The sequence below is a fragment of the Spirillospora sp. NPDC048824 genome, assembly GCF_043198455.1.
Taxonomy (GTDB): Bacteria; Actinomycetota; Actinomycetes; order Streptosporangiales; family Streptosporangiaceae; genus Spirillospora.
On sequence record NZ_JBICUS010000003.1, the window covers coordinates 282,958 to 338,790 of the forward strand.

General features: G+C 72.5%; 54 protein-coding genes and 1 pseudogene (2 of these 55 cut by a window edge). 18 read left to right on the forward strand and 37 right to left on the reverse strand.

The window, feature by feature from the left end; genetic code table 11:
* On the forward strand, positions 1–398 hold the end of the coding sequence (locus tag ACGFIS_RS07710) for a flavin monoamine oxidase family protein (protein WP_392909214.1). It extends 1,081 nt beyond the left edge of the window; 398 of the gene's 1,479 nt are visible here — the last part of the coding sequence; its start codon lies off the left edge, out of view; its stop codon occupies positions 396–398.
* Between the two features lie 20 nt (positions 399–418).
* Here ACGFIS_RS07710 and ACGFIS_RS07715 read toward each other — a convergent pair whose 3' ends face one another.
* The 5 genes from ACGFIS_RS07715 to ACGFIS_RS07735 all read right to left on the reverse strand — a co-directional run bounded on the left by ACGFIS_RS07715 (position 419) and on the right by ACGFIS_RS07735 (position 5,076).
* Positions 419–1,783, reverse strand: a complete 1,365-nt coding sequence (locus ACGFIS_RS07715) for an NAD(P)(+) transhydrogenase (Re/Si-specific) subunit beta (protein ID WP_392909216.1) — start codon at positions 1,781–1,783, stop codon at positions 419–421.
* Positions 1,780–2,112 (reverse strand): NAD(P) transhydrogenase subunit alpha, encoded by a 333-nt coding sequence (locus tag ACGFIS_RS07720; protein WP_392909218.1) that lies wholly within the window; start codon positions 2,110–2,112, stop codon positions 1,780–1,782. The genes ACGFIS_RS07715 and ACGFIS_RS07720 overlap by 4 nt, the downstream gene beginning before the upstream one ends.
* Positions 2,112–3,230 carry an NAD(P) transhydrogenase subunit alpha gene (locus ACGFIS_RS07725; protein ID WP_392909220.1) on the reverse strand — a complete coding sequence of 373 codons (1,119 nt, stop codon included), beginning with the start codon at positions 3,228–3,230 and terminating at the stop codon, positions 2,112–2,114. The genes ACGFIS_RS07720 and ACGFIS_RS07725 overlap by 1 nt, the downstream gene beginning before the upstream one ends.
* Positions 3,231–3,290: 60 nt before the next feature.
* Positions 3,291–4,337: an LLM class F420-dependent oxidoreductase gene (locus tag ACGFIS_RS07730; protein ID WP_392909222.1), complete on the reverse strand. Its 1,047-nt coding sequence runs from the start codon at positions 4,335–4,337 to the stop codon at positions 3,291–3,293.
* A gap of 73 nt (positions 4,338–4,410) precedes the next feature.
* Positions 4,411–5,076 carry an enoyl-CoA hydratase/isomerase family protein gene (locus ACGFIS_RS07735; protein ID WP_392909224.1) on the reverse strand — a complete coding sequence of 222 codons (666 nt, stop codon included), beginning with the start codon at positions 5,074–5,076 and terminating at the stop codon, positions 4,411–4,413.
* Between the two features lie 155 nt (positions 5,077–5,231).
* Here ACGFIS_RS07735 and ACGFIS_RS07740 point away from each other — a divergent pair, with 155 nt between their 5' ends.
* Positions 5,232–5,810, forward strand: coding sequence for a TetR/AcrR family transcriptional regulator (locus tag ACGFIS_RS07740; RefSeq protein WP_392909226.1), 579 nt, complete (start codon positions 5,232–5,234; stop codon positions 5,808–5,810).
* Between the two features lie 43 nt (positions 5,811–5,853).
* Here the strand turns inward: ACGFIS_RS07740 and aroQ are convergent, their stop codons facing one another.
* Genes aroQ through aroC form a run of 4 tightly spaced genes read right to left on the reverse strand, consistent with a single transcriptional unit; the run spans position 5,854 to position 9,106 of the window.
* Entirely contained in the window at positions 5,854–6,297 is a 444-nt protein-coding gene (gene aroQ, locus ACGFIS_RS07745; protein ID WP_392909228.1) for a type II 3-dehydroquinate dehydratase, read from the reverse strand.
* Complete coding sequence (gene aroB / locus ACGFIS_RS07750) at positions 6,294–7,406, reverse strand: 3-dehydroquinate synthase (RefSeq protein WP_392909230.1); 1,113 nt, start codon at positions 7,404–7,406, stop codon at positions 6,294–6,296. Before aroB ends, aroQ begins: the two co-directional genes overlap by 4 nt.
* A complete protein-coding gene (locus tag ACGFIS_RS07755) occupies positions 7,403–7,912 on the reverse strand; it encodes a shikimate kinase (RefSeq protein ID WP_392909232.1) in 510 nt (169 codons plus the stop codon). The genes aroB and ACGFIS_RS07755 overlap by 4 nt, the downstream gene beginning before the upstream one ends.
* A gap of 15 nt (positions 7,913–7,927) precedes the next feature.
* On the reverse strand, positions 7,928–9,106 hold the full coding sequence (gene aroC, locus ACGFIS_RS07760) for a chorismate synthase (RefSeq protein ID WP_392909234.1): 1,179 nt from the start codon (positions 9,104–9,106) through the stop codon (positions 7,928–7,930).
* Between the two features lie 78 nt (positions 9,107–9,184).
* Here aroC and ACGFIS_RS07765 point away from each other — a divergent pair, with 78 nt between their 5' ends.
* Positions 9,185–10,192 (forward strand): DUF2332 domain-containing protein, encoded by a 1,008-nt coding sequence (locus ACGFIS_RS07765; RefSeq protein ID WP_392909236.1) that lies wholly within the window; start codon positions 9,185–9,187, stop codon positions 10,190–10,192.
* Here ACGFIS_RS07765 and glyS read toward each other — a convergent pair.
* The 11 genes from glyS to ACGFIS_RS07820 all read right to left on the reverse strand — a co-directional run bounded on the left by glyS (position 10,189) and on the right by ACGFIS_RS07820 (position 22,967).
* A complete protein-coding gene (gene glyS / locus ACGFIS_RS07770; protein ID WP_392970103.1) occupies positions 10,189–12,714 on the reverse strand; it encodes a glycine--tRNA ligase subunit beta in 2,526 nt (841 codons plus the stop codon). The genes ACGFIS_RS07765 and glyS overlap by 4 nt on opposite strands.
* A gap of 49 nt (positions 12,715–12,763) precedes the next feature.
* Positions 12,764–13,513: a phytanoyl-CoA dioxygenase family protein gene (locus tag ACGFIS_RS07775; protein WP_392969958.1), complete on the reverse strand. Its 750-nt coding sequence runs from the start codon at positions 13,511–13,513 to the stop codon at positions 12,764–12,766.
* Between the two features lie 42 nt (positions 13,514–13,555).
* On the reverse strand, positions 13,556–14,251 hold the full coding sequence (locus ACGFIS_RS07780) for an SseB family protein (RefSeq protein ID WP_392909240.1): 696 nt from the start codon (positions 14,249–14,251) through the stop codon (positions 13,556–13,558).
* Between the two features lie 69 nt (positions 14,252–14,320).
* Entirely contained in the window at positions 14,321–15,427 is a 1,107-nt protein-coding gene (locus tag ACGFIS_RS07785) for a ring-opening amidohydrolase (RefSeq protein WP_392909242.1), read from the reverse strand.
* A gap of 44 nt (positions 15,428–15,471) precedes the next feature.
* A complete protein-coding gene (locus ACGFIS_RS07790; RefSeq protein ID WP_392909244.1) occupies positions 15,472–16,443 on the reverse strand; it encodes a carbamate kinase in 972 nt (323 codons plus the stop codon).
* 89 nt (positions 16,444–16,532) lie between these two features.
* On the reverse strand, positions 16,533–17,654 hold the full coding sequence (locus tag ACGFIS_RS07795) for a CU044_5270 family protein (RefSeq protein WP_392909246.1): 1,122 nt from the start codon (positions 17,652–17,654) through the stop codon (positions 16,533–16,535).
* A complete protein-coding gene (locus tag ACGFIS_RS07800; RefSeq protein ID WP_392909248.1) occupies positions 17,651–18,202 on the reverse strand; it encodes an RNA polymerase sigma factor in 552 nt (183 codons plus the stop codon). Before ACGFIS_RS07800 ends, ACGFIS_RS07795 begins: the two co-directional genes overlap by 4 nt.
* Positions 18,203–18,280: 78 nt before the next feature.
* Positions 18,281–19,444, reverse strand: a complete 1,164-nt coding sequence (locus tag ACGFIS_RS07805; RefSeq protein WP_392969961.1) for a pyridoxal phosphate-dependent aminotransferase — start codon at positions 19,442–19,444, stop codon at positions 18,281–18,283.
* A 19-nt stretch (positions 19,445–19,463) separates the two neighbouring features.
* A complete protein-coding gene (locus ACGFIS_RS07810; RefSeq protein ID WP_392909252.1) occupies positions 19,464–20,069 on the reverse strand; it encodes a response regulator in 606 nt (201 codons plus the stop codon).
* The gene (locus ACGFIS_RS07815; protein WP_392909254.1) at positions 20,066–21,364 is read right to left on the reverse strand and encodes a sensor histidine kinase; all 1,299 of its coding nucleotides are present in this window, start codon (positions 21,362–21,364) and stop codon (positions 20,066–20,068) included. The genes ACGFIS_RS07810 and ACGFIS_RS07815 overlap by 4 nt, the downstream gene beginning before the upstream one ends.
* Before the next feature lie 202 nt (positions 21,365–21,566).
* Positions 21,567–22,967, reverse strand: coding sequence for an acyl-CoA synthetase (locus ACGFIS_RS07820; protein WP_392969964.1), 1,401 nt, complete (start codon positions 22,965–22,967; stop codon positions 21,567–21,569).
* A 51-nt stretch (positions 22,968–23,018) separates the two neighbouring features.
* Here ACGFIS_RS07820 and ACGFIS_RS07825 point away from each other — a divergent pair, with 51 nt between their 5' ends.
* The 4 genes from ACGFIS_RS07825 to ACGFIS_RS07840 all read left to right on the forward strand — a co-directional run bounded on the left by ACGFIS_RS07825 (position 23,019) and on the right by ACGFIS_RS07840 (position 26,538).
* Complete coding sequence (locus ACGFIS_RS07825; protein ID WP_392913463.1) at positions 23,019–23,612, forward strand: uridine kinase; 594 nt, start codon at positions 23,019–23,021, stop codon at positions 23,610–23,612.
* Positions 23,613–23,857: 245 nt separating this feature from the next.
* Positions 23,858–25,054, forward strand: coding sequence for a Cmx/CmrA family chloramphenicol efflux MFS transporter (locus ACGFIS_RS07830; protein ID WP_392913465.1), 1,197 nt, complete (start codon positions 23,858–23,860; stop codon positions 25,052–25,054).
* Between the two features lie 88 nt (positions 25,055–25,142).
* A complete protein-coding gene (locus ACGFIS_RS07835) occupies positions 25,143–25,874 on the forward strand; it encodes a tetratricopeptide repeat protein (RefSeq protein WP_392913467.1) in 732 nt (243 codons plus the stop codon).
* Between the two features lie 88 nt (positions 25,875–25,962).
* Positions 25,963–26,538, forward strand: coding sequence for a hypothetical protein (locus ACGFIS_RS07840; RefSeq protein WP_392913469.1), 576 nt, complete (start codon positions 25,963–25,965; stop codon positions 26,536–26,538).
* Positions 26,539–27,218: 680 nt separating this feature from the next.
* Here the strand turns inward: ACGFIS_RS07840 and ACGFIS_RS07845 are convergent.
* The 4 genes from ACGFIS_RS07845 to ACGFIS_RS07860 are packed head-to-tail and all read right to left on the reverse strand — an operon-like array spanning position 27,219 to position 29,830.
* Entirely contained in the window at positions 27,219–27,593 is a 375-nt protein-coding gene (locus ACGFIS_RS07845) for a hypothetical protein (protein WP_392913471.1), read from the reverse strand.
* A 35-nt stretch (positions 27,594–27,628) separates the two neighbouring features.
* The gene (locus ACGFIS_RS07850) at positions 27,629–27,826 is read right to left on the reverse strand and encodes a DUF397 domain-containing protein (RefSeq protein WP_392913473.1); all 198 of its coding nucleotides are present in this window, start codon (positions 27,824–27,826) and stop codon (positions 27,629–27,631) included.
* Complete coding sequence (locus tag ACGFIS_RS07855; protein WP_392913475.1) at positions 27,823–28,638, reverse strand: helix-turn-helix transcriptional regulator; 816 nt, start codon at positions 28,636–28,638, stop codon at positions 27,823–27,825. The genes ACGFIS_RS07850 and ACGFIS_RS07855 overlap by 4 nt, the downstream gene beginning before the upstream one ends.
* Before the next feature lie 40 nt (positions 28,639–28,678).
* Positions 28,679–29,830: an IS630 family transposase gene (locus ACGFIS_RS07860; protein WP_392969967.1), complete on the reverse strand. Its 1,152-nt coding sequence runs from the start codon at positions 29,828–29,830 to the stop codon at positions 28,679–28,681.
* Positions 29,831–29,960: 130 nt separating this feature from the next.
* Here ACGFIS_RS07860 and ACGFIS_RS07865 point away from each other — a divergent pair, with 130 nt between their 5' ends.
* Positions 29,961–30,281 (forward strand): hypothetical protein, encoded by a 321-nt coding sequence (locus ACGFIS_RS07865; protein ID WP_392913479.1) that lies wholly within the window; start codon positions 29,961–29,963, stop codon positions 30,279–30,281.
* Between the two features lie 37 nt (positions 30,282–30,318).
* Here ACGFIS_RS07865 and ACGFIS_RS07870 read toward each other — a convergent pair whose 3' ends face one another.
* Together ACGFIS_RS07870 and ACGFIS_RS07875 are read right to left on the reverse strand one after the other, a co-directional pair.
* On the reverse strand, positions 30,319–31,725 hold the full coding sequence (locus ACGFIS_RS07870; RefSeq protein ID WP_392969970.1) for an acyl-CoA synthetase: 1,407 nt from the start codon (positions 31,723–31,725) through the stop codon (positions 30,319–30,321).
* Complete coding sequence (locus tag ACGFIS_RS07875; protein WP_392969973.1) at positions 31,725–32,936, reverse strand: CaiB/BaiF CoA transferase family protein; 1,212 nt, start codon at positions 32,934–32,936, stop codon at positions 31,725–31,727. Before ACGFIS_RS07875 ends, ACGFIS_RS07870 begins: the two co-directional genes overlap by 1 nt.
* Before the next feature lie 33 nt (positions 32,937–32,969).
* Here ACGFIS_RS07875 and ACGFIS_RS07880 point away from each other — a divergent pair, with 33 nt between their 5' ends.
* Positions 32,970–33,572, forward strand: coding sequence for a uridine kinase (locus ACGFIS_RS07880; protein WP_392902817.1), 603 nt, complete (start codon positions 32,970–32,972; stop codon positions 33,570–33,572).
* A gap of 863 nt (positions 33,573–34,435) precedes the next feature.
* On the opposite strand, the gene ACGFIS_RS07885 is transcribed toward ACGFIS_RS07880, so the two are convergent.
* Positions 34,436–35,179 carry a helix-turn-helix transcriptional regulator gene (locus ACGFIS_RS07885; RefSeq protein ID WP_392969976.1) on the reverse strand — a complete coding sequence of 248 codons (744 nt, stop codon included), beginning with the start codon at positions 35,177–35,179 and terminating at the stop codon, positions 34,436–34,438.
* Positions 35,180–35,230: 51 nt separating this feature from the next.
* Here ACGFIS_RS07885 and ACGFIS_RS07890 point away from each other — a divergent pair, with 51 nt between their 5' ends.
* The 4 genes from ACGFIS_RS07890 to ACGFIS_RS07905 all read left to right on the forward strand — a co-directional run bounded on the left by ACGFIS_RS07890 (position 35,231) and on the right by ACGFIS_RS07905 (position 38,343).
* Positions 35,231–35,728, forward strand: coding sequence for an ATP-binding protein (locus ACGFIS_RS07890; protein ID WP_392969979.1), 498 nt, complete (start codon positions 35,231–35,233; stop codon positions 35,726–35,728).
* Positions 35,718–36,455 (forward strand): tetratricopeptide repeat protein, encoded by a 738-nt coding sequence (locus ACGFIS_RS07895; RefSeq protein WP_392969982.1) that lies wholly within the window; start codon positions 35,718–35,720, stop codon positions 36,453–36,455. The genes ACGFIS_RS07890 and ACGFIS_RS07895 overlap by 11 nt, the downstream gene beginning before the upstream one ends.
* A gap of 8 nt (positions 36,456–36,463) precedes the next feature.
* Positions 36,464–36,658, forward strand: a complete 195-nt coding sequence (locus ACGFIS_RS07900) for a hypothetical protein (protein WP_392969985.1) — start codon at positions 36,464–36,466, stop codon at positions 36,656–36,658.
* Positions 36,659–36,921: 263 nt separating this feature from the next.
* Positions 36,922–38,343 carry a DUF222 domain-containing protein gene (locus ACGFIS_RS07905; RefSeq protein ID WP_392902805.1) on the forward strand — a complete coding sequence of 474 codons (1,422 nt, stop codon included), beginning with the start codon at positions 36,922–36,924 and terminating at the stop codon, positions 38,341–38,343.
* Between the two features lie 177 nt (positions 38,344–38,520).
* Here the strand turns inward: ACGFIS_RS07905 and ACGFIS_RS07910 are convergent, their stop codons facing one another.
* Complete coding sequence (locus ACGFIS_RS07910; protein WP_392902803.1) at positions 38,521–39,300, reverse strand: WD40 repeat domain-containing protein; 780 nt, start codon at positions 39,298–39,300, stop codon at positions 38,521–38,523.
* Between the two features lie 95 nt (positions 39,301–39,395).
* On the opposite strand from ACGFIS_RS07910, the pseudogene ACGFIS_RS07915 reads away from it, so the two are divergent.
* Positions 39,396–40,225, forward strand: a pseudogene (locus ACGFIS_RS07915) (DDE-type integrase/transposase/recombinase).
* Positions 40,226–40,264: 39 nt separating this feature from the next.
* Here the strand turns inward: ACGFIS_RS07915 and ACGFIS_RS07920 are convergent.
* On the reverse strand, positions 40,265–40,780 hold the full coding sequence (locus ACGFIS_RS07920; RefSeq protein ID WP_392969988.1) for a hypothetical protein: 516 nt from the start codon (positions 40,778–40,780) through the stop codon (positions 40,265–40,267).
* Positions 40,781–40,782: 2 nt separating this feature from the next.
* Here ACGFIS_RS07920 and ACGFIS_RS07925 point away from each other — a divergent pair, with 2 nt between their 5' ends.
* Positions 40,783–41,241 carry a PPOX class F420-dependent oxidoreductase gene (locus tag ACGFIS_RS07925; RefSeq protein WP_392902798.1) on the forward strand — a complete coding sequence of 153 codons (459 nt, stop codon included), beginning with the start codon at positions 40,783–40,785 and terminating at the stop codon, positions 41,239–41,241.
* A 175-nt stretch (positions 41,242–41,416) separates the two neighbouring features.
* Here the strand turns inward: ACGFIS_RS07925 and ACGFIS_RS07930 are convergent, their stop codons facing one another.
* Entirely contained in the window at positions 41,417–43,228 is a 1,812-nt protein-coding gene (locus ACGFIS_RS07930) for a hydantoinase B/oxoprolinase family protein (protein ID WP_392902796.1), read from the reverse strand.
* A complete protein-coding gene (locus tag ACGFIS_RS07935) occupies positions 43,225–45,324 on the reverse strand; it encodes a hydantoinase/oxoprolinase family protein (RefSeq protein WP_392902794.1) in 2,100 nt (699 codons plus the stop codon). The genes ACGFIS_RS07930 and ACGFIS_RS07935 overlap by 4 nt, the downstream gene beginning before the upstream one ends.
* Before the next feature lie 145 nt (positions 45,325–45,469).
* Here ACGFIS_RS07935 and ACGFIS_RS07940 point away from each other — a divergent pair, with 145 nt between their 5' ends.
* Positions 45,470–45,844 (forward strand): FKBP-type peptidyl-prolyl cis-trans isomerase, encoded by a 375-nt coding sequence (locus tag ACGFIS_RS07940; protein ID WP_392902792.1) that lies wholly within the window; start codon positions 45,470–45,472, stop codon positions 45,842–45,844.
* Between the two features lie 125 nt (positions 45,845–45,969).
* Here the strand turns inward: ACGFIS_RS07940 and ACGFIS_RS07945 are convergent, their stop codons facing one another.
* Positions 45,970–46,641, reverse strand: a complete 672-nt coding sequence (locus ACGFIS_RS07945; RefSeq protein ID WP_392902790.1) for a carbon monoxide dehydrogenase subunit G — start codon at positions 46,639–46,641, stop codon at positions 45,970–45,972.
* 236 nt (positions 46,642–46,877) lie between these two features.
* Between ACGFIS_RS07945 and ACGFIS_RS07950 the strand changes: the two genes are divergently transcribed.
* Entirely contained in the window at positions 46,878–47,723 is an 846-nt protein-coding gene (locus ACGFIS_RS07950; protein WP_392902788.1) for a polysaccharide deacetylase family protein, read from the forward strand.
* A 166-nt stretch (positions 47,724–47,889) separates the two neighbouring features.
* On the opposite strand, the gene cutA is transcribed toward ACGFIS_RS07950, so the two are convergent.
* From cutA to ACGFIS_RS07975, 5 genes are all read right to left on the reverse strand, one after another.
* Positions 47,890–50,304 carry an aerobic carbon-monoxide dehydrogenase large subunit gene (gene cutA / locus ACGFIS_RS07955; RefSeq protein WP_392969991.1) on the reverse strand — a complete coding sequence of 805 codons (2,415 nt, stop codon included), beginning with the start codon at positions 50,302–50,304 and terminating at the stop codon, positions 47,890–47,892.
* On the reverse strand, positions 50,305–50,805 hold the full coding sequence (locus ACGFIS_RS07960) for a (2Fe-2S)-binding protein (RefSeq protein WP_392969994.1): 501 nt from the start codon (positions 50,803–50,805) through the stop codon (positions 50,305–50,307).
* Complete coding sequence (locus tag ACGFIS_RS07965; RefSeq protein ID WP_392902783.1) at positions 50,805–51,716, reverse strand: FAD binding domain-containing protein; 912 nt, start codon at positions 51,714–51,716, stop codon at positions 50,805–50,807. The genes ACGFIS_RS07960 and ACGFIS_RS07965 overlap by 1 nt, the downstream gene beginning before the upstream one ends.
* Before the next feature lie 12 nt (positions 51,717–51,728).
* Entirely contained in the window at positions 51,729–53,192 is a 1,464-nt protein-coding gene (locus ACGFIS_RS07970) for a uracil-xanthine permease family protein (protein ID WP_392902781.1), read from the reverse strand.
* A 220-nt stretch (positions 53,193–53,412) separates the two neighbouring features.
* Positions 53,413–55,194 (reverse strand): PucR family transcriptional regulator, encoded by a 1,782-nt coding sequence (locus ACGFIS_RS07975; RefSeq protein WP_392902779.1) that lies wholly within the window; start codon positions 55,192–55,194, stop codon positions 53,413–53,415.
* 226 nt (positions 55,195–55,420) lie between these two features.
* On the opposite strand from ACGFIS_RS07975, the gene ACGFIS_RS07980 reads away from it, so the two are divergent.
* On the forward strand, positions 55,421–55,833 hold the beginning of the coding sequence (locus ACGFIS_RS07980) for a DUF2877 domain-containing protein (protein WP_392902776.1). Its footprint extends 550 nt past the window's final position; only the first 413 of its 963 coding nucleotides appear in the window; it begins with the start codon at positions 55,421–55,423; its stop codon lies beyond the right edge, outside the window.

The window sequence follows — 55,833 nt, forward strand, 5'->3', positions numbered from 1 at the left end:
GCGCCATCGACGCGACGTTCGACAACAGCCCGCCGGACGGGTCGCGCGGCATCCTGATGGGCTTCATGAACCAGGCCAACATCAGGAGGCTCGACGGCGCGCCGGCGGACGAGATCAGGGCCGCGGGGCTCGACTCGTTCAAGAAGCTGTTCGGCGACAAGGCGGGCGCCCCGCGGATCACGGCGTTCCAGCGCTGGGACAACGAGATGTGGAGCGGCGGCGGCCCGACTGGCATCGCGCCGCCCGGCGCGCTCACGGCCTTCGGCCCGGCGCTGCGGGCGCCGTGCGGCCCGGTCCACTGGGCGGGCACCGAGACGTCCGACTACTGGACGGGCTACATGGACGGCGCCGTCCGCTCCGGCGAACGCGTCGCCAAGGAGGTCCACGCCGCCCTCTGAGAGCGGCGGGCCGGGCCCGGTCAGACGTTCTTGAGGGCGGCCAGAAGCCGCGTGAGCGAGTCCTTGGCGTCACCGAACAGCAGTGTCGTCTTGGGGTCGTGCAACAACTCGTTCTCGATGCCGGCGAAGCCGGGGCGCAGCGAGCGCTTCAGGAACACGATGGACCGGGCCTGGTCGGCGTCGAGGATGGGCATGCCGTAGATCGGCGACCCGGGCACGGTGCGGGCGGCGGGGTTGACGACGTCGTTGGCTCCGACGACCAGGGCGATGTCGGCGGTCCGGAACTCGGGGTTGACGACGTCCATCTCCTTGAGCCGCTCGTAGGGGACGTCGGCCTCGGCGAGCAGCACGTTCATGTGGCCGGGCATGCGGCCGGCGACGGGATGCACCGCGTACAGGACCTCGACGCCGCGGCGGCCGAGTTCCTCGGCCAGGTCGCCCAGGGCGTGCTGCCCCTGGGCGACCGCCAGCCCGTATCCGGGCGCCATGATGACCTTGCGCGCGTACCCCAGCAGGATCGCGATGTCCTCGGGCCCGGCGGAGCGGACCGGCCGGTCGGTGGCGGTACCGCCGCCCAGCGTCGTCCCGGCGAAGGCGCCGAAGAGGATGTTGACGACGGAGCGTCCCATCGCGCTCGCCATCAGCCGGGTCAGCAGGATGCCGGAGGCGCCCACCAGCGTGCCGGCGACGATCAGCAGCGTGTTGCCGAGGACGTAGCCGCCGGCCGCCACGGTGATGCCGCTGAACGCGTTGAGCAGCGAGATCACGATGGGCACGTCGGCGCCGCCCACCGGCAGGACCAGGAAGACCCCGGCGACCAGGCTCAGCACCGCGAGCACGGCGGCCGCGGCGACCGGCCCGTCCAGCGCCGTCCAGACGCCGGGCACGAGGGTGGCGATCACCAGCAGCACGGCCGCCCACCGCATCCCCGGGAAGACGACCGGCCGCCCCGTCATCAGCTCCTGCAGCTTGGCGAAGGTGAGCATGGAACCGGAGAAGGTCACCGCGCCGATCAGCACGGTGAACGCGCCGACCGCCACCTCCCCCCGCGACGGGTCGCCGGACGACAGTTCCACCAGCGCCACCAGGGTGCCCGCGGCGCCGCCGACTCCGTTGAACACCGCCACCATCTGCGGCATGCCGGTCATCGCGACACGGCGCGCGGCGACGGCGCCCGCACCGCCGCCGACGACGAGCGCGGCGAGGATGTAGGGAAGGTTGCTGGTACCGGCGTCCACGAACGTCACGACGACGGCGATCACGGCGCCTGCCGCGCCGGCCAGGTTGCCGGCCCGCGCCCTGCGGGGCGACGACAGCCCCTTGAGGGCGACGATGAAGCACACCGCCGCCAGCAGGTAGGCGAGCGACGTCCAGGTCTCGTTCATGGCCGGGCCCCCGGGTCCGTGGAGTCCGCGGACGCCCCGCGCACCGCCTTCGGATCCCGCCGCCGGAACATGTGCAGCATCCGGTCGGTGACCAGGAACCCCCCGACGGTGTTGACCGCGCCCAGCGCGACCGCGATCAGCGCGAGGGTGAGCGCGCCCGCCGAGTCGGCCCGCGCCGCCACCACGATCGTGCCGACCAGGATGATGCCGCTGATGGCGTTCGACCCCGACATCAGCGGGGTGTGCAGCGTCGTCGACACCTTCGAGATGACCTCGTAGCCGGTGAACACCGCCAGCACGAACACCGTGAGCAGGGCGACGCCGTCCATCACTCCTCCAGCAGTTCGCGGGTCGGGGCATGGCGGACCTCGCCGCGGTGGATGAGGCAGGCGCCCGCCAGCACCTCGTCGCCGAGGTCGGGCTCGACCACCCCGCCGTCGGCCATGAGCAGCAGCAGGCTGACGACGTTGCCCGCGTACAGGCGGCTGGCCTGCGCCGGAAGCTGGCTCGGCACGTCGCGGCCGCCCCACACCGGCACGCCGCCGACCACGGCCTCCTCGCCCGGCCGGGCGCCCTCCACGTTGCCGCCCTGCTCGGCGGCCAGGTCGACCACCACCGAGCCGGGCCGCATGCCCGCCAGCATCTCCGCGGTCACCAGCACCGGCGCCCGCCGCCCCGGCACCGCGGCCGTGGTGATCAGCACATCGGCCGCGGCCACGTGCGGGGCCAGCAGCTCGCGCTGCAGCCGCGAGCGCTCCTCGGTCATCTCCCTGGCGTAGCCGCCGGCGCCCTCCAGGCTCGGCAGGTCGAGCTCGACGAAGTCCGCGCCGACGCTGCGCACCTCCTCGGCCGCCGCCGCGCGCACGTCGTAGACGCTGACCGCGGCGCCGAGCCTGCGGGCGGTGGCGATGGCCTGCAGCCCCGCGACCCCGGCGCCCAGCACCAGGACGCGGGCCGGCGGGATCGTGCCCGCCGCGGTCATGTACAGGGGGAACAGCCGCGGCAGCCGCTCGGCCGCGACCACCGCCGCGCGATATCCGGCGATCAGCGCCTGCGAGGACAGGGCGTCCATCGACTGGGCCCTGGAGATGCGGGGCACCAGTTCCATCGCGAACGCGGTCCGGCCGCTGTCGCGCAGCAGCCGGACCACGTCGAGGTCATCGGCCCGGGGCAGGAACGAGACGACCGTCGCGGCCCCAGACAGCCGGCGGACCTGCTCCGGCGCCGGCGCCCGCACGCCCAGCAGGACGTCGGCGCCGTCCAGGGCGTCCGCGGCGACCGCGGCCCCGGCCTCGCGGTAGTCCTCGTCCCGGTGGTGGGCGTGCAGGCCCGCCGAGGGCTCGACGCCCACCTCCAGGCCGGCGCCGGTCAGGCGCCCGACGAGCTCGGGGACCAGTGCCACGCGCCGCTCGCCCTCAGCGGTCTCACGGGCCACGGAGACTTTCACACGCCCCACATAAACACGGATTCGCGCGTCCGGCCAGGCCCGACCCCGTGCCCGGTCGGGCTACAGGCCGGCGGCCATCTCCTTGACCTTCTCGATGAGGGCGAGGCGGCCCTTGTGGTCGCCCGCGATCGGGGAGACGTTCAGCGTGGTGACGCCGGACTCCTTCATCGCGGCGAGCCGCTCGCGGACGTGGCCCTCGGAGCCGATGAGCGACATCTTCTCCAGCAGTTCCTGCGGGACCTTCGCGGCGGCCTCGTCCTTCTTGCCGTCGAGGTACAGGTCCTGGATCTCCTCGGCCTCCTTCTCGAAGCCGTACCGGCGGGCGAGGTCGTTGTAGAAGTTCCTGCCCTTGGCGCCCATGCCGCCGATGTACAGCGCGGCCATCGGGCGGCCGAACTCCAGGTAGCCCTGCACGTCGTCGCCGATGGCGAGGGCGGACTGCCCGACGACGTCCAGCTCGCCGAGGGACGGGTCGCGCTTGGCCTTCCCTGCGGCCAGGGACGGGCCCCACACGTCCTTGGCCTTCTCCGGCATGTAGAAGATCGGCTCCCAGCCGTTGGCGATCTCGGCGGTCAGCTCGACGTTCTTCGGGCCGATCGCGGCGACCATGACCGGGATGTCCGCCCGCACCGGGTGGTTGATGATCTTGAGAGCCTTGCCGAGCCCGGTGCCCTGCCCCTCGGGCAGCGGCAGCTTGTAGTGCTTGCCGTCGTACTGGACCCGCTCGCGCCGCCACGTCTTGCGGCAGATGTCGATGATCTCGCGGGTGCGGCCGAGCGGCGCGGTGTAGGGGACGCCGTGGAACCCCTCGATGACCTGCGGGCCGGACGCGCCGATGCCGAGCGTGAACCGTCCGTCCGAGACGTAGTCCAGGCCCGCGGCGGTCTGCGCGATGGCGGTCGGCGTCCGCGAGTAGATGTTGAGGATGCCGGAGGCGATCTCCACCCGTTCGGTCCTGGCGGCGATGTAGCCCATCTGGCTCACCGCGTCGAAGCTGTACGCCTCCGCTACATAGACGATGTCGAGCCCGGCCTTCTCATAGTCGGCCAGCTCCTCGACGGTCTCCTTGAAACCGCCGGAGTAACTGAGCGCCATCCCGATGCGCATCGGCGTCCCTTCCATAACCGAATCAGATTCCAGTCGAACGTAACCTACTCCGGCGGCCCGGCCGCGACGAGGGTCAGGACAGGGCCGGGCCGTTCAGAGCGTCCAGCGCCGGCCGGTACAGGTCGGCGCGGATCTTCCCCACGGTCGTGCCGTTCTTGCCGGCCATGGACGCGGCCCACTCGACGGCGGCGGGCAGGACCTCGTCCTCGGCGGCGGTGCGCTGGACGATCCCGGCCGCCTCCGCCTGCTCGGCCGTGTACCGGCGGCCCGTGACCATCGCCTCGTGCGCGGTGCGCTTCGGCAGCCGCGACTGGATCAGCGCGTTCATCCCGGGCGTGAACGTCATGCCGAGATCGACCTCGGGCAGGCAGAAGTAGCCGCGGTCCGTCCGCATGACGGCGAAGTCGTGGGCGAGGGCGAGCATGCCGCCGCCGGCGAACGCGTGCCCGTTCAGCGCGGCGACCGTGGGCATCGGCAGCGACAGGACGCGCGCGTACAGGCCGTGGACCCGGCGCAGGTAGTCCTCGAACCTGTCCTGGTTGGCGCCGAGCCAGTCGAGGTCGAGTCCGTTGGAGTAGAACTTGCCGGTCCCGACGGTGACGAGGGCGCCCGGCCCGTCGTTCTTCTCCAGGGTGTCGAGCGCACCCTCGGCCGCGCCGAGGAAGTCGGGGCTGAAGCGGTTCTCACCCGCGTCGAACCGCAAGACGTACACGTCCCCGTCGCGCTGGAGATCGATCACGAGAGTCTCCTTCGTCCGTGCCTGAGCCGACCCTACTCGCGGGTAGTCGGCGGGTGCACTCCCCCGCTCGGTATGACGTCCGGCATAAGCCAGAGTTCCTATGACGATCGTCATGGTCAATGCGAACAGCCTATGATGAATGTCATAATCGAACCATGGGGACGGACAGCCGGGAACGCATGGTGCGCAGCGCCGCCTACCTCTTCCGCGAGCGCGGCTACAGCGGCACCGGGTTCCGCGACGTCATCGCGCACAGCGGCGCGCCGCGCGGGTCGATCTACCACCACTTCCCGGACGGCAAGGCGCAGCTCGCCGAGGAGGCGGTCCGCTACGCCGGCGACTTCCTCAACGCCGGCATCCTCGCCGCCACCGAGGGCGGCGATCCCGCGTCCGCCGTGGACGCCTTCGTCGGCTGGTGGCGGCAGGTCCTCATGAAGAGCGAGTTCCGCGCGGGCTGCCCGATCGTGGCCGTCACCGTGGAATGCCACGACGACGCGCCGCAGCTCGCCGCGGCCGCCGCGGCGGCGTTCGGCCTCTGGCAGGACACCCTCGCCACCGGCCTCGGCAACGCGGGCGTCGCCGACGACCGCGCCGCCCGCCTGGCCCGCCTGACCGTCGCCGCGGTCGAGGGCGCCACCATCCTGTGCCGCGCCCACCGCGACGTCGCGCCCCTCGACGACGTCGTCGCCGAGCTCAAGGACATGACCCGCAGGGCCGTGCAGGAGGCCGAGTAGTTCTCGGCGGTCGGCGGCTCCTGCGGTCGATGGGTCTCGGCTGTCAGGTGTTCTCGGCGGTCAGCTCGGCGATGGCCTGGAGGGCCAGGACGTAGGACATCGTGCCGAAGCCGGCGATGGTGCCGGTGGCTACGCCGGCGACGACGGAGGTGTGGCGGAACTCCTCGCGGGTCGCCGGGTTGGTGATGTGCACCTCGATGAGCGGCGCCGTGCGCTGGGCGAGCGCGTCCCGCAGCGCGTACGAGTAGTGGGTGAACGCGGCCGGGTTCAGCACGATGGGGATGCGCCCGTCGGCGGCCTCGTGCACCCAGCGCATCATCTCGGCCTCGTCGTCGGTCTGCCGGACCTCGACGTCCAGGCCGAGGCCGCGGCCGGCGTCGCGGCACAGCGCGGCGAGATCGTCGAAGCTGGTCGACCCGTACTTGTCGGGCTCGCGGACGCCGAGCCGGCGCAGGTTCGGTCCGTTCAGGACGAGCACTCGCGTCATCGGCCGCTCCCCTCCGGAGGACGCCCCTCGGACCCCCGCCGGCCGATCTCCCGGTACGCGGCGGCGAGCAGTTCCTCGTCCGGGCCTTCGAGGCGGCCGGGCTCGGCGATGCCGTCGAGGACGACGAACCGCAGGGTGGCGCCCCGCGACTTCTTGTCGATCGTCATGGTGGCGCGCAGGGCGGGCCAGTCGGCGCCGTAGGAGACGGGCAGGCCGACGGAGGCGAGCACGTCACGGTGCCGCTGGACGACGCCGTCCGGGAGGCGCCCGGCGAGGCGGGCCAGCTCGGCGGCGTAGACCATGCCGATCGCGACGGCGTGGCCGTGCCGGAACCGGTAGTCCTCGGCCTTCTCGATCGCGTGCGCCAGGGTGTGGCCGTAGTTGAGGATCTCCCTCAGGCCGCTCTCCCTGAGGTCGGCGGACACCACGTCCGCCTTGACCTGGACGGCGCGTTCGACCAGCTCACGGGTGTGCGGGCCGTCCGGGGACGCCGCGCCCTCCGGGTCGTCCTCGACCAGTTCCAGGATCTTCGGGTCGGCGATGAACCCCGCCTTGATGATCTCGGCGAGGCCGCTGACGTAGTCCTCGCGGGGCATCGTCGGCAGCGTGGCCAGGTCGCACAGCACGCCGGCGGGCGGATGGAACGCGCCGACGAGGTTCTTGCCCTCCGGGACGTTGATGCCGGTCTTGCCGCCGACGGCCGCGTCCACCATGCCGAGCAGCGTCGTCGGGACGAGCACCGCCCGCACTCCGCGCAGCCACGACGCCGCCGCGAACCCGGCGAGGTCGGTGGTCGCGCCGCCGCCGACGCCGACGACGACGTCCGTCCGGGTCATGCCGGACCGGGCGAACGCCGACCACAGCCCGGCGAGGACACCGACCTCCTTCGCGGCCTCGCCGTCCGGGACGGGCAGCGGGTGGACGGTGTATCCGGCCTGTTCAAGGGCACCGCACACGGGGCGGGCGATCTCCGGCAGCCCCTCGGCGTGCACGACTGCGACCGTCCGGGCGCGTTCCCCGACCAGGCCCGGCAGTTCGCCGAGGACACCGGTCCCGATGACGACGTCGTACGGGTCGGCGCCGCCGACGTGCACCCGCGCCTGCGTCACGACTCGTCCTCAAGGGCCTTGACGACTTCCTCGACGACGTCGTCCGGCTCGCGGCCGTCCGTGTCGACCTGAACCGTGCCGAGCCGCTCGTAGATCGGCAGGCGCTCCTCCAGGAGCTTGCGCATCTGGCTGCGCGGGTTGAGGACCAGCAGCGGCCGCGCCGACGCCAGCCCCACCCGCTTGATCGCCTCCGACAGCCCGACCCGCAGGTAGACGACGGTGTGCCCGGCGAGCAGTTCCTGCGTCTCCCGCGCCAGGACGGCGCCGCCGCCGAGCGCGACGACGCCGTCGTGCCCGGCCAGCGCCGCCGCGACGGCCGCGCGTTCCAGCTCGCGGAAACGCTCCTCGCCGTCGTCGACGAAGATCTCGCCGACCGGCTTGCCGGCCGTCTTCTCCACATCGGCGTCGGTGTCGCGCAGCGCGACGCCGAGCCTTCCGGCGAGCGCGCCGCCGATCGTGGTCTTGCCGGAGCCGGGCGGCCCGATGATGACTGCCTTCGGTCGCATGTCAGCGGGTCCAGTTCACTTGACGGTCAGCGAGGACACGTATCCCCGCAGGTTACGGGCGGTCTCCTCGGCGGAGTCGCCGCCGAACTTCTCCAGCGCCGCGTCCGCGAGGATCAGCGCCACCATCGCCTCGGCGACGACCCCGGCCGCGGGGACGGCGGTGACGTCGCTGCGCTGGTTGATGGCCTTGGCGGGCTCGCCGGTCTTCACGTCGATGGTGTCGAGGCGGCGCGGGACGGTCGAGATCGGCTTCATCGCGGCCCGCACCCGCAGCACCTCGCCGGTCGTCATGCCGCCCTCGACGCCGCCGGCCCGGTTCGTCCGCCGCCGGATCCCCTCGGGGGTGCCGTCGATCTCGTCGTGGGCCCGGGAGCCGGGGCGCCGCGCGGTGGTGAACCCGTCGCCGAGTTCCACGCCCTTGATCGCCTGGATGCCCATCAGGACCCCGGCGAGCCGCGAGTCGAGGCGCCGGTCCCAGTGGACGTGGCTGCCGAGGCCGGGCGGCAGCCCGTAGGCGAGGACCTCCACGACGCCGCCGAGGGTGTCGCCGGCCTTCTTGGTCTCGTCGATGTGCGCGACCATCGCGGCGGACGCCTCGTCGTCGAAGCAGCGCACCGGGCTCTCGTCCACCCGCGCGAGGTCGCCCGGCCCCGGCAGGACGCCGTCGGGCGCCTCGACCTCGCCGAGCGCGATCACGTGGCTCAGCACGTCCACACCGAGGGCCTGCTTGAGGAACGCCTTGGCGACGGTCCCGAGCGCGACCCGCGCCGCGGTCTCCCGCGCGCTCGCCCGCTCCAGGACGGGCCGGGCGTCGTCGAAGCCGTACTTCTGCATGCCGACGAGGTCGGCGTGGCCGGGCCGCGGCTGCGACAGCGGGGCGTTGCGCGCCTGCGCCGCGAGGAGGTCGGCGTCCACGGGGTCGGCCGACATCACCGTCTCCCATTTGGGCCATTCGGTGTTTCCGACCTCGATCGCGACCGGGCCGCCGAGCGTCACCCCGTGCCGGACGCCGCCGAGGATCGTCACCTGGTCCTGCTCGAACTTCATCCGGGCGCCCCGCCCATGGCCGAGCCGGCGGCGGCGCAGTTCCTCGGCGATCTCCCCCGAGGTCACGCGCACACCGGCCGGCAGCCCCTCCACGATCGCGGTGAGGGCCGGGCCATGGGACTCCCCCGCGGTCAACCAGCGCAGCATGCCCCGATCCTATTGACTCCGCGCGCCCGCCCGTGACGCCGTCCACCATCTGAGAGGCTAGTCGGCAGAGGTGGGACGATGAGGGAGGCGTTGCTGGCCCAGGCGCGGGGGTGCGCGGAGCTGGGGTCGCCGATGTACGCGGAGCTTCTCACGCGGGCGGCGGACGACCCCGGCGGGGCCGTGGCGGAGGTGCTCGGGGACCGTGCGGAGCCGCGATTCATCCTGAGCATGCTGGGGACCGTGCACCGGCTCGTCCTGGAAGGGCGGGCGCCGGAGCTCGCCGGGCACTACCCGACCGCGGGCGGGACGAAGGATCCCCTGGCCGCCTGGCCCGCGTTCCGGGACGTGCTGGTCGAGCACGCGGCGGAGATACGCGCGGGGCTCGCGGACCCGCCGCAGACGAACGAGGTCGGACGAGCTGCCCCGCTGGTCGGCGGGCTCCTCGCGGTGGCCGAGGCGACGGCCCTGCCGATCCGGCTGCTGGAGATCGGCGCCAGCGCCGGCCTGAACCTGCGCGCCGACCATTTCCGGATCCTGCACGAGCACGGTGCGTACGGGCCGGAGTCGCCGGTCGTGCTCCCTGACGCCTGGCGGGGCCTTCCCCCGGTGGACGCGCCGCTCACCCTCGCCGAGCGGCGGGGATGCGACCTGAGTCCGCTGGACGCGACCTCGCCGCAGGCTCAGCGGCGGCTGCTGTCGTACGTGTGGCCCGATCAGGCGGCGCGGGTCGAGCGGCTGCGGGCGGCGTTCGAGGTGGCCGCGCGGGTTCCCGCGACGGTCGTGCGGGCGGGCGCGGCGGACTTCCTCAGCGGCCTGGCCCCGGAGCCAGGCGTGGCGACGGTCGTGTGGCATTCGACGATGCGGGCGTACCTGTCCGAGGACGAGGCCGCGCGGATGCACCGCCATCTGGAGGAGGCGGGCGCGGCGGCGAGCGAGGAGGCTCCGGTCGCCCACCTGTCGTTCGAGGGACGCGACGCGTCCCGCCTCGACGCCGTTCAGGTCGTGGCGCTGCGGCTGTGGCCGGGCGGCGAGCGGAGGATCCTCGGCGAGGGACCGTCGCACGGCCTGCCCGTCACCTGGGCTTAGGCGATCTCGCGCCAGTCGAGGACGGGGGCCGTCCGGTCCCTGACCGCGGCGAGGAAGCCGAGGCGGTTGGCGCGCCGGGCCGGGTCCTCGTCCATGACCATGACGTCGTCGAAGTAGGTGCCGATCGGGTCGATGAGGGCGGTCGCGGCCGCGTAGAACTCCGGCAGTGTTGGGTGGGCGGTGAGTTCGTCCTGGACGGCGGTGAACGCGGCGTGCAGGTCCCTTTCCGCGGGTTCGGTGAAGAGCGCCGGGTCGTAGCCGGCGGCGGTGCCGTCCGGGACGATGCGCAGGACGCGCTGCAGCGCCGCCGTGAGCCGCGCGAACCGCGACGAGCGGAGCAGGTCCTCCAGGTCGGCCGCGGCCTGGGCGGCGCGGGCGGGAGCGCCCGCGTGCGGGAGGACCGCCCGGACGATGTGGACGGCGCGGCCCTCGTCCAGGAGGTTCTGCTCCAGGCGGCGCGCGACGAACCGTTCCGCCTCGGCGAGGGCCTCGGGGGTGACGTCGACGGGCTGGTGGTGCGCGGCGACGGCGAGGCCGTCCCCCACCGTGACGGGCGCGAGGCGCGGGACGGCCCGCAGGATCGCGGTCAGCGCGAGGGCGGCGCGGCGCAGGCCGAACGGGTCGGAACCGCCGGTGGGGGCGGAGCCGACGGCGAACAGCCCGGCGAGGAGGTCGAGCCGGTCGGCGACGGACAGCAGCGCCCCGGCGGCCGTGACGGGCAGGGCGTCCCCGGCGGAGCGGGGAAGCTCCATCTCGTGGAGGGCCTGCGCGACGGCCTCGTCCTCGCCCGCGCGGCGGGCGTACTCGCGGGCCATCGTCCCGGCGAGGCTCGGCAGCTCGATGACCATGGACGAGGCGAGGTCGAACTTGGCCAGCCCGGCGGCGCGGCGGATCGTCTCCCGCTCGTCCGGAGCGGGGTCGAGGCGATCCGCCAGTTCGGCGGCGATCGCGGCGATGCGGGACGAGCGGTCGGCCATCGAGCCGAGCCGTTCGGTGAACGTGAGCCTGGCGAGGCCGTCCTTGATCTGTTCGGGCGTGTGGCGGAGGTCCTGCTGGTAGAAGAAGGAAGCGTCTTCGTAGCGCGCGCGCAGGACCGCCTCGTTCCCGGTCCGGACGGCGTCGTGGTCGCATTCGCCGTTGGCGACGGTGACGAAGTACGGGAGAAGGTCGTCCGTGGACGTCCGCACCGGCAGGTAGCGCTGGTGCTTGCGCATGACCGTGGTGAGGATCTCCTCGGGCAGCTCCAGGTACTTCTCGTCGAAGGAGCCCAGGATGGCGACGGGTTCCTCGACGAGGTTGACGATCTCTTCGACGAGGTCCCGCTCACCGGCGAAGTCGATGACGCCCCCGCGGCCGCGGGCGAGCACCCCGGCGTCCTCGATGACGCGGGAACGGCGGCGGGCCGGGTCGGGTTCGATCCCGTGCTCGCGAAGCGCCGAGATCAGCGACGACGCGTCCGGGACCTCGACCCGCGGCTCGCCCGCCGTGCGGTGGACGCGGGTGGAACGGCCCGCCGTCATGCGGGACACGGTGAACGGGATCTCGTGCCCGTCCAGGAGGGCGAGCAGCCAGCGGATCGGGCGGGCGAACGCCAGGCCGTGCGCGTTCCACCGCATGTTCCTCCCGGCGCGCAGCCCGGTGACGATCTCCGGGAGCAGGCCCGCCAGGACCTCGGCGGCGGGGCGGCCCACCACCTCGCGGACGAACCCGGCGTATTCTCCGCCGCCCACCGTGACCTGCCGGACGTCCGAGACATCGACCCCGTGGCCCCGCGCGAACCCCCGCAACGCCCGCGTCGGCTCACCGGCCGCGTCGTAGGCGGCGGCGAGGCGCGGCCCCTTCACGACCTGCTCGGTGTCCGGTTCCCGGGGCTCCAGGTCGCGGACGAGCACGATGATGCGGCGTGGCGTCGCGTAGCCGTCGAGCGATGAGGCGTCCGTGAACAGGCCTGCCTCCTCAAGCCCGCGCAGCAGCCGTTCCGCCACATCGTCCGCCGTGCGGGCGACCTCGTGCGGCGGGAGCTCCTCGACGCCGATCTCCAGGGTGAACGCGGCAGTCGAGGCGAGGGAGGCCGGCGCGTCCGGCGCGGTGACGGCGGCGGGACGCGTCGCGGCGTCGCCGAGGGGGTAGCCCAGTTCGGCGCGGCGCTCCACCCACAGCGCGGCGGCGTCGTGGGCGAGTCCCCGCATCCGGGCGAACGCGCGGGCGCGCTCGGTCGTGCCGATCGCGCCGCGCGCGTCCAGGACGTTGAACGCGTGCGAGCACTTCAGGACGTAGGAGTGGGCGGGGACGGGCAGCCGGGCGTCCAGCATCCGCCGCGCCTCCGCCGCGTACGCCTCGAACAGCTCGCGGTTCGCCCCGATGTCGGCGTCGTCGAGGTAGTAGCGGCTCATCTCGTACTCGGCGCGCAGCGCGGTGGCCGGGTTCAGCGTGCCCGCCCCGACCTCGGTGTTCATCGGCTGCGCGACGAGGCAGCCGCGCCCCGCCCAGTAGCCGGTGAGCCGGATCAGGGCGTCCTGCATGGTCAGCACGGAAATCTCCAAGGGTGACGGGACGACCAAGCCTAGAAGCTCAGCGCCCGAGACCTCGGTCGATCGCGATCCGCACCGGGGACGATTCGGGGAGCGGCCCCGCCGGGGCCAGCGGCGGCTGCGCCATGAACCGCGGCTCCGTGCCGTGGTGCGGCTGCGCGGCGTGCACGAGGAACGGGTGGCACAGGTAGACGTCGCCGGCCTGCCCGGTCGCCAGGACGACGGGACGCTCCTCGGATGCCTGGACGGCCTTGCCCGCGATGTCCATGAACGCGAGGCCATCGTCGCCCGCCGGTTCGAGGATCGGCGGGACGTCAAGGTGCGAGCCGGCCCGGACGCGGGTGGGCGCGTCGTCCTCGCCCACGTCCGAGAACAGGAACAGCATCAGCAGCGCGCGCCCCTTGGACGCCACGTTCACCCGGTAGGACATGAAGTCGGACGGGTCGTCGCCGGGGAAGCTCGCGTCGATGTGCCAGCCGTCGTCACCGGGCGCTTCGGCGCCGGGGAACCGCACCGGGAACGTCCCGAGGCTCCCGCGCGGCCGCCAGGCCCCCGCGCCGACGATCGCGTCGAACGCGGCGTGCAGCTCCGGCGTGTTGGCAGCGGCCCGGAACGGCTCCTGTGCGTAGTCGCCGAGCCGGACGACGGGCCGCGTCCACGTCGAGCGGTCGCCGGGGTCGCAGCCGGTGTCCCGCCAGAGGATCTCCCGGCATTCGGCGGCCAGCCGGCGGGAGAAGGCGCCCGCCACCCAGACGAACCCGTCCGCGACGAATGAGTCGACGTCGGTCATGCCGCCCAGCCTGCCTGTGAGGCGGCGCGGGACGCCAATGATTTACCGGCGGACGACGTTCAGTTCGACGCCGCCGACGATGCGGCCGCGCAGCACCTCGGCGAGCCGGTCGGACACCCGCTGCACGGTGCGGCGCTCGTCGTGGCCCGCGACGACGGCGAACCGGACGGCGACCTCGGCGGACGTGCCCTCGGTGACGCGGACCCCGCTGACGGACTCGTCGGAGCCGAACGCGGCCTCGACGGCGGCGAGGACGTCGGGGTCCTCGTGCGGGGGCGGGACGGGGCGGCCCTCGGCGAGCAGGTGCAGGCGCAGGCCGTCCACGGCGAACGGGACCGGGCCCGCCACGTCCACGACCAGGGCGTCCGCGCCCTCGTCGAGGGTGGCGCGGCACGCCTCCCCGGCGCGGACCGCGACGGGGCGGGCGTCGGCGCGCCACGCCTTCATCGTCTCGGTGCAGGTGAAGCCGAGGACACCGCGCCGCCCGTCGTCGCCGATGAGCGTGGGCAGCGCCATGTCGCTCGTCTTCTCCCGGCGCGGCTCGCCGGGCGGCAGGTCCTCTTCTTCGGTGAGGACGGCGACGATGGGCACCAGGAGCCGCGCACCCTGGAGCCGCCGCAGCACCACGTGCACGCCCACGCGCCCCGCCGCGTAGCCGGCGAGGGCCTCGCACAGCCGCGGGTCGGCGCTGCCGTCGTCCCCGGGGAACTGGGGTTCGGGAATGGTCAGTCCGGACACGCCAGGAAGGCTATAACCTCCACCGGGCACCGTGGGCGACTATTCGGATGCTTTCCGCCACCGGCGCGGTCAGCCGAGGTCGGCGATGGCCGCGACGGTGCCGCCGCCGGACGGCCCCTGGTGGACGGCGGCCACCGACACGAACACCGCCGGGTCGCCCGTGACGGACGCCGCGACGCCCCCGACGCACGCCTTGATCTGCCGGTGCCAGTGCACGTCGGAGTCGTCCAGCATGATGTTGCGGCGTCCCCGGACCGAGCCGCCCGGGTCGGCCTCGCACTTGATGAACACGTTGACGAGGCGGTCGCCGAGGTCGGGCGTCCGAGGGCGTTCCGGCAGGTCGAGGCCCGCCGACCTGATCGCGTCCCAGATGCCGTCGGCGTCCAGTGCGTCGTTCATCACACCGTGCCCGGCGCGGTACCGGCCGCCGATGCCGCGCACGTTCCCGACGACGACGATCTGCGCCCGGTCGAGTTCCACGCCGGACGAGCAGGACGCCACCGACGAGAACAGCGACAGGTCCTTGTGGATCTGCTCCGCGGAAGGCGTCTCGATCTCGCCGAGCGCGACGGCGATGCCGAGCGCGGTCGTGGAGTTGGAGATGTCCATCGACTTGAGGGTGTCCTCGGTGACGACGTCGCGGCCGCGCGACTTGGCGTCGTTGATGGTGTCGAGGGTGAGCAGCGGCGTCTTGGTCTGGACGTAGTGGACGTCGCCGGGGTCGTCGATCCCGGCGGTCTTCATCGCCTCGCGGACGCCCGCGGCGACGGTCTCGACCATCGCGGGCCGGCCGATGTCCTCGGGCAGGATGATCTCGCTCATCGCGACGCCGACCGACAGGCGCGGCTCGTCCGACCTCGGCGCCTTCGCCGGGTCGACGGTGGCGAAGACGGTGGCGTGCGGGGACAGGACGCCGTCGGTGCCGCCCGACCACACCAGCGGGACGCGCCGCACCTCGTCCGCGGTACGGGTCCCCTTGCCGAGCAGCACCTCGCGGAACGCGCGGTCGGCCAGCAGCCGCGTGTAGTCGTTCACGCCGCCGTTGCCCTCGGTCTTGCCGACGACGGCGAGCACCCGGTCGGCGTCCAGGACGCCGTCGTCGATCAGCCGGGCCAGCCCGGACGCGTCGGTCACGCTCTCGATGGGGATCTTGCGGACTTCGATCGGATCGGGCACGTCATCGCTCCTCGGCTGCTCTGGTGATCGTCCTGTACCCCGGGTCACGCCTCCACGACCGTCCCGGCCTTGCCGTGCGCCGCGTCGCCCAGCCGGGCCAGCGACGCGATCGCGGCGCGCCGCCCGCCGGCGGCGACGAACCGCCGCACCGCCTCCACCTTCGGGCCCATGCTGCCGCCGGCGAAATGCCCGGCGGCGGCCAGCTCGCGCAGTTCCGCGACCGTCGTGCGGTGCAGCGGACGCGCGTGCGGGGTGCCGAACCCGGTCATCGCGTTCTCCACATCGGTCGCGATCACCAGGGTGGCCGCGCCCAGCCGCCGGGCCAGCAGCTGCGCCGCCAGGTCCTTGTCGACGACGGCCTCGACGCCGCGCAGCGTCCCGTCCACGCGGGCCACGGGCACGCCTCCGCCGCCCGCAGCGACCACGACGTGCCCGGCGTCCAGCAGCGCCGCCGCCGCGCCGGCGTCCAGAATGTCCAGGGGCTCCGGGGAGGCGACGACGCGCCGCCAGCCCCGCTCCCCGAAGGGCCGCCACACCTGGCCGAGCGCCGTGGCGCGCCGTGCCTCCGCTTCGGGGAAGTAGCGGCCGACCGGCTTGGCGGGGTCGGTGAACCCGGGGTCGGACGTGTCCACGAGCGTGCGCGTCACGACCGTGGACACCGGGCGGGCCGTGCCCCTCGCGGCCAGGGCCCGCTCCAGCGCGTTCATGATCATCACACCGACGGTGGCCTGGGTCTGCGCGCCGCACCAGTCCAGCGGGACGGGCGGCACCACACCCGCCGCGAGCTGGTTCTTGATCAGCAGGTTGCCGACCTGGGGCCCGTTGCCGTGGGTGAGCGCGACCCGCGCGCCCGCCGCGACGAGGCCGGCCACCGGGCCCATCGCGCGCTCGATCGCCGCCGCCTGGGCGTCCGGCGTGGCGCTGCCGTCCGGCGCGGTCATGGCGTTGCCGCCGAGCGCGATCAGGATCCGCTCCCCGCCGAGCGGTCCCCCGTCCTCCCCGCCGTTCCAGCTCACGGCCCGAACGCTAGCCCGGCGACGGGCGGCGCTCATGGGCTAAACCAGCCCAAGGAACGCCGCCCGTTCGGCAATCTCCGCCCAAGCGGTCAGGGCCGCTCGCCCAGGGAATCGACCCAGCCCGCCTGAAGGTACGTCTGCGACAGGCCGGCGTCGCCGTCCTTCCCGACGGAGGACTGGTACGCGAGCAGCTCCGCCGTCTTCTGGTCGATGACCAGCCGGATGCGCCCGGCCGGGCCCCCCATCGATACGGCCGCGCCCCGGCGGCCGCGGTCATCGGTGACCGCTCCGTCCGACCGCACGCCCGGCTGCCCGGCGAGAACCCGGTACAGCGCGGCCTTCGTGCCCGGCGTGGTCGGGCCCGCCAGCAGGTCCTGCGCCGTCACCCAGACGAAGTACGGGTACGGGTCGACGTTCTGCGGCCCGCCCGCCTTCCGCAGGTCCGCCTCGTAGCGGCGCCGCAGCTCCTTGCCCAGGGCCGCCGCGTCCACGGGAAGCTCGCGCAGTTCGTCCATGGTCAGGTCGGCGTTCCCGACCTGGTAGGTGATCGGCATGTCGTAGTCGTTCACCGACGGGGCCCGGTCCTCCTTCGACAGCAGCTCGGGGGAGCCCGCCCGGCGCCATTCCGCCTCGTCACGCGGCGTGGGGAAGCTCGTCCGCACGTCGATCCCGGTGACCGTCCTCGTGCGGTCGCGCGGGGACCGCGCCGTCCAGCTCTCCTCTCCCCCCGTGGTCACGAAGGTGTAGGGGAGCTTCTTCGGGTCCCGGGCGGGCCGGCCGGCACCCGGACGCCGCGGCCGAGCACCCGGCAGGTCCGCCTCGTGCGTGTGCGTCGTCCTGGTCTGGCTGCGCACGTACCAGTAGCGCCCCATTCTGCCCGGGGCACGCTCGGCCGTCTCGGCACCGGCGAGCAGGATCGTGCGCGCGTCGACGGACCTTTCGGCCGTCGCGGGCGGTGATGGCGTGTGCCCGTTCCCGCCTGTGGCGACGATCGCGCCGCCGGCGGCGCAGGCCGCGGCCGCGACACCGGCGGCCAGCAGTGCCGGGCGGCGCCTGCGCACTCGGGGCCGGGCCTCGGCGGCGGAGTTCATGGCCCGCGCCAGGTCGGTGTCGCGGCGGCGGGCGTGGCCCTCGTCCGCCAGCTCGTCCAGGGCGGCGGGCCGGAGCGCGCGGAAGGTCGTGTCGGTGTCCATCTTCTCTCCAATGGTCATCGGGCCGCCTTCTCGGCGACGGGGGCGGCGGGGGCGGCACGGCCCGGGGCGGGGCCGGGGGCGTCCAGGGCGCGGGCGAGCCGCCGCCGCGCCCGGTGCAGCCGGACGGCGAAGGTGGGCACCGAGCAGCCCATGACCTTCGCCGCCTGCCGGGGGTCGAGGCCGTGCCAGTTGACGAGCGCGAGGATCTCCAGGTCGCGCTCGGGCAGCGCGGCGATCGCCGCCAGTGCGGTCTCGCGTTCCACGACGTGCACGGCGACGTCCCAGGCCGCGAGGTCGGCGGGCGTCGTCAGCGCCCGGATGCGCTCGGCGAGGACCCGCCCGCGCCTGCCCCGGTCGCGCTGCTTGTGCAGCAGGTTGCGGGCGACGCCGAGCAGCCAGGGCAGCGCCGGATCACCGATGGCGTCCAGCCGCCGCCAGGCGATCAGGAACGTCTCGCCCGCGATGTCCTCCGCCGTGTGGGGTTCGGCACGGGTGAGCGCGTACGCCAGCACGCGGCGGTGGTTCTCGTCGTACAGGCGGGTGAACCGTGATTCGGGATCATCCACGAAAACCTCATCTCGAAGTCGGTCATCGTGTCGTAATCCCGTGCGGGCGGCGCCGTTTACAGGTGCGGCCCGGATATTTCAGTGCAGGCGGGTGAGGCGTTCGACGGCCTCGTCGATGACCTCGTCCTTCTTGCAGAACGCGAAGCGGACGAAATGCGCGCCGGCTTCGGCGTGGTCGTAGAAGACCTGTGCCGGGATCGCTACAACGCCCGCCTTCTCCGGCAGGGCGCGGGCCAGTTCCATGCCGTCGGTGAACCCCAGCGGACGGATGTCGGCCTGCACGAAGTAGGTGCCCTGCGGCCGGTACGTGCTGAACCCTGCGGCCTCCAGGCCGGTGATGAGACGGTCCCGCTTGGCCTGCAGGGACGTGCGCAGTTCCTCCACCCAGGGGATCTCGTTGCCCAGCGCGTACGCGGCGGCCCGCTGGTAGGGGGCGCTGACCGCGTAGGTGAGGAACTGCTTCACCGTCTGGACGGCGCGGACATGGGGCGCGGGCGCGGTCACCCAGCCGGTCTTCCATCCGGTGACGGAGAACGACTTGCCCGCCGACGACACCGACACCGTCCGCTCGCGCATGCCGTCGAGCGTCGCCAGGGGCATGTGCTCGGCGTCGTCGAACGTCAGGTACTCGTAGACCTCGTCCGTGATCGCGACCAGGTCGTGTTCGCGGCAGACGCCCGCGATGGCCTCCAGCTCGGCGCGTGTGAACACGGTGCCCGCCGGGTTGTGCGGCGAGTTCACCAGGATCGCCCGGGTGCGGGGGCCGGCCGCGGCGCGCAGCTCGTCCGGGTCGAAGGTGAAGCGGCCCTCGACCGGGCGGAGCATGACGGGCCTGCGGACGGCGCCGGAGAGCGCGATCACGGCCGCGTAGGAGTCGTAGTACGGCTCGAACACGATGACCTCGTCGCCCGGCCCGGCGAGCGCGAGCACCGACGCGGCGATGCCCTCCGTGGCGCCAACGGTCACGAACACCTCGGCCGCCGGGTCGTACGACAGCCCGTACCGCTGAAGCCGCTGCGCCGCGACGGCCTCCCGGAGCTCCGGCAGCCCCGGCCCCGGCGGGTACTGGTTCGCTCCCGACCGGATCGCCTCTACCGCGGCGTCCAGCACGGCCTGCGGGCCGTCGGAATCCGGAAAGCCCTGGCCGAGGTTGATCGAGCCGGTCCGGACGGCGAGGGCCGACATCTCGGCGAAGATCGTCTCGCCGAATCCCTGCATGCGCGCTACGAGAGGGTCACCCACGCCGACCAGGGTAGCGGCGTCAGATCCAGCCCATCTCCCTCGCGGCGCGGACGGCGGCGAGGCGGTTGGACTCGCCGAGCTTGGTCATGGCGGTGGAGAGGTAGTTGCGGACGGTGCCCTCGGACAGGTGGAGGTGGGCGGCGATGCGGGCGGTCTCGGTGCCGGTGCCGGTGAGGCGCAGGACCTCGCGCTCGCGCTCGGAGAGCGGGTTGTCGCCGGCGGCCATGGCGCCGGCGGCGAGTTCGGCGTCCAGGTAGCGGCCACCGCCGTGCACCTTGCGGATGGCGGCGGCGAGTTCCTGCGTGGGGGCGTCCTTGGCGACGAACCCGCGGACCCCGGCGGCCATGGCGCGGCGCAGGTAGCCGGGGCGGCCGAAGCTCGTCAGGATGCAGACCGAGCAGCGGGCGCCGGAGGCGTTGAGCTGCTCGGCGACGGTGAGGCCGTCCGCGCCGGGCATCTCGATGTCCAGGACGGCGACGTCCGGGTCGTGCTCGGCGACGGCGGCGGCGACCTCGTCGCCCCGGCCGGCCTCGGCGACGACCTCCAGGTCGGGTTCGAGGCCGAGCAGCGCGGCGACGGCGCCGCGGATGAGGTGCTCGTCGTCGGCCAGCAGGATCCGGATCACGCGCGGCTCCCCCCGGTGTCGGCGGGCACGGCGTCCGCGGGCACGGCGTCCGCGGACACGGCCTTGGCGGACGCGGTGTCGCCGGGCACGGCCTCGGCCGGCGCGGGGGCGGGGAGGGGGACGACGGCGCGCAGGACGAAGTCGGCGCGCCCGTGCCGGCCGGAGGTGATCTCGCCGCCGAGCACGGCGACGCGCTCGGCGAGGCCGGTGAGGCCCGCGCCGTCGGCGTCGTCGCCGCCGCGGGCGCCGTCGTTGCGCATCTCAAGGGCCACGGAGTCGCCGTGGGAGGTCAGCGTGACGGTGCAGTGCCGGGCCTCGCTGTGCTTGATCACGTTGGTGGTGCCCTCGCGGATCACCCAGGCCAGTACCGCGCGGACCTCCGGCGGCAGCGCGCCCGGCAGGTCTCCGATCTCGCAGCGGATCCCGGCGGCCTCCAGCACGGCACGCGCCCCGGCAAGCTCGGCGTCCAGCTCGACGGCGCGGTAACCGTTGACGGCGGCCCTCACCTCCCGCAGCGCCTCCCGGGCGGTGCGCCGGACGTCGGCCATCTCGGCGACGGCCCGGTCCGGGTCGGCGCCCACCGTCCGCATCGCCAGCTCGCTCTTCACCGCGATCAGGGAGAGGCTGTGGCCGAGAAGGTCGTGCAGGTCGCGGGAGAAACGGAGCCGCTCCTCGGTCACCGCGAGCCGGGCGAGGGCCCCCCGGGCCGCGTAGGTCTCCTGGTGCATCTCCCACATGCGGCGCTGGTACCGGTTGCAGAACACGACGAACCCGCAGGCGGCGACGTAGACCGCGAACATCATGGGCAGGAGGCCGTACCAGGGCATGCCGCCGTCCGGGTAGAGGTACCGCGCGGAGATCGTGGTGAGCGCCGAGCAGTACGCGGCCGTGCCGAGGCAGAGGGCGGCGATCTGCCGGCGGCTCATCGGCGACAGCACCACCGCGGACACCCAGATGACCGCGATCAGGTTGAACAGCGGGTTGGTGAGGAGCATCAGGCTCAGCACGGCGGCCACGGCGCCGCCGGCCGCGATGTCGCGCCGGGACGCCCCGCCGTCCAGGCCCGTCCGGACGAGCCGCGCGTAGTACCAGGTGAGCAGGGCGAGGCCCGCGATCACCGCGAGGACGACCGGGACGCCGACGTGACCGTCGTCGTAGGCGGCCACCAGCCCGGCCAGGCTCGGCGCGATGAACCCCACGGCCGCGAGCAGGAACGAGCGGTACGTCCCCCGCCGATACCGTTCCAGCCTGCGGTTGTCCTGCTCTTCCAGATCCGCCGTGGTGGCGACCGCCATGTCGGGTTCCTCCTCGCCTGCACTGTAATCGTGCGCGGGCATCGAGCGGGCGGGCTCCGCCCCCCAGCGTCGCGGTTCCGCGCGCCCGCCGGTAGACGCGCGTGTCACCGGTTCCACCGGCGCCTGTCACCCCATCGGCATGACAGGTGTCATGCGGGCGGCTCTCAGCGGGCGACGCCGACCACGCGCCCGGACTTCTCCCCTAAGGCGCGAGGTCGGTCAGGCGGGTCTTGACGACCTTGCCCATGGCGTTGCGGGGCAGGGAGCCGACCAGGTGCACCACGCGTGGCCGCTTGTGCACCGACAGGCTTCCGGCGACGAAGTCGATCAGCTGCTTCTCGCCCACACCGTCGGCGACCACGTAGGCGGTGACCTGCTCGCCGAGGTCGTCGTGGGGGGTGCCGACGACGGCGGCCTCGCGGACGCCGGGGTGCGCGAGCAGCGCGTTCTCGATCTCACCGGCGCCGATCCGGTAGCCGCCGCTCTTGATCAGGTCGGTGGACGCGCGGCCGACGATCCGGTGCCAGCCGTCCGGGCCGATGGTCGCGATGTCGCCGGTGCGGAACCAGCCGTCCGCGGCGAACGACTCCGCGGTGGCGTCGGGGCGGTTGAGGTAGCCCTTGAACAGCAGCGGCGCCCGGACGTGCAGCTCACCGGGCGTCTCCCCGTCGCGCGGGACGGGCCAGCCGTCCTCGCCCATCAGCCGGGTCTCGACACCGGGCAGCGGCGTGCCGACATATCCGGGACGCCGGTCGCCGTCGGCGCGCGCGCTGACCGTGATGAGGGTCTCGGTCATGCCGTAGCGCTCGACCGGACGATGGCCGGTGAGTTCCGCGAGCCGTTCGAAGACGGGCACGGGGAGCGGCGCGCTGCCGGAGACAAGCAGCCGCGCGGTGCGGAGAGCCCGCGCGGTGGAGGGTTCCGCCGCCGTCCTCGACCAGACGGTGGGGACGCCGAAGAACAGGCTCCCGCCGTCGTCCTGCGCTGTGGCCGCGTACGCCTCGGGTCTAGGGCGTCCCGTGTGGACGAGCGGCGACCCCACCCGGAGGGCCCCGAGGACGCCGAGGACGAGACCGTGCACGTGGAAGAGGGGCAGACCGTGGACCAGGACGTCGTCGGGGGTCCACTCCCAGGCTTCGGCGAGGGCGTCCAGCCCGGCGGCGATCGCGCCCCGCGAGATCAGGACGCCCTTGGGGGCACCGGTCGTCCCGCTCGTGTAGAGGATCAGCGCGGTCGCGGCGGCGTCCACCGGGGCGTGCCCGCTTCCGTTGCGAGGGAGCGCATCGACGGGAATCAGCGGCGGTTCCCCGTCTGTCGGTTCCACCTCGCCCGCTGCCAGCAGGAGGCTCGCGCCCGAGTCGCCGAGGATGTGGGCGCGTTCGGCGGGGCCCGAGTCGGGCGGCAGCGGCACCACCGGGACGCCCGCGAGGACGCCGCCTGCGACGGCCGCGACCGTCTCCAGCGTCGCCGTGGCATGGACCGCGACGGCTCCGGCGCCCCGGAGCTCCGCGGCGACGGCGGACGCCCAGCCGAGCAGTTCGTCGCGCGCCAGGTCCCGTCCGGCGACCCGCACCGGGCCACCCGACTCGCCGAGTAGGTCCATCACTCGCCCCTCTCCACGACGTTCTCCCTCCGGGGACCGGCACCTGGAAGTATGCCGTCCGTGCCGGACGCAACCGTGACCTACCCCGCGCTCGCCGCGCGCCTGCTCACCCTGCCGCCGTCCTGCGGCCCGGTGCGCCTGGTCGCGGTGGACGGCCCGAGCGGCGCGGGGAAGTCCACGTTCAGCGACCACCTGGCCGCCGTCCTCGCCGGAGCGCCGATCATCCGCTCGGACGATTTCAGCGTGCCGTGGGACGCCGACCCCCTCACCTGGTGGCGCCCCCTGCGTGAGACGGTCCTCGGCCCCCTCCGCGACGGCCGTCCCGCCGTCCTGCGCCGCTACGACTGGCACCACGACCGCTACGGCCCGCAGGAGGAGATCCCTCCCGCCCCCGTCCTCATCGTCGAAGGCGTCGGCGCGGCCTGGGCGGAGTCACCGGCCGCCTACCGCATCTGGATCGACGCGCCCCACGACCTCCGCCGCGCCCGCACCCTCGACCGCGACGGCCCCGAATACGCCGAAGCCTGGGACGCCTGGGCCGCGCGCGAATCGACCCACCTCACCGAGGACGGGACCCGCGCCCGCTGCGACCTCCGGGTAGACGGCACCACCTTCACCCAGCACCGCTTCAGGACACCCGGGTGATCCTCGCGAGGGTGACCACGATGGAAACGATGTGCGTCGTCGGACGGCGTCGGATAGCGTGCGGGCCATGTCGAGCCCTGAGGCATCCAAGGTGGGGGCTTTCGGTCACGCCGTCAGCCCCCTCAACCACTGAGTTCGCAGTTCCTGCCGTCCCGCCGCCTTCCGCGGCCGGACGAGCGCGCCTTGGGCGCTGACCGCGGTGACGAGACGTCCTCTCGTGCTTCTCCTCACCTCGGAGCCACTCGATGCCTCTCGCTCTCTATCTGCTCGCCATGGCGGTCTTCGCCATGGGCACCTCCGAATTCATGCTCGCCGGCCTCCTGCCGGACATCGCCTCAGACCTCGGCGTCACGGTCGGGACGGCAGGCACACTCACCTCGGCCTTCGCGATCGGAATGGTCGCCGGCGCCCCGCTCATGGCCGGCCTCGCCCGCAACTGGCCCGCACGAGCGAGCCTCCTCGGCTTCGTCCTCGTGTTCGCGGCGACCCACGTCGTAGGGGCGACCACCACGAGCTTCACGGTCCTGCTCGCCACCCGGGTCGTGGCGGCCCTCACGAACGCGGGCTTCCTCGCCGTCGCCCTGACCACCGCCGCCGCGCTCGTCTCCGCCGGCGACAAGGGACGCGCGCTGGCCGTCCTGCTGTCGGGCACGACCGTGGCCACGGTCGCCGGCGTCCCCGGCGGCTCGGTCCTCGGCACTCTGCTCGGGTGGCGCGCCGCGTTCTGGGCCGTCGCCGCCCTCTGCCTGCCCGCGGCCATCGCCGTCCTCAAGGGAATCCCACCGCGGCCGGAGCGGGCGGACAAGGCCGGCGGCGCCCTGCGGCCGGAACTCGCGCAACTGGGAAGCCCCCGATTGATCCTGGTCATGCTGCTCGGCGCACTGGTGAACGCGGCGACGTTCGGAAGCTTCACCTTCCTCGCCCCGGTCGTGACCGGCTCCGCCGGCCTGGGCGAGCTGTGGGTCTCGGTCGCCCTGGTGCTCTTCGGCGCCGGTTCCTTCACCGGCGTCACCGTCGCCGGACGACTGTCGGACCAGCGTCCCGGCCTGGTCATCGCGGTAGGCGGCCCGCTGCTGCTCATCGGCTGGGTGGCCCTGGCCGTCCTGGCGGGAATTCCGCTCGCCCTGCTCCCCCTCGTGTTCGTCCAGGGCGCCCTGTCATTCGCGCTGGGCAGCACCCTGATCACACGGGTCCTCTATGAGTCGGCGGGAGCCCCCACCATGGCCGGCTCGTACGCGACCGCCGCCCTCAACGTGGGCGCCGCGGTGGGCCCGCTGATCGCCGCGACCACCCTCACCACCCCGCTCGGCAACCACGGCCCGCTCTGGACGAGCGCCCTCCTGGTCCTGACGGCCCTGCTACTCACCCTCTCCTTCCGCAGGATGCTCGCGGCGGGTGCACCGGCCGCCCCACCAGTGAGGACGAGTTCCCGGGCCCGGTGAGCAGAACCTCGGGGCCGGCAGACCTGAAACGATCACATCTGGTGAAAACGGGCGTCGCTGTGTGATCGGCGTCAGTACTTTTGGCGCTATGAGCGTTGAGGGTCGGCTTTCCCAGGGGATCGGTCCCGCGGCGGTGGTCGCGCTGCCGCAGGCGGCGGCCGAGGACGATGATCAGGGCGCGTCATTGTGGTGTGCGCGGCTGGGGCAGTTCGGAATGGTCGAAGCCGCCGCGCGGCACTTCCGCCCGGCGGCCGAGGCAGGTGATCTCGCCTCGGTCAAATGCATGGTGTGGCTCGCCTGGGAGGCGGGCCACGACGGCGACGCCAGGATGTGGCTCGGGCACGCCGCCCAGGCCGGTGACCCGTGGTCGATGTTCGAACTGGGACGGTCCGTCCCGGAGGACGAGGCGGAGCGGTGGTACCACCGGGCCGCCGAGGCGGGCCACGCGACGGCGATGAACAACCTGGGGTCGCGCCTCAGCCGTGCCGGTCACCGCGAGGAGGCGATGGACTGGTACCTGCGCGCGGCCGAGGCCGGCGTCGGCATCGCGATGAACAACGTGGCCGTCCAGTACGTCACGCGGGGGAACCACGCGGACGCCGCGCTCTGGTTCCGGCGGGCGGCCGACACCGGCAACGTCGACGGGATGGCCAACCTCGGACGCCTGAAGCAGGAGGCGGGCGAGCTTCAGGACGCCGAGACCTGGCTCACCGCCGCGGCCGGGCAGGGACACGAGGGCGCCATGGAGCGGCTGGCCGCCCTGATGGCGGAGACGGGCCGCGCGGACGAGGCCGAGGCCTGGCGCGCACGGACCCGCTGATGACGATCGACATGGATCGCGGCGGCGTCGCGATGGGCGACGATGCCCTTCCCCGTCGGTGCGAGGCTGAGCGGTGAAGGGGGCGACGGTGCGTCGTTCCGTGTCGAAGGAGGCCGCCGAGGCGGGGCTGGGCGGCGTCCGGCGGGTGCACCGGCAGCACCGGGGCCGGCCCGACTGGGGTGAGCTGGCGCCCTGGATCTTCGGCTTCGCCATGGCGGAGGGGGTGGTCGCCGCCTTCGACTGGCGCTACACCCTTCTGCTGCCCGTGCTGGTGTACCTCGGCCTGGCCTGCTGGGCCTACCTCGTTCCGTTCTCCGGGGCCGACGGGCGGCGGCACTGGTTCGCGGTCTGCGAGGGCGGTCTGCTGGTGTGGTCGCGAGGGGACGTGCCCGCCATCGCCATCCCATGGGATGCGCTGACGACGCCGGAGCGGGGCGCCAAAGGGGCGGTCGTGCGGCTGTCGTGGATGGAGGGCACCGAAGAACGGTCCATGTTCGTCGGCCCGGTCACCGCCCGAAGGGATCTGGCCAGGACCCTGGAAAAGCCGGGGCCGGTGCGGGCGTCGCCGCGGCCCCGGCTGGTGATCGGCGCGGGGGGGCGTGGCGGTGCTGGCCCTGGTGTGGTGGATCGTGCAGCCCTGGGTCGTCCCCGCCGTCCTCGGTGAGCGCCCCGAGCGGCTGCAGGACCTCGCGCGCCTCTGCTGGCAGCAGGACCGGCCCTTCGAGCGGGCCGCGAAGTACGAGGGAGGGGGCCCGCACCCGCTGGTGTTCTTCCGTGAAAGCGCGGGGCCTCCCGAACTCGCGACCACGGGTGACGGGGATCGGCGGCCGGCCCCGGACCAGGTGGAGCTGGTGGCGTGCAGCCACCCGGCGGGACGTGTGTCCGACAAGCCGATCAAGGTCTGCCTTTACGAGGGCGGCCTGCGCACCGAGACCTACCAGGGGCGCCGCAGCCTCGACATCTACGAGGCGAGCACCGGCCGCAGGATCGCCGGCCAGATGATGGACGGCCAGAACCAGAAGACGGGGTGTCCTCCCTACCAGGTCGTCTACGGCAACGACCCTGACCCCGGGCCCCGCCAGGGTGACACCGCTCCCCCGCTGAGCGACTACGAGGCCGTGCTGCGTCCCTTCCTCACCGGCGCGGCTCACCGCGCGTCGTCAGGCGGCAAGGTTTCAGGGCGGTCTGATTCGCGCCGGGTGAGCACCAAGGGGCCGTCCTCGGTGACGGCCACCGTGTGCTCGGAGTGGGCCGTGCGCGAGCCGTCGGCCGAGGGATGGTCCAGCCGTCGGGGTCGTAGACGATCCGGTCGGTCGTGCGGGCGAGCCAGCATCGCGCCCGTCGTCACCCGTCCTGTCGGCGGCGGAGTTGACGCAGGCCCTCCTCGGCCCGAAGCGCCGCCTCCTCGGCCCGGCGCGCGATCTCAGCCGACGTCTCCTCGGCGGCCTTCCGCGCGTCGCCGCTCAGCCGCTCGGCCGCCCGATCGGCCTCCGCCTGCCGGGCGCCCATCCGCTCGGCCATTTCACGCCGTGCGGCCTCCACCCGGGCGACCTCCCGATCGAGTGCCGCTGCGCGCCGGGCCTCGTGCTGCTCGGCCCTCCAGTCCGGATTCCGCGCCTCCCGCTCGCCCCTTCGACGCTTGACGACAACGTAAGCGAACGAGATGCCGAGAACGATGCCGAGCATCGCCGCTACGGGCAGCCACCAGGCCAGCTCCACATCGCACCGCCGGGGGTGTGCACGAATCGAACGCCTTACGGCGATCGTTTCACGGTCCGGATGCCGTCCAGCAGCGCGGCGAATTCGGCCACAGTCAAGGTGAGGTGTCCTCCGTCCGGGTCTTTCGAGTCACGCATCCCGATCCCAACGCCCGGCGCAAGTCGTCCCAGCTCAACGCACTGATGGTCATTGGTGCCACCGCTATGGCTGCTCGTCCGCCAATGAACGATCATGAGTACTGCTCCAAATGGTGCTCGACGAGGGCGCGCGAGGCGTCTTCGGGGAGGGCCTTCGCACCGATACGTTCGAACCTAGTCGAAAAGTCCCTCACCTCGATGGGGCTCTCGATCAAGCGTCCGCCGTGTTGGGCACCGGCGTAGGCGACGTCCCGCTCCTCCAGGCAGATCACCTGGAACGGCCCGTCGAATCCCTGGTGAGCGCCAGCCGCAGTCGGCACGATCCGCATGATGACGTTCTGGTGGCTCGCCATGTCGAGCAGGTGCTCCAGTTGGTGCTTCATGATCTCGGGACCACCGATGGGAGACGCCAGAACGCTCTCGTCCACGAGCACCCACAGTATGGGCGCGTCCGAGCGTTCCAGGATCAAGGCCTGCCGCTCCACACGCATGGCGATCCCGGCCTCGATGTCCGTGGTCGTCTCCGTCTCCAGGAGCGCGCGGATGTACCCCTCGGTCTGGAACGGCCGAGGTATCGCCTTCCCGTGGTAGGTCTTGATCGCCGTGGACCGCTTCTCGTACTCCATGCACTGGCGCGCCCAGTCCGGATCATGGGCCATTCGGGCAAACCAGAGAATGAGCTGAAAAAGCAGACCCGTCCCGTAGTGCCGGTCCAGCATTCGCATTTGATCATCCTGAGGACGGCGCCTGCCTGCCTCCAGGTTGGAAACAGTGGACCGCGCAGCCCCCATGATCTCGCCGCACTGGGTGAGCGACAGGCCGGCCTTCTCCCGCATGAAACGCATGAAGAAGGCCAGGAAGTGCCACATCGAGATCCGAGGGTCCAGGGGCTCGCGAACGGGGGGCATCGCGTCTCCTTAGTGGTCCGCGCCGTAAGTTCCTCGGGGGTCAGGCTGCGGTTGGCAGAGCAGGCTGATGTTGGTGCTGGGTTTCGTGCTCGGCTTCTTCGTGCTGCTGGATTCGGGCCAGTAGGTTCTGCAGGTCGGCCCGGGTGAACTTCCAGTTGAAGGGCCGGGCGGTCTGGTTGTAGCGGTGCTCGAAGGCGGTCAGCCGGTCTTGGACCTGGTCCAGGTCGGTGAAGTCGTTGGGAGCCAGGACCTTGCGCTGGAGGATGGAGAAGTAGATCTCCACCTGGTTCAGCCACGAGGCGTGCACCGGTGTGTGGACCATGACCGTGTTCGGGTATCGCCTGGTCAGCCGGTCGATCGCGGCCTGGCCGCGGTGGGAGGAGCCGTTGTCGACGATCCAGAACACCCGGCGGGCCGAGGCGCAGGGTTGGCGGGTCATGACCTCGTCGACCAAGTCGGTGAACGGGTCGATCCCGGTGGTCTCGCTGCATAGTCCGATGACTTGGGCGTGGTGGACGTCGTAGGCGGCCAGATAGGCCAGTGCGCCGCCGCGGTCGTATTCGTGCTCGACGCGCATGGTGCGCGAGGTGCCCGGCGGCAGGGTGGGATGGCAGCGGCAGCGCGCCTGGATCGAGGTCTTCTCATCGGAGGAGATCACATACTCGTCGTCGCCGAGCCGGACGCCGTCGAAGACTCGGGCGTACAGGTCCAGCACACGACCGGCCTTGACGGCGAAGGCCGGGTCGCGGATGAACAGCCAGGACCGGTGCTGCCAGGGCTTGAGCGCGTCGGCGGCCAGGATGCGGCGCACGGTGGAGGCCGACATCGCCGGTGCGACGCCCCGGGCCACGACCTGATCGGCCAGGTCACCACAGCTCCAGCGTGACAGCGGGATCCCGGTCTCGGCCGGCAGTTGGCAGGCCAGCGCCTTGACCTCGGCGACCTGGGCCGGGGTGAAACGTGCCGGCCGCCCGGACCGGGGCCGGTCGGCCAGGCCCGCCGCGCCCTGGTCGCCATACCGGCCGCGCCAGAGCCGGGCGGTGTCGACGCCGATGCCCCGACGACGGGCGATCTGGGCGTTGGAGCAGCCATTGGCGGCGTCCAGCACGATCTGGGCCCTGACCACGTGCTGGTGAGCAGCGGTGCGGGAAGAGGCGAGCTTGGTCAGCCGACGCCGTTCGGGGCCGGTCAAGGTGATCTGGCGAGCATGAGAGGCGGGCACCGCAGAGCCTTCTAGACAAGATCGTGAACAGGGAGATCCGATCTTGTCCGCCCGTGCCCGGCACCCACGCAGGACACGCCGCAGCAGGCAAGATGGCCACATGCCGCCTGCGATTCCTGCCTCGACCAAGACTTCACTGGCCCAGCGGCTGCGCTCGCACGCCCGCCAGCACTGGCCCCAACTGCGTGACCTGCACATCCACTACCACGGCCAGTTCGCCTACGTCGAAGGAGAACGACCCGACGGTCACCGGCAGCCCCTCATCCGGCTCCGCTACGGCGGATCGGCCTCAACCTGGGGATTCGGCCTCTACCTGGCCAGCAGCGGGAAATACCAGAACCAGATCCTGCCCAACGGCATGACCGCGGGCACCCCACAAGAAGCTCTCGACTGCGCCTGCGGCCTCTACCTCGGCAACTGACCGCACTCAACCCCCGAGGAACTTACGGCGCAGACCACTAAGGCGCGAGGTCGGTCAGGCGGGTCTTGACGACCTTGCCCATGGCGTTGCGGGGCAGGGAGCCGACCAGGTGCACCACGCGTGGCCGCTTGTGCACCGACAGGCTTCCGGCGACGAAGTCGATCAGCTGCTTCTCGCCCACACCGTCGGCGACCACGTAGGCGGTGACCTGCTCGCCGAGGTCGTCGTGGGGGGTGCCGACGACGGCGGCCTCGCGGACGCCGGGGTGCGCGAGCAGCGCGTTCTCGATCTCACCGGCGCCGATCCGGTAGCCGCCGCTCTTGATCAGGTCGGTGGACGCGCGGCCGACGATCCGGTGCCAGCCGTCCGGGCCGATGGTCGCGATGTCGCCGGTGCGGAACCAGCCGTCCGCGGCGAACGACTCCGCGGTGGCGTCGGGGCGGTTGAGGTAGCCCTTGAACAGCAGCGGCGCCCGGACGTGCAGCTCACCGGGCGTCTCCCCGTCGCGCGGGACGGGCCAGCCGTCCTCGCCCATCAGCCGGGTCTCGACACCGGGCAGCGGCGTGCCGACATATCCGGGACGCCGGTCGCCGTCGGCGCGCGCGCTGACCGTGATGAGGGTCTCGGTCATGCCGTAGCGCTCGACCGGACGATGGCCGGTGAGTTCCGCGAGCCGTTCGAAGACGGGCACGGGGAGCGGCGCGCTGCCGGAGACGAGGAGCCGCGCGGTGCGCAGGGCCCGCGCGGTGGACGGGTCCGCCGCCGTCCGCGACCAGACGGTGGGGACGCCGAAGAACAGGCTTCCGCCGTCGTCCTGCGCTGTGGCCGCGTACGCCTCGGGTCTGGGACGTCCGGTGTGGACGAGCGGCGACCCCACCCGGAGGGCCCCGAGGACGCCGAGGACGAGACCGTGCACGTGGAAGAGGGGCAGCCCGTGGACGAGGACATCGCCGGGTGTCCACGCCCACGCTTCGGCGAGGGCGTCCAGCCCGGCGGCGATCGCGCCCCGCGAGATCAGCACGCCCTTCGGGGCGCCGGTCGTCCCGCTCGTGTAGAGGATCATCGCGGTCGCGTCCGCGGCGGCGCCGGCGCCCGTCCGTTCGCTTCCGTTGCGCGGGAGCCCGTCGACCGGGATGAGGGGCGGTTCCCCGTCCGCCGGCCGCGTGCCGCTCGCCGCAAGCAGCAGGCTCGCGCCCGAGTCGCCCAGGATGTGCGCGCGTTCGGCGGGCCCGGAGTCCGGCGGCAGCGGCACGACCGGGACGCCCGCGAGGACACCGCCGACGACCGCGGCGACCGTCTCCAGGGACGCGGTGGCGTGGACGGCGACGGCGTCCGCGCCCCGGATCTCCGCGGCGACGGCCGACGCCCATCCGAGGAGTTCGTCACGCGCCAGTTCCCGCCCGTCGATCCGCACCGGGCCGCCCGACTCGCCGAGCAGGTCCATCACTCGCCCCTCTCCGCCTCGTCAAGCCCGTCGCGTTCGTCAAGCCCGTCGCGTTCGTCAAGCCCGTCGCATTCGTCGAGCCAGGCCATCACCGCGTCATTGTGCTCGCCGAGCAGCGGCGGCGCGGAGTGCTCGCGCGGCGGCGCCCCGTCGAACCGCAGCGCGGGCCCCGGCAGCTCGATCCGTCCCAGCTGCGGATGGTCGACCTCGACGACGAGCCCCTGCGAGCGGGTCTGCTCCCACTCGTACACCTCGTCGATCGACCGGATCGCCCCGGCCGGGACGCCCGCCTCGTTCAGCCGCGCCAGCCAGACCTCACGGGTGTCGCCGCCCAGGACCCGCTCGATGTCGCCGGTCAGCTCGGCGCGGTTGGCGGATCGGTCCGGGATCGTCGCGTACCGGGGGTCGCCGGGGTCGAGGCCGACGACCGCCGCGAACCGGCGCCACAGGTTCTGGTTGGCGACGCCGATCTGGATCTGCCCGTCCTTGCAGCGGAACGTCCCGTACGGGGCGATCGACGGGTGGTCGTTGCCGACCGACTCGGGGACGTCGCGGGCGACGGTCCAGCGCGTCCCCTGGAACATGTGCGCGCCGACCACCGAAGCCAGCAGCGACGTGCGGACGACCGCGCCGCGCCCGGTGCGCGCCCGCTCGTACAGTGCGGCCAGCACCCCGGCCACACCGTTGCCCGCTGCGAGGATGTCGGCGATCGACAACCCGACCTTGCTCGGCGTGCCGGGCGGCCCCGTCACGCTCATGATGCCCGCCTCGCCCTGCACGATCGCGTCGTAGCCGGGACGTCCGCCCTCCGGCCCTTCATGCCCGAACCCCGTGATCGACAGGACGATCAGGCCCGGGTTCAGCTCGTGCAGCCGCTCCACCGGGAAGCCGAGCCGGTCGAGGACGCCCGGCCGGAAGTTCTCCACGAGCACGTCGGCGTGCCGCACCAGCCGCGCAAGGGTGTCCTTGCCGCCGGCGGCCTTCAGGTCGAGGGTGATCGACTCCTTGTTGCGGTTGATCGACAGGTAGTAGGTGCTGACCTGCTCGTCGCCCGCGAACGGCGGCCCCCAGCCCCGCGTCTCGTCACCGCCGCCGGGCTGCTCCACCTTGATCACCCTGGCGCCGAGGTCGGCGAGCGTCATCGTGGCCTGCGGACCCGCCACCACGCGGCTGAGGTCGACGATCACAACGTCTTCGAGCGGTCCGGGCAAGGACGTCCTCCTTCGGGGGCGGCACCTGGAAGTATGCCGTCCGTGCCGGACGCCACCCTGACGTACCCCGCGCTCGCCGTGCGCCTGCTCGCACTGCCGCCGTCCTGCGGCCCCGTGCGGCTCGTCGCGGTCGACGGCCCGAGCGGCGCCGGCAAGTCGACGTTCACCGACCACCTGGCCGCCGTCCTCTCGGGCGCGCCGGTCGTGCGGTCGGACGACTTCCGGGTGCCCTGGGACGCCGACCCGCTCACCTGGTGGCCGCCCCTCCGCGACACGGTCCTGACACCCCTCCGGGACGGCCGTCCCGCCGTCCTGCGCCGCTACGACTGGCACCGCGACCGCTACGGCCCGGAGGAGGAGATCCCGCCCGCGCCCGTCGTCGTACTCGAAGGCGTCGGCGCGGCCTGGGCGGAGTCGCCGGCCGCCTACCGCATCTGGATCGACGCGCCCCGCGACCTCCGCCGCGCCCGCGCCCTCGACCGCGACGGCCCCGAGTACGCCGGCGCCTGGGATGACTGGGCCACCCGCGAGAACGCCCACTTCGCCGCCGACGCCACCCGCGACCGCTCCGACCTCTTCGTGGACGGCACCACCTTCACCCATCACCGCTTCTCGACCTGCTCCGGCCCCTCCTGACCGCGCGGCCCGGCCGGCCCCCGGCCCGCACCGCCCTCACCCGGCACCGTTTCCGGGCACCCGGGTGTACCTGAAGTGCGCTCGGGCCGAGGGGGACAGCAGAATCCCGACAGGGGTGATCTGGCCGAGCAGCACGAGCGACATCACGGTGAACCGCCAGGCCCAGCACGATCAGGCCGATGTTGGCGTAGACCTGGTGGTCGTCCAGGAAACCGATCTTGTGAGTGAGGCCCCACAGGTGGGGCCCTCTGCCGGTGAGTTCCCGCATGAGCCCGCCGACGCCCTGGGCGAGCAGGACGAAGCACAGGAAACCGAGAAGACCCTTCATGGCCCGAAGCTAGACAGCCCGTTCCGGGGCCGCCATCGGTCGACGGGATCGACCGGTGCAGACCAAAGTCGCGGATCACGTCCTCGTCTGTCATCCGACGGTCTCGCCTCCGCGCCGCAGTGCACGAACGCGGCAGGTGCCGAAGTAGGTTCCCGGATTATGCGCCGCGCCACCCGGGACTGGCTCATCGACATCGGCCTCTTCCTCCTCGCCGCGGGCTTCTCCGTGATCGCCTTCGACACGGCGACGCAGGGCGTGGGGACCGCACGGGTGATCGCCGACCAGATCACGGGCGCGCTGGCCTGCGCAGCGCTGTCCCTGCGGCGGCGGTGGCCGGTGCCGGGACAGCGCGCACCAGGCGCTGGAGGATCTCCGGGAGGTCATCGGCGTCCTTCGCGCGCCCGAGGACCAGGGGCGCCCGCAGCCGACCCTCGCCGACCTGGACCGGCTGGCGGAACGCGATCTTCGGGGAGGGCCTTCACACCGATACGTTCGAACCTAGTCGAAAAGTCCTTCACCTCGATGGGGCTCTCGATCAAGCGTCCGCCGTGTTGGGCGCCTGCGTAGGCGGCGTCCCGCTCTTCCAGACAGATGACTTGGAACGGCCCGTCAATCCTTGGTGAGCGCCGACCGCAGTCGGCACGATCCGCATGATGACGTTCTGGCGGCTCGCCATGTCGAGCAAGTGCTCCAGTTGATGCTTCATGACCTCGGGACCACCGACGGGAGATGCCATAACGCTCTCATCCACGAGCATCCACAGCGTAGGTGGGTCTGGGCGCTCCAAGATCAAGCGCTGCCGCTCCACACGCATGGCGATCCCGGCCTCGATGTCCGTGGTCGTCTCCGTTTCGAGGAGCGCGCGGATGTATCCCTCAGTCTGGAAGGGGCGGGGTATCGCCTTCCCGTGGTAGGTCTTGATCGCCGTGGACCGCTTCTCGTACTCCATGCACTGACGCGCCCAGTCCGGGTCATGCGCCATTCGGGCAATCCACAGAATGAGCTGAAAAAGCAGACCCGTCCCGTAGCGCTTGTCGAGCAGCCGCATTTGATCGTCCTGAGGGCGGCGCCTGCCCGCCTCCAGGTTGGAAACAGTGGACCGAGCAGCGCCCATGATCTCGCCGCACTGAGAGAGCGACAGGCCGGCCTTCTCGCGCATGAAACGCATGAAGAAGGACAGGAAGTGCCACATCGAGACCCGAGGGTCCAGGGGTTCGCGAACGGGGGGCATCGCGTCTCCTTGGTTTTCAGATTTCGAGTACAGCAGAAAGTTAGACATAACTCGTGACCCCTGTCGCAGGAAATCGGAAACCGAGACAAGGACGGGACGATGGTGATGACGGTGACCGTGGACTTGATCATCCCACTTTTCGGCACACCGGCTTCAGTGGGGCTCGCACGCACACTTGTCGACGCGCGAATCCGCAAATGGAACTACTTTCACATTCTGGACAATGCGCTTCTCGTCGTCTCGGAACTCGTCACCAACGCGGCCGAGCACACGCCGCACAAGGAGCTGCGCCTCCGGCTCAGCCGGGACGCGCAAGGGATCGTCATCGCCGTCTGGGACGGCAGCCCCGACCTGCCCCGAGTCAAGCCGAAGGTCGATCTCACCCTCGAAACCCTCGGCCTCTCCGAGGACGCGTTCGACGACAACGGCGGCCGGGGTCTGCAGATCGTCCGGGCACTCTCGGCCGCATGCGACGTGACCCGCGACCCCAACGCGGGAAATGGGTATGGACCGGATCGTCCCGTGAAATGGGCACCTTTCCCTCGAAACCGACAAGTCAGAGAAATCACTTCAGTAGGTTGGCGGGATGAGCGTTGACGACAGGCTCTCCGAGGGGATCGGACCGGCGGCGGTGATCGCACTGAAGCAGGCGGCGGCCGAGGACGACACGGACGCCGCACCCGCCTGGTGTGCGCGGCTGGCCCGGTTCGGACTGGTCGAGGAAGCCCGGGACCACTTCCGTCCGGTGGCCGAGGACGGCGACCTCGCGTCCGTCAAGTGCATGGTGTGGCTCGCCTGGGAGGCGGGCCGGGACGGCGACGCCGTCACCTGGCTCGGCCGTGCCGCCCAGGACGGAGATCCATGGGCGATGTACGAACTGGGACTGTCCCTCCCCGAGGAGGCGGAGCGCTGGTATCGCCGCGCGGCGGAGGCGGGTCACGTCCCGGCGATGAACAACCTGGGTTCCGTCCTCAGCCGCACCAGTCTCCGGGAGGAGGCGATGGACTGGTATCGGCGCGCCACCGAGGCCGGTTTCGACATCGCGATGAACAACCTGGCCATCCAGTACGTCCTCCAGGGGAGCCACGCGGACGCCGAGCGGTGGTTCCGTGAGGCCGCCACCGCCGGCGGCATTGATGGGATGGCCAACCTCGGACGCCTGAAGCTGGAGGCGGACGACCTTCCGGAGGCGGAGTCGTGGCTCACCGCCGCGGCCGAGAAGGGGCATGCCGGCGCCGCGGAACTGCTCGCCGGCCTGCTGACGCGAACAGGGCGTGCGGACGAGGCCGAGACCTGGCGGGCACGAACGGCCGCCCGGCAATGATGATCAATGTGGATCGCGGCAGCGTCGCCATGGGCGACGATGCCCTCCCCCACGCCGAGACGATCGATCTGCCGCCCGAGACGTCCCTGTCCGACGTGGTCGCGTACCTCCTTGACCGGCACTTCCTCGCCTCAATCGCGAGCGGCGAGGCCACGTGGATTCTCGTCGCCGACAGTCCCCTGGCGGTCGTGGCACAGCAGTGAGACGAACCGCGTTATCTCGTCGACTCGTCACGGCCGATCAACTCGTTCGGTGCGGACGGCCGTGTCTCGTTGATGTTCCGGTACTGGAAACAGCACGACCCCGACCATGTCTTCGAGGAACTCGCCGCCGGACGCGAACCCGGGCGCTGAGGCGGCCGAGCGCGAGGACTTCGATGGGCCGCCCTCCTCGCCTGTCCAGAGGGACTCAATATTCTCACCTCCGAATGCGAACACGCTCTGTGTTCGTTCGATAACATTGGAGCATGTGTTCGACTGAGATCATCGATGTGGCGTCGATGTCCACCACCCGGCTGGTGGACGCGGCGGCCTCGATCGCAGCCGAACTCGCCCGCCGGGACGCACCCGACTCCCCGGCGGAGTGCATGCGGGCCGCCGAGACCCTCGCCGCCGCCACCGACCGGCACGAGAGCGTCCTCGCGGGGCTCATCGGCCTGGTGGACGCCGCCGGTGAGATGCGCCGCTGGGGCTACCCGTCCTCCCGTGCCTGGCTGCGCTCCCGCCTCGGCATGCGCGAGGCCCGCGCGAAGGAACGTCTCGCTCTGGCTCGCCAGCTCCACCGCCTGCCCAAGGTCGGCGATCTGCTCGCCTGCGGGGGCCTGTCCTACGGGTACGCCGCCACCGTGGCCGGTGCCGTGACCCGTCTGGACGATGACGACTGCGCCGCCGCCGAAGAGATCCTGCTCGATCTGGCCGGGAAGGGGTTCTCCGCCGGTAAGGTCGCCGCGTTCGGCACCCGGATCACCGACCTGATCGCCGAACGCGACGGCACCGAGAAACCCGACCCCGAATCCCGGCGCGGCTACGAACGATCCTGGATCGACTCCACCCGCTCCCTGGACGGCGGCCGCTACGTGAAGGGCTGGCTCAACGCCGAAGACGCCGCCATCTGGGACGGCACCCTCGCGCCCCTGGCCAAACCAGCGGGGGCCGACGACCGCCGCGACCTGTCCGAACGCACGGCGGCGGCCCTGACGCACGTCCTGTCGGGCGGACATCGCGCCACCAAGGTCACCGTCCTCTGCGACCTTGACACCCTCACCGGCGGCACGACCCCCGCACGCCTGACCGACGGCACCCCCATCCCGGCCGCCCAGGCGCGGCGCATCGCCCTCAACGCCGGCGTCTCAGCCCTGATCCTCGGCCGGGGCAGTCTTCCCCTCTACCTCGGGCACACCGTCCGGCTCGCCACCGCCGCCCAGCGTCGCGTCCTCGAAGCCCTCTACCCCACATGTGCGGTCGAAGGGTGCGAGGTCCCCGCCACCCTGTGCGAAGTCGACCACGTGCATGGCTGGGCGCTGGGCAACAGCCCCACGGACATCGACAAACTCGCCCCCTGCTGCGGCTGGCACAACCGACACAAACACGCCAACCCGGCACAGATTCGCATCACCCGGGGTGCCGACGGACGCTACATCTACCGCCTCCACACCCCCGATTACCGCCCCCACAGCCCCGATGACGCACCCGGCCACCGTCCACCACCGGCGCCTCCCCCCGCAGTCCCCCAGCCTCGGGAACCGGACACGCCAACCAACGTGGGACCAGTGCCGCACGAACCCCTTGCCGCACCCGCCGACCGCATTCGCCGACGCCGTACACCCCGGCCCCCTCCACCCCGAACCAGGCTCCAACCCCGAGGCCAACGCCAAACCGCCGGTCCCTAGAAACGAACAGCCGCACCTGCATCCGCTCAACCCCAGGTCCAAGCCCGGCCCCGGTCATGTCCAGCCCGGCCCCAGGCCAGTCCCCAGGCCAGTCCAGGCCGGAGACGCCTCGGTCGGCTCTGCTGAGGGGTCGCGTGTCTCGCTATCGGTCTCGTCGCTATACCCATATCGAGCCCATCACGGCGCCGAGAGCCTGAGACCGACTGGTGGCTCGTCTGGCAGGCCGACGCGGAAGAGATGGATCTGGTTCTCGACGATGGCCGCCAGCCGAGCGCCGTCGGGCGACCAGGCCAGGGCTTGGGCACTGATCCCAGCCTGCATGGGGTCCTTGGTCGGGCGCCGCATGATGAGCTCACGGTCGGCGACCCGGTAGATGTCCGGTGTGCTCTTCCGCTCATCGTTCCAATCCTCGCTCGCCACGGCCAGGTACGCGCCGTCCGGGCTCGCCGCCACAGCGTTCAGCCAGTCGCCTGGCACGGCGATGGTGTCCAGGGCCCGGCCGGTGGCGGGCTCGATCACGTGCACCTTCGAGCCGTGCGCGACGAACATCCGGGGCTCGTCCGCGCTGAAGGTCACGCGCGTTACCCGGTCGGCGGATCCGTCACCGAGCCACACCGTACGCTCGGGCGTGGACCGCCCGGAGTTGAAGTCCACCCGATCGCCGACGCCGTACTCGACCCGGAAGCGGCCGGTGCGCGAGCGTGCGCGGCCCGGCTGCACCGCAATGTCGATCTCGGTGTCGGCGTCGAGGTCGTAGGCCCACGGGAGAACCTCGTCGTCCTCGTCCTCCTTGAGCGTGACCACGTGCCGCCCGGGCACCCACATGACATCCCGGCCGGCCGAGACGGGTGTCACGCGGAGACGTTTGGACCGGTCTGCCGTGTCGTAGACGGCCAGCTCGCCGTCTTCGCTGGTGACGGCGAGAAAGCGGCCGTCGTCGGAGAAGGCCGGCACCACGATGTCGTCGAATGGTCGGAGCCGGCGAACGGAGTGAGGACGGCCTCCGGTTTCCTGAGATCCGGCACGTGCGGGGCATCCTCGGCGCGCAACCGGTGGGTCGGGTCCGGGTACCACCCGGTCGCCCAGCTAAGGCCGGGCCAAAGACCAAACGCTGGGCCGACAGGTACCGGGCCGAGGGTGCGGCCGGCATGGCCGACCGGTCCTGTCGGCCGCGTCACAGCCCGTCCCGCACCCCGCAGTCGATGGTCCGCAAGATCGTGCACCTGCGGTGGAAGCAGCGGCTGGGCCCGGGCAGGGCACGTGGACGTCAAGAAACTCGGCAACATCCCCGACGGCGGCGGCTGGGGTTCGTCGGCCGGGTCCAGGGCGAACGCAGCCGTGAGGCCACCGCCCGCCGCACCGGCGCCCGCAACACCCGCCGCGAACCGCGGGTCGGCACCGCGTTCGTGTACACCGTCATCGACGACCACACCCGCCTCGCCTACGCCGAGATCCACGACGACGAGAAGGCCGCCACCGCCATTGGGGTGCTCGGCAACGCCGTCGCCTGGTTCGCCGCCCGGGGCGTCACCGTCGAGCGAGTGCTCAGCGACAACGGCTCGGCCTACAAATCCCACGCCTGGCGCGACGCGTGCGCCCAGCTCGGCATCCGACCCAAGAAGACCAGGCCCTACCGGCCCCAGACCAACGGGAAGGTCGAACGCCCCCACCGCACCCTGGCCTGGCCGACGGCTGGGCCCTCGGCCGCTTCTACAGCTCCGAACAAGCCCGCCGCAAAGCCCTCCCAGCGTGGCTGCACTCTTACAATCACCACCGGCCCCACACCGCAACCGGCGGCAAACCACCCATCACCAGATTGACCCCGTCCCTGAGCAGTACACCTAGAACACCCTGGTCACCAGCCGCTTACGCCCCCCAGTGACAACCCCAGGGCTTGGGGACGTGATGCGGGCGCGCGGGGTCAGCCGTGGATCACGTGCAGGGTGGTGCCGGGGTCGCGGGTGAGGTGGTCCAGGTCAGCGGAGGTCGTGTCGTCGGCCGGAAAGTAGACGATCATGGTCTGGGTCTGAGCGTCGAGGACCTCGTAGGCCAGCCGCAGCTCTCCTACCCCGGGGTGGACGAGGCGCTCGACGCCCGTGCGGCGGGGTGTGGCCGGGGCGGCGTGGAGCCGTTCGGTGAACGGTGCGCCCGCCGTGATGGTCAGCTCTTCGACGAGATGGGTGAGGTACGGATCGTCCGGTGACGATTCCGCCCTGAGCGCGGCGACCCGTTCGTCGGCGACGCGGTCCCAGTCGGGGTAGGCGGTCCGGGCCCGCTCGTCGGTGAAGACGAACCGGGCCCGGTTCGGCGGCTCGCCGTCCAGCAGGCCGATGGGCCCGGCGAGCCGCTCGTAGCCAGGGGTGTGGGCCAGGGTGTCGCCGAGCCGGTTGAGGACCACCGCCGGGGCGGGATGAAGCCGGTCGAGCAGCGCCCGCACCGTTGGACGCACCTGGTCTTCGGGCGGCAGTCCTCCCGGGCACAGGACGTCGGCGCCCGAGGCACGGCCGGCTCCTCGGCCGCCTGGCCACCGTAGGACCCGGTGGCCGGCCCCACATCACGCCGGTAGGGGTCTTCTTCGATGCGGACGACCAGAGCATCGTGATCGGCGGCCACGCCGGCAGCGGCATGGCGGCGAGCAAGAAGTTCCGCGATGCCGAACGCAACCCCGAGGTCGCGTTCGCCGTGGACGACCTGGCGTCCGTCGATCCCTGGGCGCCACGCGGCATCGAGATCAGGGGGCGCGCGGAAACGCACCTCACCGGGGGCGAGGAGCTCGGCGAACGCATCGAGGCGGGCATGCCGTTCGACTCGGCGTGGATCCGTATCCGTCCACGCCGGGTCCTGACGCGCGGGATCGACACCGGCTCCTTCGAGCTGTCCGCGAGGGACGTCCCATGATGCGCCAGTCGCAGGCGCACCGCTCTGGACTGGGAGGGCGGGACGCCGTTCAGAGCTGGACGGCGGGACACCGCTCCGGGCCGGACGGCCGGACACGGCTCTGGGCCGGAGGGCCGGGCACCGCTCAGAGACGGAGAGCGGGACGCCGCTCTGGGGTGGAGGGCGGGGTGACGTCTCAGAGGGTGTCGAGGTCGGCGGATGGGAGTCCTCCCGAGAGTTCCGGGTAGCCGGGGCCCCGGTCGAAGAACGGGGTGGGGGTGCGTTCGGCGCGTAGGCGCGTGCGCAGGGAGGCGGTCGCCTCCTCGTCCACTTGGCCGCCGTCCAGGATCACGCCGTAGTCGGTGCGGGCGCCTTCGGGTGAGACCTTGCCGTCGCGGACGTCGCCGACCACGCGGGACGGGTCGCGGTTCAGGGGGTCGCCCCAGCCACCGCCGCCCGTGGTGCGGATGCGGATGATCTGGCCGGCCTTGACGGGATGGCCGTCCACCAGGCCCTCCATCTCCTCGCCGTCGATGTCGACGCGGAAGGGGCGTCCTGCCCGGCCGCCGTTGACGCCCCAGCAGGACAGGATCGAGCGGTCGGCGATCGACATGTAGTGGGCGTCGCGGAGCATGCGCAGGTGCTTGTCGTAGCCGAGGCCGCCGCGGTACTCCCCCGGGCCGCCGGAGTCGACGGCCAGGCCGAGGCGTTCGACGACGAACGGCCAGCGGGACTCGGCGAACTCGGCGGGGATGTTGCGGGAGTCGGGCACGACGTGGATGGTGTCCTCCCCGTCGGCGTAGTAGCGGCCGCCGGAGCCTCCGCCGAGGACCTCGCGCATCAGGTACGGGCCGCGGTCGTCCTCGCCGTAGACGCCGGTGTAGCGGATCGTCTCCTGGTCGGCGGGCATCCGGCCGCCCGTGGCCTTGGCCAGGACGCCCGCGAGGACGCCGAGGAGGCGCAGGATGACGAAGGTCCGGGCGTTGGTCGGGGCCGGGAAGACGGGGGTGAGGAGCGTCCCCTTCTCCGGGAAGCGCATCTCGATGAGCGGCACCACGCCCTCGTTCACGTCCAGTTCGGCGGCGCGCTCGGGAGTGTCGGCCAGGTTCCGCAGGACGGGCGCCAGCCACTTCTTCAGGAAGACGCCGTCCGCGTAGTCTCCGGCGTGGTTGATGGGGCCCTTGGCCTGGGGCGATGTGCCCGCGAAGTCGATGGTCAGGGGGACGTCCGCCGCCTTCTCGACGGTCAGCGTGATGCGCTGGGCGTGCAGGCGGGGCGGGTCGACGCCGTCGTGCTCGGCGTAGTCCTCCCACACGAACGTCCCGTCCGGGATCTTGGAGAGAAGTTCGCGGCGGAACGTCTCGGTGGTCTTGCCGATGACGGCGTCGAAGCACGCCTCGATGTCGGCGCGGCCGTAGCGGGCGAACAGGTCGCCGAGGCGGCGGGCGCCCATGAGGCACGCCGAGCATTCGGCGTCCAGGTCGCCGGCCAGGGAGTCGGGCATCCGGGAGTTGCGGGTCATGATCGTCAACGCCGCCGCGTTCGGGACGCCCTGGTCCCACAGTTTGATCGGCGGGACCATCAGGCCCTCCTCGAACGCGCTGCGGGCGTGGCTCGGCATCGAGCCGGGGACGGCGCCGCCGATGTCGTCGTGGTGGCCGAACGCCTGGACGAACGCGACAACCTCGCCGCCGTGGAACACCGGGACCGTGACACACAGGTCGGGCAGGTGCCCGATGCCGCCCTCCGACAGGTACACGTCGTTGTGGAAGAACACGTCGCCCGGACGCATCTCCTCCAGCGGGAAGTCGCGGGCGACCGGCTGGACGAGGGCCGAGTAGGAGCGTCCGGTGAGTTTGCGGAGGCGGCGGTCGTGGATGCCCGCGCGGAAGTCGTGCGCGTCCCGGATCATCGGGGAGCGGGCCGTGCGGGCGATGGCCGTCTCGACCTCGCGTTCCACCGACGTGAGGGTGCCCTCGACGATCTCCAGGAGGATCGGGTCGATCATCGGGTCACCACCAGGTTGCCGTGGCCGTCGAGTTCCGCGGTGAAGCCGGGGTGCAGCGGCAGCGTCGAGCCGAACTCCTCGATGACGGCCGGGCCCCCGATCCTGTCGCCCGGGGCGAGTTTCTCGCGCCGGTAGACGTCCGTCTCCTCCCAGGCGTCGAAGTAGACGGGCCGGGTACCGGTGCGTGCACGCGACGGGTCGCCGTCCCCGGGCGGGCGTTCCGCCAGGCGGGGGCGGGCGATCGGGCCGATGCCGGAGACCCGCAGGTTGACCCATTCGACCGGGTGCCGCGGGTCGTCGCGGTAGCAGTAGCCGTAGAGGGCCTCGTGGGCGTCGTGGAACCGGCGGACCACCTCGGCGCGGAACGCCTCGTCCGGCGGCCCGGCGGGCGCGGGGACCCGGACCTCGAACGCCTGCCCGTAGTACCGCAGGTCGGCGGAGCGGGCGAAGCGGCGCCCGTCCTCCGGGAAGCCCTCGCGTTCGAGGGCGGCGGCGGCCTCCCCTTCGAGGTCGGCGTAGACGCCGTCCAGCAGCGCGGGATCGATTTCGGCGTCGCGGACGACCCGCGTCCGGACGTAGTCGTTCTTCACGTCCACCGTGAGGAGCCCGAACGCCGACACGTTGCCGGGGTTCTCGGGGATCACGGCGGCGGGCAGGCCGAGGACGTCGAGCAGCCGGCACGCGAGCAGCGGCCCGGAGCCGCCGAACGCGACGAGGGGGTAGTCGCGGACGTCCAGGCCCCGCTTCACGGTGATCTGCCGGATGGCGTTCGCCTGGTTCCACGCCGAGATCTCCAGGACGCCCGCGGCGGCCCGCTCGAACGGGAGACCGAGTCGCCCGGCCAGGGCTTCGACGCCGGTCCGGGCGGCGCCCACGTCCAGCGGGACCTCGCCGCCGAGGAGGTGCGGCGGGATGCGGCCGAGGACGGCGTGCGCGTCGGTCACCGTCACCTCGGTGCCGCCGCGTCCGTAGCAGAGCGGGCCCGGGTCGGCGCCCGCGCTGCGCGGGCCGACCTTCAGCGCGCCCTCGGGCGACCGCCACGCGACCGAGCCGCCGCCCGCCCCGACGGTCACGATGTCGATCATCGGGATCTTGACGGGATGCCGCCCGATCGTCCCCTCGGTCGTGAGCGTCGGCTCGCCGTCGAGGACGACCGCGACGTCGGTGGACGTGCCGCCGCCGTCCAGCGTGACCACCGAGCCATGACCGCCTGCTCCATGTCCACCCGTTCGCCGACCACCCGTTCCCCGGCCACGGTGGGCGACGACGAACGCGGCGCCGAGCGCGCCCGCCGCCGGGCCGGACAGCACGGTCGTGATCGGCTGCCGGGCCACCTCCTCCGCCGACAGCACGCCCCCGTTGCTCTTCATCACCAGCAGGCGGGCCGCGACGCGTTCGGCGATCCGCGCCAGGTATCCGTTCATCGCGGGTTTGACGGCGGCGTCCACCAGCGTCGTCACCGACCGCTCGTACTCGCGGTACTCGCGCAGCACCTCGCACGACAGCGACACCACCGCGTCCGGATGCTCGCGGCGCAGCACGTCCCGCATCGCCAGCTCGTGCGACGGGTCGGCGTAGGAGTGCAGGAAGCACACCCCGATCGCGAGGATCCCCGCGTCGCGGAACCAGCGGGCCGCCGCGACCGCCGACTCCTCGTCGAACGGGCGCAGTTCCGCGCCGGTGTGGTCGAGCCGCCCGCCGACCGTCCGCACCCGGTGCGCGGGGACGATCCGCGGCGGCTTCACCCAGAAGTAGCTGTTGCCGTACCCGTCGGGGACGCTCTGCCGCGCGATCTCCAGGATCGACTCGAACCCCTCGGTCGTGATGAACCCGAGGTCGTCGATCCGGTCCTCCAGGAGGCGGTTCGTCGCGACCGTCGTGCCGTGCGACAGCGCCGCGACGTCCTCCGGACCCGCACCGAGCAGCCCCAGCACCTTGGCGACGCCCGCCGCGAACCCCTCCGCGGGGTCGGCGGGCGTCGAGGGCGTCTTCGTGGTGACGATCCCCCCGCCGTCCCCGGTCGCGTCCATGTCCAGCGCGACGACGTCGGTGAACGTCCCGCCCGTGTCGATCCCGATCCGCAGCCGCCTCGCCATGGTCAAGGGTCTACCGGACACTCGCCACCTGGGAAACCGTCGTGATCTGCCAATGGACGCGGTGTTCTTTCGTCAGACCGCGATGCCGCTAGGCTGGGCCGTTCCAATCGACCGACGCATTCCACGAGACCGCTGGAGCCCGTTCATGGCGCTTGAACGCCCCGAGATCGACTTCCCCGAGGGCCAGCCGCCCGAGTACCTCGACATCACCGACATCACCGAGGGCGACGGCCCCGAGGCCGCCAAGGGCTCGAACGTGTCGATGCACTACGTCGGCGTGTCGTGGTCGACCGGCGAGGAATTCGACGCCTCCTGGAACCGGGGCTCCACCCTCGACTTCCAGCTCGGCACCGGCCGCGTCATCAAGGGCTGGGACATGGGCCTGGTCGGCATGAAGGTCGGCGGCCGCCGCAAGCTCGTCATCCCGCCGCACCTCGCCTACGGCGACCGCAGCCCGAGCCCCGCCATCAAGCCGGGCGAGACGCTCATCTTCGTCGTCGACCTGATGGCGGCCGGCTGACGCCTCCGACCGGCGGGCACCCTGGGTGATCGATCGCCCCGGGTGCCCGCCGTCGTTTATCAGCAAGTGCGCGCCCCGACGTGGGCCGGTTCCCGGCGTGGACGGGTTCCCGGCGTGGACGGGGCTCAGCGGGTGCGGGATCGCCTGCCGAGCAGGTAGCCGAGCGCGACTCCGGCCAGCGCGACGGCGCCGCCGGAGCCGAACGCGACGGCCATCGGCCACGCCACGGACGCCCGCTCCGGCTCGGCCGCGGCGCGTCCCGCGTAGACCGCGCCCGCCGCACCGGCCGCGGCCGGGACGCCCGGTGCCCGCGGCCCGGCGGGCTCCGGTTCCGCGGGTGTGGACACGGGTGCGGACGCGAGTGCGGCAAGGTCGCGTTCGACGGCGGCGAAGAACTCGCCGGCGGTGCGTTTGGCGACGCTGCCCAGCATCCGCTGGCCGACGCCGCCGACCATCCCGCCCACGACCGCGTCCGCGTCGTAGTCGATCCGCGTCGCGCCGTCGCCGCCGGAGAGCCGCACGCGGACCGTGGCGTCCACCGTCCCGGGCGCCCCCTGCCCGCGTGCCCGCAGGACGAACGAGCGCGGCGGGTCGGGTTCGGCGAGTTCGACCTGCCCCACGTAGGTGCCCTGGATCGAGGCGACGCCCGCCGAGACGGTCATGCGGTAGGTGTCGGGGCCCGTCTCCTCCAGGGAACGGCACCCGGGGATCGTCCTGGCCAGGACCGCCGGATTCTGGAGCGCGTCCCACACGCGGGCGAGCGGCGCGGCGACGGTGGCACTGCCGTTGAGCTGCATGACCCGACCTTAGGGAATGCCGCCGCCCGGCCGAACGGCAACATCTGCCGACTCCACGCCGAGGTTTGGGCGAAGCTACCCGCACGCCCCCTGGAAATGGTCAGATATGTCCGGCGGGTTCCGTCGGCCGCGAACTCGCGCCGCCACCGGCGCGTCAACCGAAGCGAGCCCCACCGGACGACCCCACCGGACGACCCGACCGAACGACCCCACCGAACGAACGGAGTACGCGGCAGATGCGAGGGAAGACGCCCGTCATCACCATGGTGGCCGCCGGAGTGCTCGGCGTGGCCGCGGGCGGCTGGCCCGTCGCGACCGCCCTCCCGGGCGACTCGGGACCGCCGATGCGCACGCAACTCGCCTCGGTGCTCGCCGACCAGAAGTGGGCGACGCCGAAGCCCGGCTCCTGGACGATGCCCGAACCCTCCAAGGACGGGCTCCCCCCGGTCATCAAGAACATCGAGACGCAGGACCGCGTCGTCTTCCTCACCATCGACGACGGCTACACCTACGACGCCGAGTTCGTGAACCTCGTCCGGAAGGAGAAGGTTCCGATGATGACGTTCCTGACCTCCACCTACATCAAAGGCCAGGGACAGTACTTCTGGGCCATGCGCAACGCGGGCTCGGTGATGGAGAACCACACCGTCAGTCACCCCAACATGGCGACGCTCGGTCCCGACGCGCAGAAGAAGGAGATCTGCGAGGCGTCCGACCAGATCCAGAAGCAGTACGGACGCCGCCCCGAGATCCTCCGCCCCCCGTTCGGCAGCTTCAACGAGACCACCCGCCGGATGGCCAAGGAGTGCGGCATCAAGTCGATCCTGCTGTGGTCGGCGGAGTTCTACAACGGCACGTCCGGCCCCGGCGTCGGCTTCAACGGCTTCGCGCGCGGCGACGGCGGCAAGGGGTTCAAACCCGGCGACATCGTCCTCATGCACTACCGCAAGGGCCTCGCCCAGCAGCTCCAGATGATCCTGAACTGGATCGAGCAGGCCGGCTTCCGGCCCGCCGCCGTCGAGAACTACCTGCCGAAGTCCCTCGGCGGCAACGTCCCCGACAAGCCCCAGGCGCACGGCTGAAAGCCGACCTTCCCGGAGGAATCCCGGTTACGCCGAACGCAAAGGCGGCGCTTCACTATCGTCAACACGCTGGCGGGGTTGAGGTCCCCCGCAACCCGAGCCAACCCCGCCAGCACCACCCCGCCCGGACCAGCCCGCCCGGCACCAGCCCGCCGGCACCAGCCCGTCAGCCTGCGCGGACGCCCTCCCGGACGCGTAGGGACGGGTCGCTGCCGGCGCGCCGCCGGAGCATGTAGAGCTCGTCCGGGGAGATCGGCATCGACTCCACGCGGATGCCCTCGGCGTCCTCGATCGCCGAGGCGATCACCGCCGACACCGGGATCACGCCCGCCTCCCCCGCGCCCTTGATCCCCAGGGGGTTCAGCGGCGACGGCGTCTCCAGATGGTCGGTCTCGATGCGGGGGATCTCCGTCGCGTACGGCATGAGGAAGTCCATGAACGAGGCGTTCAGCAGCTGCCCCGACTCGTCGTAGACCATCCGCTCGTACAGCGCGCCGCCGATGCCCTGCGCGACGCCGCCGTGGATCTGCCCCTCGACGACCATCGGGTTGATGAGCCGCCCGCAGTCGTGGACCACCGCGTACCGCAGGACGGCGATCTCCGCCGTGTCCGGGTCGACCTCCACGATCGCGGCGTGCGCCCCGGCCGCGAACGTGGACCGGACGGGCGAGTAGTAGTCGCGTCCCTCCAGCCCCGGCTCGTCCCCGGCCGCGACGGGCGGCTCGGTGACGGGGCGGCCGACCGCGAACTGCGTCGCCGCCGCGGCCTCCTCGTCGAACGCGTACCGCAGCGGGTTCGACAGCACCGCGACCGTCCGCAGCGGCACCGCCGACGACGGGTCGCCCCGCACGTGCACGACGCCGTCGTTGATGTCGAGGTCGCGGGGGTCGGCTTCGAGGGCCTCGCCGGCGATGCGCAGCGCCTTGTCGCGGACCTTGCGGGCGGCGAGCGCGATCGCGTTGCCGCTCATGACCGCGGCGCGGGACGCGAACGTCCCGACCGCGTACCCGAACCGGCGGGTGTCGCCCGTCGTCACGTGCACGTCCTCGATGGGGACGCCGAGTTCGGCGGCGGCGATCTGCGCGAACACGGTCTCGTGGCCCTGCCCCTGCGAGGTCAGGCCCGTGGAGACGTGCACCCGCCCGGAGGTGTCGATCTCGACGTGCCCGCCCTCGTACGGACCGACGCCCGTCCCCTCGACGTAGACGCCGAGGCCGATGCCGAGGCGGCGGCCCCGGGACGAGGCGGCGGCGCGTTCGGCCTCGAAACCGTCCCAGCCGATCAGGTCCCGCGCCTTGCGGAGCAGCTCCGGGTAGTCGCCCGAGTCGTAGATGAGGGGGCGGCCGTCCTGGAACGTGAGGCCCTGGTCGTAAGGGAACTCGTCGGGCTGGATGAAGTTCGCGGCGCGCACGTCGGCGCGGTCGCGGCCGAGGTGGCGGGCGACGCGGTCCATCGTCCGCTCCATGCAGAACACGCCCTGGGGACGGCCCGCGCCCCGGTACGGGGTGACGATCAGCGTGTTGGTGTAGAGGCTGACGACCTCCGCCCGGTACGCGCCGATCTTGTACGGGCCGAGGAGCTGGGTGGACGTGACGATCGGGATGATGATCCCGTACGGGGTGTAGGCGCCGTGGTCGTGCCGGATCCGGACGTCCAGGCCGAGGATGCGGCCGTCGTCGTCGAACCCGACCCGCACGTCCTGGAGCTGGCCGCGCTCGTGGGCGGCGGACACGAAGTGCTCGCGGCGGTCCTCGGCCCACTTGATCTCGCGGTCCAGCAGCCGCGCCGCCCACGGGACGAGGATCTCCTCCGGCCACGGGTGGACGATCTTGACGCCGAAGCCGCCGCCGACGTCCGGCGCGATCACCTCGACCTTGCCGTTCGGCAGCCCGAGCCGCGCGGCGATCGCGGCGCGCACGCTGGTGGACGCCTGCGTGGACGAGTAGACGCGCAGCGACCCGTCGTCGGCGTCCCACCGCGCGTACACGCCGCGTCCTTCGAGGGGCATCGACGCGCTGCGCTCGATCGCGAGGCTGAACTCCAGCACGTGCGGGGCGGCGGCGATCGCGGCGGCGGCGTCCCCGTTCTCCTGGGTCAGGACGGCGCCGACGTTGCCCGGCACATCGTCGTGGACGAGGTTCCCGGCCCGGGACGCGGCCTCGATGCCGACGACGGCGGGCAGCGTCTCGTACTCCACGCGGATGCGTTCGGCGGCGTCCTCGGCCAGGTAGCGGTCGCGGGCGACGACCATCGCGACGGGCTCCCCGACATGCCGGACGACGTCGCGGGCGAGCGGGTGGCCGGTGCGGCCGTGGGTGAGCGACGGGTGCGGGATCAGCAGCGGCAGCGGCTCCCCCACCCGGCCCGGCAGGTCCTCCCAGGTGTAGACGGCGACGAGGCCGTCCACGTCGAGGGCGCCGGACACGTCGATGTCGGCGATCCGGGCGTGCGCGTGCGGGGACCGGACGAACGCCGCCGCGAGCGCGTCGTGCCCGAGGTCGTCCAGGTAGCGGCCCCTGCCGGTGAGGAGCCTGCCGTCCTCGCGGCGCTCGACCGGCTCACCGAAGACCCGCGTCCCCATCTAGTCCTCCCCTTCTTCGGCTTGCCGGGCGAGCAGGTCCGCGGCGCGGTGCACCGATTTGACGATGTTCTGGTAGCCGGTGCAGCGGCACAGGTTCCCGGAGATCCCCTCAAGGACCTGGTCCTCGGTCGGACGCGGCGTCTCGCGCAGCAGCGCCGTGACCGTGCAGAGGAACCCGGGCGTGCAGAAGCCGCATTGCAGGCCGTGGCACTCGCGGAAGGCCCGCTGGACGGGTGACGGCGTCCCGTCCTCGCCGGCGAGGCCCTCGACGGTCGTGATGTCGTGCCCGGAGGCGGTGACGGCGAACATCAGGCACGACCGCACGGGCTCGCCGTCCAGCAGGACGGTGCAGCACCCGCAGACGCCGTGCTCGCAGCCGACGTGGGTGCCGGTGAGCCGGAGGTCGTGCCGGAGCAGGTCCGACAGCAGCCGCCGGGCGGGGACGCGGGCCGTGCGGAGCGTCCCGTTGACGGTCATCGCGACGTCGAGGCTCTCCTCCATCAGTCTCCCGCCTTCCGCGGCGCGTCGGCCGCCGCCGCGTTCATCCCGGCGCCCGCCGCCGAGTCCATGGCGGCGGCCGCCGCGATCGTCAGGGCGCGCTCGGTGAGCACGCCGGTCAGGTGCCGCCGGTACTCGGCGCCCGCGTGGATGTCGGTGTCGGGGTCGACGCGTTCCCGGACGTGCGCGGCGGCCGCCGCCCAGTCGCCGTGCGGGCCCGCCGGGCCGGTCAGGTCGAGGACGAGCGGGACGTCGCAGATGCCGAGGTACCCGGCGCGGGCGGCCGACACCCGCAGGTCCTCGTCGAGGGTGACGACGGCGGCGACGCCGGCGAGCGCGTAGTCGCCGTGCCGCCGCGCCGTCTCGGCGAACGCGGTGCCGGTGCGCGGCGGCGCCGCCGGGAAGAACGCGGAGACGGCCAGCTCACCGGGTTCGAGCGCCGACTCCAGCGGCCCGGCGAAGAACTCGGCGGCCGGGATCGTCCGGCGTCCACGCGCGGACGCCGCCTCGACCGTCCCGCCGAGGACCGCCAGCACGGCCGGCATCTCCCCGGCGGGATCGGCGTGCGCGAGGCTCCCGACGACCGTGCCCCGGTTGCGGATGACGGGATGCGCGACGTGCCGGAGCGCCTGCGCGAGCAGCGGCTGGACCGCCGCGGCCTCCGCGGAGCGCTCCACCCGCGCGTGCCGGGCGAGCGCGCCGACCCGCACGCCCCCGTCTCCCGCGTGGACGGTGTCGAGTTCGCCCACGCGGTTGATGTCGACGAGGTCGGACGGGGCGGCGAGCCGCATGTTGAGCAGCGGGATGAGGCTCTGGCCGCCGGCGAGCACCTTGCCCGACGGTGCGGCGGCGAGCGCGTCCAGCGCCTCGTCCAGGGTGGCCGGGGCGTGGTAGCCGAACGGCGGTGGCTTCACTGCGCGGTCCCCTCAGCCCGTCTCGGTGCCGGGCGCTTCCTTCTTCGGGTGGCGGACCGGGCCGCCGATCTCCTTCTCCGACGGCGCGATGATGCCGCCGCCCGACCCGTCCGGGCGGCGCACCGCGTTCAGGACGTGGTAGCCGAGCAGGACCGCGATGGTACCGAGCGCGATGCCCTGCAGCGGGAAGTCGTCGGTGATCTGGAGTGTCACGTTCCCGATCGCCAGGATGATCGCGGCCGCCACCGGGACGAGGTTGACGGGGTCGGCGAAGTCCACCCGGTTCTCGACCCAGATCTTCGCACCGAGCAGGCCGATCATCCCGTACAGCACGACGGTGATGCCGCCGAGCACGCCGCCCGGTGTCGCGGCGACCAGCGCCCCGAACTTGGGGCACAGCCCGAACAGGATCGCCACGAGCGCGGCGACGTAGTACGCGGCCGTCGAGTAGATGCGCGTCGCCGCCATCACGCCGATGTTCTCGGCGTAGGTGGTGGTGGGCGAGCCGCCGACCGAGGAGGCCAGGACGGTGCCGATGCCATCGGCGGCGATGGCGCGGCCGAGGACGGGGTCGAGGTCGTCACCGGTCATCGCTGACACGGCCTTGACGTGCCCGGTGTTCTCCGCGATGAGCGCGATGACCGCCGGCAGCGCCAGCAGGATCGCCGACGTCTTGAAGTCGGGGCCGTGCAGGCTCGGGAACCCGAACCAGCTCGCCGACTCCACGCCGGCGAACTCGACCCGGTCGTGCGCGAACGCGGTCGCCACGCAGTAGGGCCCCTCCGCCGCGCACGCCTGGCCCGACGCGTCCAGCAGGTTCTGACCCGGCAGCACCGACGTGATGGAACCGACGGCCTTGTCGAGGACCCACGACAGCACGTAGCCGAACACCAGCGCCAGAAGGATCGTGATGCGCGCCCAGAACCCCCGCAGCAGCACCGCGCACAGCACGGCGAACGCCAGCGTCGCCAGCGCCACCCACTGGTCCTGAGGCCAGTAGACGGTGGCGACCACGGGGGCCAGGTTGAATCCGATCAGCATGACCACGGCGCCGGTCACCACCGGCGGGAAGATCCGGTGAATGACGTCGCCGCCCACGAAGTGGATCAGTACGCCCACTCCCGCGAGCACGGCGCCCGCGACGAGGATCGCGCCGGTCACGGTGGCGCTGTCGCCGCCCGCCGCGCGGATCGCCGCGACCGCGCCGACGAACGACGCGCTCGTGCCGAGGTAGCTCGGCACCTGGCCGCCGACGATCAGCAGGAACAGGATCGTGGCTACCCCGGACATCATGATGGCCAGGTTGGGGTCCAGGCCCATCACCACGGGGAACACGAACGTCGCCCCGAACATCGCCACCACATGCTGCGCGCCGATGCCCGCGGTGCGCGGCCACGACAGCCGCTCGTCGGGTCTGACGACCTCACCGGGCGGCGGTGTGCGTCCGTCGCCGTGCAGCTTCCAGCCGATCACCATCGGGGGCCCCTCCCTGTTCAACCGGCCGCGTTCAGCCGACCGCGTTCATGCGGGCAAGGTAGATCTACCCTGATGGACGGGCATCGGCGACATCTGCCAAAGCCCGGGTCCTCGATTGGGAGGACAGGCCCGTGTGGTGGCACGTGCGGTGGCCCGTGCGGCGGCCCGTGAGGCCGCCCCGGCGCGCCGGGCGGACGCGGCCGAGGCGGTGGCACTACCCTCAGATACCGCGCATGCGCAGTACGTGAAGGGCGAGGGTGAGGTTGAGCCGCAGATGCGCGTCCTCGGTGAACGCTCCGAGCATCCGTTCCAGTTTCCCGATGCGGTAGCGCAGCGTGTTGTAGTGGAAGTGGAGCCGGCGCGCGGTCTCGGCGACGTTGAGGTTGGTCTCCAGCAGCACCTGGAGGGTGCGGCGCAGGTCCACCAGCTCCGGCTCGTCGTCGGCGGCCAGGTCGCCCAGCGTCTCCCGGACGAACGCGTGCAGCTCGTCCGGGTCGGAGACCAGGCTCAGCAGCCGGTACACACCGAGCTGGTCGAAGTGCGCCCGCGCGCCCGTGCCGTTGAGCTGGCGGCCGACCCTGACGGCCTTGACCGCCTGCTCGTACGCCTCGGGCAGCGCCGCGGGGGACGACACCGTCCGGCTGATGCCGGTGGAGAACGTCCGCCGCACCGGCTGGTGCTCGGCGAAGATCGACGACGCCTCCTTGACCATCGCGTGGAGCGGTCCGGCCGTCAGCTCGGCCGGATCGCCGCCGTCGGCGCCGACGATCGCGACGACCTCGTGTGCGAAGCTCGCGACGGCCGCGCCCCGGTCGTGCCGCCGGACGGCCGTGGTCCAGGCGGCGGCGAGGCGCTCCTGCGCGGACCGTTCCTCGATGCCGCGCCCGCCGCGGTTCCCGCCGTCGGACTCGGATCCTTTCCCGCGGCCCGTCGCGTCGTTCTCGGGGGCCGTGGCCGGAACCGGCCCGCCGGTGCCGCGCGGGCGGCCGTCGAGTTCGGCGACGACGACCATCACCGGGCGGTCCAGGTCCCAGCCGAACCCGTCGCAGTGGGCGATGACCCGGCCGTCGTCGCCCGCGCGTCCCGCGAGGATGTCGCGCAGGAAGTCGGCGCGGTACTTGCTCTCGACGGCGGCGACGGCCTGCTGCTTGGTCACCACGAGCGCGGCGACGGTCGCGGCCCGTTCCAGGATGCCGAGGTCGGTGCCGCGCAGCGTGCCGTCCGGGCTGAACGCGACGATGCGGCCGTGGTCGAAGCCGCCCGCCATCACGGGCACGACCAGGTGGTCGCCGGTGCCGTGCGCGCCGATGATGCCGCAGCCGCCGCGCCCGCACGCCGCGTGCCGGCCCGCGTCGAACGCGCGCATCGCCTGGACGTGCTCGTCCGGCCCGGCGCCGGCGAGCACGCGCTGCTCGCCGTCCAGGACGACGACCGCCGCCTCCAGCAGCGCCGCGACCTCGTCCACGACCTCCTGGAGGCCGCCGCCGCACAGCACGATCTGCACGAGTGCCCGGTGCACCTCCTCGGTGCGCGCGAGCACGGCCGCCTGCCGGTTCAGGATGTCGGTCAGGACCTGGTTGAGGATGTCGTCGAAGCCGACGTCGTTGGGGAGCAGGATCAGGGGGAAGCCGCGCCGGTCCGCCTGCGCGATCATCTCGGCGGGGAGCGAGTCGAGGTAGCGGCCGAGCTTGATGGCCAGGGCCGCGAGGCCGCGCTCGTCCAGGTCGGCGACCAGGTTGCCGAGCGACTGGGGGGTGTTGCGGAGGGGGTAGCCGGTGGTCAGGAGCAGCTCGTTCGGTTTGACCCACGACAGGATGTCGGGGACCTCCATCACGTTGAGCCGCTGGACGATGCGCTCGAGTCCGGCCCGTCCGGCGATGAGGCGGGCGCCGTTGAGGGTGCTGACGCCGAGGACCTCGCCGACCGACAGGCCATAGGTCAGTGTTCCGGTGCTCGCGAGCCTGAGGGCCGGTGGGCCCGGGTCCGCGCTGGTGTAACTCATGCCAGGGGTCACCTCGCCTTTTGGTGCGTACATCGCCCGTTACGGCGTGATCGCTACCTGTTCCTGATCAACACTGACAACAAAGACGAACGATGACAACCATCCTTGGCAGCTTTCTCCATACGTCCGCCGCGGGGGCCGTTCTACGGTCTCCGCAGAGGCCGGTCCGCCCACCCGCCGGACGCCGTGTGCCGGACGACAACCGATACCGGCCTCGGGAGGATCAGTGACTGCCCTCGTCCGCGACCCGATCCCGCTCCCGGCACGGCCCGGCGGGCGGCCGCCCGCCGCCGGCGCGGCGAGCCTCGCGCTGCGGCCGCTGCTGGACCCGCCGCGCCGCGCCGCGCGGGTCATCGCCGTCTTCCCCTCGGCGCTGTACCTGGAGATGCGGGGCGGCCCAGAACCGCGCGTGCTCGCCGTCGTCGCCTCCGACGCGCACCGGCTGCCGAACGCCGTGGTGGTCGTCGCGACGCGCCGCGAGCACCCGTTCCGCTCCGTCCGCGAGGGCGGCGACGCCTTCGTCGGCGACGGCCGGGTCGAGGCGGACGGGCTGCGGGTCCGGATCCGCCGCTGGTGGGACCCGTCTCCGGCACTCGGCGGGATGCAGCCCGCCGCGCTCGCGACCGGCATCCGGTCGCT

Bases quoted from the DNA above. Each gene is read 5' to 3' on its own strand.
- ACGFIS_RS07960 (WP_392969994.1), bottom strand. From the start codon at position 50,805: ATGGAGGAGAGCCTCGACGTCGCGATGACCGTCAACGGGACGCTCCGC.
- ACGFIS_RS07930 (WP_392902796.1), bottom strand. From the start codon at position 43,228: ATGATCGACCCGATCCTCCTGGAGATCGTCGAGGGCACCCTCACGTCG.
- aroC (WP_392909234.1), bottom strand. From the start codon at position 9,106: ATGCTGCGCTGGTTGACCGCGGGGGAGTCCCATGGCCCGGCCCTCACC.
- ACGFIS_RS07755 (WP_392909232.1), bottom strand. From the start codon at position 7,912: ATGCGACCGAAGGCAGTCATCATCGGGCCGCCCGGCTCCGGCAAGACC.
- ACGFIS_RS07765 (WP_392909236.1), top strand. From the start codon at position 9,185: ATGAGGGAGGCGTTGCTGGCCCAGGCGCGGGGGTGCGCGGAGCTGGGG.
- ACGFIS_RS07825 (WP_392913463.1), top strand. From the start codon at position 23,019: ATGCCGTCCGTGCCGGACGCAACCGTGACCTACCCCGCGCTCGCCGCG.
- ACGFIS_RS07970 (WP_392902781.1), bottom strand. From the start codon at position 53,192: ATGGTGATCGGCTGGAAGCTGCACGGCGACGGACGCACACCGCCGCCC.
- ACGFIS_RS07720 (WP_392909218.1), bottom strand. From the start codon at position 2,112: ATGGACGGCGTCGCCCTGCTCACGGTGTTCGTGCTGGCGGTGTTCACC.
- ACGFIS_RS07865 (WP_392913479.1), top strand. From the start codon at position 29,961: ATGCCGCCTGCGATTCCTGCCTCGACCAAGACTTCACTGGCCCAGCGG.
- ACGFIS_RS07945 (WP_392902790.1), bottom strand. From the start codon at position 46,641: ATGCAGCTCAACGGCAGTGCCACCGTCGCCGCGCCGCTCGCCCGCGTG.
- ACGFIS_RS07850 (WP_392913473.1), bottom strand. From the start codon at position 27,826: ATGATCGTTCATTGGCGGACGAGCAGCCATAGCGGTGGCACCAATGAC.
- ACGFIS_RS07885 (WP_392969976.1), bottom strand. From the start codon at position 35,179: ATGTCTAACTTTCTGCTGTACTCGAAATCTGAAAACCAAGGAGACGCG.
- ACGFIS_RS07975 (WP_392902779.1), bottom strand. From the start codon at position 55,194: ATGAGTTACACCAGCGCGGACCCGGGCCCACCGGCCCTCAGGCTCGCG.
- ACGFIS_RS07835 (WP_392913467.1), top strand. From the start codon at position 25,143: ATGAGCGTTGAGGGTCGGCTTTCCCAGGGGATCGGTCCCGCGGCGGTG.
- ACGFIS_RS07830 (WP_392913465.1), top strand. From the start codon at position 23,858: ATGCCTCTCGCTCTCTATCTGCTCGCCATGGCGGTCTTCGCCATGGGC.
- ACGFIS_RS07890 (WP_392969979.1), top strand. From the start codon at position 35,231: ATGGTGATGACGGTGACCGTGGACTTGATCATCCCACTTTTCGGCACA.
- glyS (WP_392970103.1), bottom strand. From the start codon at position 12,714: ATGCAGGACGCCCTGATCCGGCTCACCGGCTACTGGGCGGGGCGCGGC.
- ACGFIS_RS07895 (WP_392969982.1), top strand. From the start codon at position 35,718: ATGAGCGTTGACGACAGGCTCTCCGAGGGGATCGGACCGGCGGCGGTG.
- ACGFIS_RS07820 (WP_392969964.1), bottom strand. From the start codon at position 22,967: ATGGACCTACTCGGCGAGTCGGGTGGCCCGGTGCGGGTCGCCGGACGG.
- cutA (WP_392969991.1), bottom strand. From the start codon at position 50,304: ATGGGGACGCGGGTCTTCGGTGAGCCGGTCGAGCGCCGCGAGGACGGC.
- aroQ (WP_392909228.1), bottom strand. From the start codon at position 6,297: ATGACGCGAGTGCTCGTCCTGAACGGACCGAACCTGCGCCGGCTCGGC.
- ACGFIS_RS07880 (WP_392902817.1), top strand. From the start codon at position 32,970: ATGCCGTCCGTGCCGGACGCCACCCTGACGTACCCCGCGCTCGCCGTG.
- ACGFIS_RS07775 (WP_392969958.1), bottom strand. From the start codon at position 13,513: ATGACCGACGTCGACTCATTCGTCGCGGACGGGTTCGTCTGGGTGGCG.
- ACGFIS_RS07940 (WP_392902792.1), top strand. From the start codon at position 45,470: ATGGCGCTTGAACGCCCCGAGATCGACTTCCCCGAGGGCCAGCCGCCC.
- ACGFIS_RS07870 (WP_392969970.1), bottom strand. From the start codon at position 31,725: ATGGACCTGCTCGGCGAGTCGGGCGGCCCGGTGCGGATCGACGGGCGG.
- ACGFIS_RS07740 (WP_392909226.1), top strand. From the start codon at position 5,232: ATGGGGACGGACAGCCGGGAACGCATGGTGCGCAGCGCCGCCTACCTC.
- ACGFIS_RS07950 (WP_392902788.1), top strand. From the start codon at position 46,878: ATGCGAGGGAAGACGCCCGTCATCACCATGGTGGCCGCCGGAGTGCTC.
- ACGFIS_RS07730 (WP_392909222.1), bottom strand. From the start codon at position 4,337: ATGCGCATCGGGATGGCGCTCAGTTACTCCGGCGGTTTCAAGGAGACC.
- ACGFIS_RS07715 (WP_392909216.1), bottom strand. From the start codon at position 1,783: ATGAACGAGACCTGGACGTCGCTCGCCTACCTGCTGGCGGCGGTGTGC.
- ACGFIS_RS07855 (WP_392913475.1), bottom strand. From the start codon at position 28,638: ATGCCCCCCGTTCGCGAGCCCCTGGACCCTCGGATCTCGATGTGGCAC.
- ACGFIS_RS07905 (WP_392902805.1), top strand. From the start codon at position 36,922: ATGTGTTCGACTGAGATCATCGATGTGGCGTCGATGTCCACCACCCGG.
- ACGFIS_RS07795 (WP_392909246.1), bottom strand. From the start codon at position 17,654: ATGACCATTGGAGAGAAGATGGACACCGACACGACCTTCCGCGCGCTC.
- ACGFIS_RS07935 (WP_392902794.1), bottom strand. From the start codon at position 45,324: ATGGCGAGGCGGCTGCGGATCGGGATCGACACGGGCGGGACGTTCACC.
- ACGFIS_RS07815 (WP_392909254.1), bottom strand. From the start codon at position 21,364: ATGGCGGTCGCCACCACGGCGGATCTGGAAGAGCAGGACAACCGCAGG.